Source organism: Campylobacter sp. W0066.1, assembly GCF_024723635.1.
GTDB lineage: Bacteria > Campylobacterota > Campylobacteria > Campylobacterales > Campylobacteraceae > Campylobacter_D > Campylobacter_D lari_C.
On record NZ_JANQCW010000016.1, the window covers coordinates 1 to 41,357 of the forward strand.

At 28.6% G+C, this 41,357-nt stretch carries 47 protein-coding genes and 1 pseudogene; 18 read left to right on the top strand and 30 right to left on the bottom strand.

Annotated elements, in window-relative coordinates; all coding sequences use genetic code 11:
• Positions 1–37 precede the first annotated feature (37 nt).
• The 3 genes and pseudogenes from CAMP18497_RS06545 to CAMP18497_RS08345 form a co-directional block, all read right to left on the bottom strand.
• Positions 38–172 carry a hypothetical protein gene (locus tag CAMP18497_RS06545; RefSeq protein ID WP_337213292.1) on the bottom strand — a complete coding sequence of 45 codons (135 nt, stop codon included), beginning with the start codon at positions 170–172 and terminating at the stop codon, positions 38–40.
• A 42-nt stretch (positions 173–214) separates the two neighbouring features.
• Positions 215–607, bottom strand: a complete 393-nt coding sequence (locus CAMP18497_RS06550; protein WP_337213294.1) for a hypothetical protein — start codon at positions 605–607, stop codon at positions 215–217.
• Positions 608–846: 239 nt separating this feature from the next.
• Positions 847–990: pseudogene (locus CAMP18497_RS08345) on the bottom strand (DUF5675 family protein); the annotation flags it as partial.
• Between the two features lie 156 nt (positions 991–1,146).
• Between CAMP18497_RS08345 and CAMP18497_RS06555 the strand changes: the two are divergent.
• Positions 1,147–2,067 (top strand): helix-turn-helix transcriptional regulator, encoded by a 921-nt coding sequence (locus tag CAMP18497_RS06555; RefSeq protein WP_039618391.1) that lies wholly within the window; start codon positions 1,147–1,149, stop codon positions 2,065–2,067.
• A gap of 11 nt (positions 2,068–2,078) precedes the next feature.
• On the opposite strand, the gene CAMP18497_RS06560 is transcribed toward CAMP18497_RS06555, so the two are convergent.
• On the bottom strand, positions 2,079–3,548 hold the full coding sequence (locus CAMP18497_RS06560; RefSeq protein ID WP_337213297.1) for a PDDEXK-like family protein: 1,470 nt from the start codon (positions 3,546–3,548) through the stop codon (positions 2,079–2,081).
• Between the two features lie 107 nt (positions 3,549–3,655).
• Here CAMP18497_RS06560 and CAMP18497_RS06565 point away from each other — a divergent pair, with 107 nt between their 5' ends.
• From CAMP18497_RS06565 to CAMP18497_RS06600, 8 genes are all read left to right on the top strand, one after another.
• Positions 3,656–4,204 carry a hypothetical protein gene (locus CAMP18497_RS06565; RefSeq protein ID WP_337213299.1) on the top strand — a complete coding sequence of 183 codons (549 nt, stop codon included), beginning with the start codon at positions 3,656–3,658 and terminating at the stop codon, positions 4,202–4,204.
• Positions 4,201–4,968, top strand: coding sequence for an agmatine deiminase family protein (locus tag CAMP18497_RS06570; protein ID WP_337213301.1), 768 nt, complete (start codon positions 4,201–4,203; stop codon positions 4,966–4,968). Before CAMP18497_RS06565 ends, CAMP18497_RS06570 begins: the two co-directional genes overlap by 4 nt.
• 24 nt (positions 4,969–4,992) lie before the next feature.
• On the top strand, positions 4,993–5,664 hold the full coding sequence (locus CAMP18497_RS06575) for a hypothetical protein (protein ID WP_337213303.1): 672 nt from the start codon (positions 4,993–4,995) through the stop codon (positions 5,662–5,664).
• Between the two features lie 62 nt (positions 5,665–5,726).
• The gene (locus CAMP18497_RS06580) at positions 5,727–7,649 is read left to right on the top strand and encodes an AAA family ATPase (RefSeq protein ID WP_337213305.1); all 1,923 of its coding nucleotides are present in this window, start codon (positions 5,727–5,729) and stop codon (positions 7,647–7,649) included.
• Between the two features lie 138 nt (positions 7,650–7,787).
• Positions 7,788–9,485 carry a DUF262 domain-containing protein gene (locus tag CAMP18497_RS06585; RefSeq protein WP_337213307.1) on the top strand — a complete coding sequence of 566 codons (1,698 nt, stop codon included), beginning with the start codon at positions 7,788–7,790 and terminating at the stop codon, positions 9,483–9,485.
• A gap of 101 nt (positions 9,486–9,586) precedes the next feature.
• On the top strand, positions 9,587–11,062 hold the full coding sequence (locus CAMP18497_RS06590; RefSeq protein ID WP_337213309.1) for a DUF2779 domain-containing protein: 1,476 nt from the start codon (positions 9,587–9,589) through the stop codon (positions 11,060–11,062).
• 303 nt (positions 11,063–11,365) lie between these two features.
• Complete coding sequence (locus tag CAMP18497_RS06595; protein WP_337213311.1) at positions 11,366–11,710, top strand: WG repeat-containing protein; 345 nt, start codon at positions 11,366–11,368, stop codon at positions 11,708–11,710.
• Between the two features lie 14 nt (positions 11,711–11,724).
• Positions 11,725–11,907, top strand: coding sequence for a DUF2779 domain-containing protein (locus CAMP18497_RS06600; protein WP_337213313.1), 183 nt, complete (start codon positions 11,725–11,727; stop codon positions 11,905–11,907).
• A gap of 195 nt (positions 11,908–12,102) precedes the next feature.
• On the opposite strand, the gene CAMP18497_RS06605 is transcribed toward CAMP18497_RS06600, so the two are convergent.
• Genes CAMP18497_RS06605 through CAMP18497_RS06625 form a run of 5 tightly spaced genes read right to left on the bottom strand, consistent with a single transcriptional unit; the run spans position 12,103 to position 15,502 of the window.
• Positions 12,103–12,435 carry a hypothetical protein gene (locus tag CAMP18497_RS06605; RefSeq protein ID WP_337213315.1) on the bottom strand — a complete coding sequence of 111 codons (333 nt, stop codon included), beginning with the start codon at positions 12,433–12,435 and terminating at the stop codon, positions 12,103–12,105.
• On the bottom strand, positions 12,422–13,591 hold the full coding sequence (locus CAMP18497_RS06610; RefSeq protein WP_337213317.1) for a PDDEXK-like family protein: 1,170 nt from the start codon (positions 13,589–13,591) through the stop codon (positions 12,422–12,424). The genes CAMP18497_RS06605 and CAMP18497_RS06610 overlap by 14 nt, the downstream gene beginning before the upstream one ends.
• Positions 13,592–13,593: 2 nt before the next feature.
• Complete coding sequence (locus tag CAMP18497_RS06615) at positions 13,594–13,770, bottom strand: hypothetical protein (protein WP_337213319.1); 177 nt, start codon at positions 13,768–13,770, stop codon at positions 13,594–13,596.
• A 28-nt stretch (positions 13,771–13,798) separates the two neighbouring features.
• On the bottom strand, positions 13,799–13,945 hold the full coding sequence (locus tag CAMP18497_RS06620) for a hypothetical protein (RefSeq protein ID WP_337213321.1): 147 nt from the start codon (positions 13,943–13,945) through the stop codon (positions 13,799–13,801).
• A 9-nt stretch (positions 13,946–13,954) separates the two neighbouring features.
• Positions 13,955–15,502 carry a WG repeat-containing protein gene (locus CAMP18497_RS06625; protein WP_337213323.1) on the bottom strand — a complete coding sequence of 516 codons (1,548 nt, stop codon included), beginning with the start codon at positions 15,500–15,502 and terminating at the stop codon, positions 13,955–13,957.
• A 97-nt stretch (positions 15,503–15,599) separates the two neighbouring features.
• Here CAMP18497_RS06625 and CAMP18497_RS06630 point away from each other — a divergent pair, with 97 nt between their 5' ends.
• The gene (locus tag CAMP18497_RS06630) at positions 15,600–15,761 is read left to right on the top strand and encodes a hypothetical protein (RefSeq protein WP_337213325.1); all 162 of its coding nucleotides are present in this window, start codon (positions 15,600–15,602) and stop codon (positions 15,759–15,761) included.
• A 152-nt stretch (positions 15,762–15,913) separates the two neighbouring features.
• Here the strand turns inward: CAMP18497_RS06630 and CAMP18497_RS06635 are convergent, their stop codons facing one another.
• From CAMP18497_RS06635 to dnaE, 10 genes are all read right to left on the bottom strand, one after another.
• Positions 15,914–16,819, bottom strand: a complete 906-nt coding sequence (locus CAMP18497_RS06635) for a GmrSD restriction endonuclease domain-containing protein (protein ID WP_337213327.1) — start codon at positions 16,817–16,819, stop codon at positions 15,914–15,916.
• A gap of 134 nt (positions 16,820–16,953) precedes the next feature.
• Positions 16,954–17,247, bottom strand: a complete 294-nt coding sequence (locus CAMP18497_RS06640) for a hypothetical protein (protein ID WP_337213329.1) — start codon at positions 17,245–17,247, stop codon at positions 16,954–16,956.
• Between the two features lie 49 nt (positions 17,248–17,296).
• The gene (locus CAMP18497_RS06645; protein ID WP_337213331.1) at positions 17,297–17,674 is read right to left on the bottom strand and encodes a GmrSD restriction endonuclease domain-containing protein; all 378 of its coding nucleotides are present in this window, start codon (positions 17,672–17,674) and stop codon (positions 17,297–17,299) included.
• A 74-nt stretch (positions 17,675–17,748) separates the two neighbouring features.
• Positions 17,749–18,024, bottom strand: coding sequence for a DUF262 domain-containing protein (locus CAMP18497_RS06650; RefSeq protein ID WP_337213333.1), 276 nt, complete (start codon positions 18,022–18,024; stop codon positions 17,749–17,751).
• Positions 18,017–19,231, bottom strand: a complete 1,215-nt coding sequence (locus tag CAMP18497_RS06655) for a DUF262 domain-containing protein (RefSeq protein ID WP_442867797.1) — start codon at positions 19,229–19,231, stop codon at positions 18,017–18,019. Before CAMP18497_RS06655 ends, CAMP18497_RS06650 begins: the two co-directional genes overlap by 8 nt.
• Positions 19,232–19,279: 48 nt before the next feature.
• Positions 19,280–19,420, bottom strand: coding sequence for a hypothetical protein (locus CAMP18497_RS06660; protein WP_337213335.1), 141 nt, complete (start codon positions 19,418–19,420; stop codon positions 19,280–19,282).
• A 27-nt stretch (positions 19,421–19,447) separates the two neighbouring features.
• Complete coding sequence (locus tag CAMP18497_RS06665; RefSeq protein WP_337213337.1) at positions 19,448–19,834, bottom strand: hypothetical protein; 387 nt, start codon at positions 19,832–19,834, stop codon at positions 19,448–19,450.
• 47 nt (positions 19,835–19,881) lie between these two features.
• Entirely contained in the window at positions 19,882–20,274 is a 393-nt protein-coding gene (locus CAMP18497_RS06670) for an SIR2 family NAD-dependent protein deacylase (protein ID WP_337213339.1), read from the bottom strand.
• A 9-nt stretch (positions 20,275–20,283) separates the two neighbouring features.
• Positions 20,284–20,712, bottom strand: coding sequence for a hypothetical protein (locus CAMP18497_RS06675; RefSeq protein WP_337213341.1), 429 nt, complete (start codon positions 20,710–20,712; stop codon positions 20,284–20,286).
• Positions 20,713–20,779: 67 nt separating this feature from the next.
• Entirely contained in the window at positions 20,780–24,373 is a 3,594-nt protein-coding gene (gene dnaE / locus CAMP18497_RS06680) for a DNA polymerase III subunit alpha (protein ID WP_337213343.1), read from the bottom strand.
• Between the two features lie 104 nt (positions 24,374–24,477).
• Here dnaE and CAMP18497_RS06685 point away from each other — a divergent pair, with 104 nt between their 5' ends.
• The gene (locus tag CAMP18497_RS06685; RefSeq protein WP_257396702.1) at positions 24,478–24,717 is read left to right on the top strand and encodes a SelT/SelW/SelH family (seleno)protein; all 240 of its coding nucleotides are present in this window, start codon (positions 24,478–24,480) and stop codon (positions 24,715–24,717) included.
• A 23-nt stretch (positions 24,718–24,740) separates the two neighbouring features.
• Here the strand turns inward: CAMP18497_RS06685 and CAMP18497_RS06690 are convergent, their stop codons facing one another.
• Genes CAMP18497_RS06690 through CAMP18497_RS06715 form a run of 6 tightly spaced genes read right to left on the bottom strand, consistent with a single transcriptional unit; the run spans position 24,741 to position 28,985 of the window.
• Entirely contained in the window at positions 24,741–25,307 is a 567-nt protein-coding gene (locus CAMP18497_RS06690; protein WP_039618417.1) for a 4-methyl-5(beta-hydroxyethyl)-thiazole monophosphate synthesis protein, read from the bottom strand.
• Positions 25,308–25,318: 11 nt separating this feature from the next.
• Positions 25,319–26,191: an N-carbamoylputrescine amidohydrolase gene (locus CAMP18497_RS06695; RefSeq protein ID WP_257910244.1), complete on the bottom strand. Its 873-nt coding sequence runs from the start codon at positions 26,189–26,191 to the stop codon at positions 25,319–25,321.
• On the bottom strand, positions 26,160–27,074 hold the full coding sequence (locus CAMP18497_RS06700) for a cation diffusion facilitator family transporter (protein ID WP_337213348.1): 915 nt from the start codon (positions 27,072–27,074) through the stop codon (positions 26,160–26,162). Before CAMP18497_RS06700 ends, CAMP18497_RS06695 begins: the two co-directional genes overlap by 32 nt.
• Positions 27,071–28,048, bottom strand: a complete 978-nt coding sequence (locus tag CAMP18497_RS06705) for an agmatine deiminase family protein (RefSeq protein ID WP_337213350.1) — start codon at positions 28,046–28,048, stop codon at positions 27,071–27,073. The genes CAMP18497_RS06700 and CAMP18497_RS06705 overlap by 4 nt, the downstream gene beginning before the upstream one ends.
• Before the next feature lie 56 nt (positions 28,049–28,104).
• Positions 28,105–28,386, bottom strand: coding sequence for a hypothetical protein (locus tag CAMP18497_RS06710; RefSeq protein ID WP_012661606.1), 282 nt, complete (start codon positions 28,384–28,386; stop codon positions 28,105–28,107).
• A complete protein-coding gene (locus tag CAMP18497_RS06715) occupies positions 28,386–28,985 on the bottom strand; it encodes an MBL fold metallo-hydrolase (RefSeq protein ID WP_337213353.1) in 600 nt (199 codons plus the stop codon). The genes CAMP18497_RS06710 and CAMP18497_RS06715 overlap by 1 nt, the downstream gene beginning before the upstream one ends.
• Before the next feature lie 61 nt (positions 28,986–29,046).
• Here CAMP18497_RS06715 and CAMP18497_RS06720 point away from each other — a divergent pair, with 61 nt between their 5' ends.
• From CAMP18497_RS06720 to CAMP18497_RS06740, 5 genes are read left to right on the top strand one after another with little or no spacing between them, the layout of a single operon-like run.
• Positions 29,047–29,787: an NAD+ synthase gene (locus tag CAMP18497_RS06720; protein ID WP_337213355.1), complete on the top strand. Its 741-nt coding sequence runs from the start codon at positions 29,047–29,049 to the stop codon at positions 29,785–29,787.
• On the top strand, positions 29,774–30,712 hold the full coding sequence (locus tag CAMP18497_RS06725; RefSeq protein ID WP_337213357.1) for a tetraacyldisaccharide 4'-kinase: 939 nt from the start codon (positions 29,774–29,776) through the stop codon (positions 30,710–30,712). Before CAMP18497_RS06720 ends, CAMP18497_RS06725 begins: the two co-directional genes overlap by 14 nt.
• Positions 30,687–32,096: a threonine synthase gene (gene thrC, locus CAMP18497_RS06730; protein ID WP_337213359.1), complete on the top strand. Its 1,410-nt coding sequence runs from the start codon at positions 30,687–30,689 to the stop codon at positions 32,094–32,096. The genes CAMP18497_RS06725 and thrC overlap by 26 nt, the downstream gene beginning before the upstream one ends.
• The gene (gene kdsB / locus CAMP18497_RS06735) at positions 32,093–32,818 is read left to right on the top strand and encodes a 3-deoxy-manno-octulosonate cytidylyltransferase (RefSeq protein WP_337213361.1); all 726 of its coding nucleotides are present in this window, start codon (positions 32,093–32,095) and stop codon (positions 32,816–32,818) included. The genes thrC and kdsB overlap by 4 nt, the downstream gene beginning before the upstream one ends.
• A complete protein-coding gene (locus CAMP18497_RS06740; RefSeq protein WP_337213363.1) occupies positions 32,815–33,579 on the top strand; it encodes a transporter substrate-binding domain-containing protein in 765 nt (254 codons plus the stop codon). The genes kdsB and CAMP18497_RS06740 overlap by 4 nt, the downstream gene beginning before the upstream one ends.
• Here CAMP18497_RS06740 and CAMP18497_RS06745 read toward each other — a convergent pair.
• Positions 33,576–34,358: an amino acid ABC transporter permease gene (locus CAMP18497_RS06745; RefSeq protein WP_442867796.1), complete on the bottom strand. Its 783-nt coding sequence runs from the start codon at positions 34,356–34,358 to the stop codon at positions 33,576–33,578. The genes CAMP18497_RS06740 and CAMP18497_RS06745 overlap by 4 nt on opposite strands.
• A gap of 9 nt (positions 34,359–34,367) precedes the next feature.
• Positions 34,368–35,195, bottom strand: coding sequence for a polyphosphate kinase 2 (gene ppk2, locus CAMP18497_RS06750; RefSeq protein WP_263674532.1), 828 nt, complete (start codon positions 35,193–35,195; stop codon positions 34,368–34,370).
• Between the two features lie 92 nt (positions 35,196–35,287).
• On the opposite strand from ppk2, the gene dsbD reads away from it, so the two are divergent.
• Positions 35,288–36,979, top strand: coding sequence for a protein-disulfide reductase DsbD (gene dsbD, locus CAMP18497_RS06755; protein WP_337213365.1), 1,692 nt, complete (start codon positions 35,288–35,290; stop codon positions 36,977–36,979).
• A gap of 21 nt (positions 36,980–37,000) precedes the next feature.
• Here dsbD and CAMP18497_RS06760 read toward each other — a convergent pair whose 3' ends face one another.
• Entirely contained in the window at positions 37,001–38,176 is a 1,176-nt protein-coding gene (locus CAMP18497_RS06760; RefSeq protein WP_337213367.1) for an NAD(P)/FAD-dependent oxidoreductase, read from the bottom strand.
• Positions 38,177–38,278: 102 nt separating this feature from the next.
• Between CAMP18497_RS06760 and CAMP18497_RS06765 the strand changes: the two genes are divergently transcribed.
• A complete protein-coding gene (locus tag CAMP18497_RS06765; RefSeq protein WP_214114752.1) occupies positions 38,279–39,643 on the top strand; it encodes a sodium-dependent transporter in 1,365 nt (454 codons plus the stop codon).
• On the opposite strand, the gene CAMP18497_RS06770 is transcribed toward CAMP18497_RS06765, so the two are convergent.
• Both CAMP18497_RS06770 and CAMP18497_RS06775 read right to left on the bottom strand, forming a co-directional pair.
• Entirely contained in the window at positions 39,614–40,498 is an 885-nt protein-coding gene (locus CAMP18497_RS06770; protein ID WP_337213370.1) for a 1-aminocyclopropane-1-carboxylate deaminase/D-cysteine desulfhydrase, read from the bottom strand. The two genes, CAMP18497_RS06765 and CAMP18497_RS06770, sit on opposite strands and share 30 nt — an antisense overlap.
• Positions 40,485–41,357 (bottom strand): OmpA family protein (locus tag CAMP18497_RS06775; protein WP_337213372.1); only part of this gene is annotated, 873 nt, incomplete at its 5' end. The genes CAMP18497_RS06770 and CAMP18497_RS06775, both read right to left, overlap by 14 nt.

Here is a 41,357-nt window from a genome sequence, read left to right on the forward strand (position 1 = left end):
ACCTTCTATGCAAGGAAACGGGGAACATTGATACTTATTATCCGTTAAAACCATCATTGTTAGAATCCATCGCTAAATTATCTCTAAGTTTTTGGAATGGTAATTTCAATAAACGATATATTGTCACAACATATACTAAAAATCCAAAAGAAAGTAATATATTATAATGCAACATAACACTATTTAAAAAATTTTTAACTACATTTTTTATACTTCATTTGGTATTTGCACTTTTTGAATTTGTATTTTGGTTAATACTTGTGTTTTGCTCCCACAGCCTATCAAGCATAGCATTAAAAAGCTTAGTAGTGTTAGTTTCATTGCTTTTGGATATATAGTTTTTAACATCATCAACCCTTGTTTTGATTTGATTTTTTTGAGCATTTGCATAAAAGAGTGCTTTTAGCTCTTGTTCGTGTCTTGTTTTCAACTCCTGAGTAATTTTTGTGAGTTCATTATTTACACCCAAAGCTAAATTTAAATCACTTTGACTTTTTTCTAATTTTGCGTTTGTGCTATCTAACTTAAGATATAAAAATACATTAAGTATAAGCATTAATGCTAAAGCAATATAAAGCTTTGTGTTTTTAAATAAAAGATTTATCATTTCTTATTTTAGAAGTTTAAGTAAGATTTGAGTATAATTTCAAAGGGTGGAACACCAAAGGTGGCCGCCTTTGGTGTTAATCAACACTCAGTTAGGTGGTGATTAAATTGAACCATAAAATTCTAGTAATAATTATACTACTTTGTATAATTATAGTCAAGGCTTATTAGCTTTGATTTCCCCTTTAAAAAGGGGAGCTAGAATACCGCCTTTGGCCTACTTAAACTTTTATCTCCTTTCTAAAATTCGTTTGTGATTTCTAATTTTATATTTGATAAATCTTGCTGATATAACAAGTCATATAATTTTTTACAAGCTTGTCTGCTTTGTCATATACTTTCATCGCTCTTAGTTAAACCTAGTAAAATACAACCTTTTGTATTTTAATAATTATATATTTATCATCTTTTACTCTCAAACATTGTTTTCTAAATAAACTTTCATTTCCAAACTATAAGTTTTGTAGCGTTTATAAACTAGACTTTATTTGTTTATAAAGCAATTGTTGTTAATATTTTGAAAAAATTTAGAGAAAAATCATGAAAGATCTTAAAAAATACATTGCAAATTCCAAACTAACACGCCTTGAAGTTTTATATGAAAAATTAGTAAAGTCTGAAAATGGCATAACCATAAAAGAACTAGCCCAAGAACTCAATGTAAGCGCTAAAACTATAAAAAGAGATATGCAAGGGGTTTTTGAGCCTATGGGGCTTATTAAAAATGGAAGAAAATGGCGTATTGATACAAGCAAAGACATTCAAGAGCAAGATGATGAAAAAATAATCCTTGAAGTGCTTGATACCATGGCAAAAAGTGCTGGAAACAGCTTTTATGCTAAGGCTCACCCTCTACTTTCTAAACTTTCTCAAAACATTTCTAATCCCATCCACACTAGTCTAGATGCAGAAAAACTAGAAGAAAAAGATTTAAGCAATTTTCAAATTCTCGAACAAGCCATCAATACCAAAACACAAATTGTCTTTAAATATGAAAATAAACTTTTCCAAGTAAAACCTTTAAAACTAGCTTTTTTTAGTGGCTTTTGGTATTTGCTTGCTTTTGATATGAAAAAACGTGATATTTTCAAAAAATTTTATTTAAAAAATATCCAAAACATCACCCTAACCCAAGAGCATTTTCAAACCGATGAGAGTTTAGAAGTAAAACTTCAAAGAGTAAATTCTATATGGTTTAGCCTTGATAAGCCTTTTACAGTAAGGCTTTTAGTAGAAGAACCTATACGAAAATACTTTGAAAGAAAGCCTCTAAATTCACAAATCATCACTGGTAAAGACAAAGATGGCTCCATAGAAATAGAGCTTGAGATAACTCATGAAATGGAAATTTTACCTTTGGTGTATTATTACATACCTTATGTAAAGGTTTTAGAACCTGATTTTATAGCAAATAAAGTCAAAGAAGTAGTTGGAGAATACCTTGATCAAATAAGCAAATGATTGCTTATTTGTCAGGATTTTAATACTTTCTTAGCTTTATTTAAAGCTTTTTCAATCGTGTCATTTTCTATAAAATTTTTTATCTCATTATAAATACAATCTTCTATAGTTTTAAATTTATCATCCTTAGTGGTTTTATCATAGTCAATCATATCATAAATAAATTCATAATCTATATCTTGATTTTTTTCATCTAAAATTATTTTTTTAAATATACTAGCTTTCAAGATATTTAAATTTTGATTTTTTATCTCTTGTATTATCTTTTGTATTGCTGATTTAAAATTTTTGATTTTTTCATCATATTCTTTGCGTTCTTCATCATTTTCATAATAATAAGTAATACAAAAATCAATACGCAAATTTTTATAATTTTTGCCACAAAAGTATAAATTAAATGTTGGTATTATAGTGCCGTCTATATCTTTTTCATGATAAATAGTAAAGAAATTTTTGGTTGAGTTGATTTTATCATGGTATTTTTCCACAAGAAAAATATTTTTTCCTATTTTTTTGTTTTTAAATTTCTTTTCGAGCTTATCCATGAATTCACTCATTAATTCTTCACAAATTTCATCCCATTTCTCTCTTACTATTTCTTTTGCTTTTTTATATTTATCGTAATCTATATCTTTAAAATCACTTTTATTTTTAGTATATCTATATAAATTTGTAGCATTTTTTAAATTTTCTTTACTCGATTTCAAAAATTCCATGACATAATCTTTAGCCACATAATCATCTATAGCTACATACCAAGTTAAAAGAGTTTTATACTGATTTAAAGTAAAAATCACATTTTGCATATCATTTTTAAATTTTTTATCAATTTCATTGTTTTTAACTTTATTCTCACACACACCTATACAAGCATTAATCCACTCTTTTATCCATTTATAATCTAATTTTAAATAACAACTCATTTTTTTATTAGAGCTATTATATATAAGATCATCATTTATTTTAAATCCATTTCTTGCGCCTAAGCTATATTTGCTAGGCTCGGTATCTTCATTTTTATGCAAATAAATAGTAAGTATATTTTCATGAAAATCATCTATATTTTTAACTTTTTCTTTTATGTGTTTTATGTAATCTTTGAGTTGGTCTGGTTGATCTTTTGCATAAAGTTTATTTTCTATGATGATATATCTTTTATCTTTTAAACTTATGAGTATATCGATTCTTCTATTATCTTTAGCACAAGCTTCTGTTTCTACGCTTTCTATGTCATGGGCTGTAAGATTTTTAAATTTCTTAGCTTTTGTGTATCTTCCAAGCTTTTTTAAAAACTCATTTGCAAAAAGCTCTTGATAATGATCACTATGCGGATCGATCAAATAAGCTATAAATTTAGAATGATAGTTTTCTTTATACTCAACTCCCAAAGCTTCGAAAATATTTATATCACTCATGCCTTTTTTGGTATTTTCTTCAAATTTATCGTTAACCCTTAATAATTCTTCAATAAAATTTTTCATTCACAATGCCTTTAAAATAATTTTCACAATTATACTACAAAAATATAGACTACCATTGTCTGCTTTTTTTAGCTATGATTTTTCAAATCATTCAAAAAGGATTAAAAATGCTTCAAACCATGAAACACATCCTAACTCACACCGATGAGACTTTACTTGCAAAGAAATTTGGCTATAACAATGTAGAAAAATTTACCAAAACAAAAACCTTGTTTTTAGAATGCGAAAGCATACAAGAATGGCTTTTAAAAGGACATTATGATATGGTAAATTCCTCTTTAGAATTTATACAAAAATTTGATTTTATCTTAGATAAAGAAATTTTAAATTCAATTTTAGAACAAAATGTTTTATTAAAAGATAAACACATAAAATTACAAGAAGCAAAAGCCATCATAAAAACAAATTTTAAACGTAAAAGCGAGCCTTTGCATACTTTGATGTTTTTATCTCACTTACGCGTGCTTAAATTTCCTATTAGCAATGATATGCTCTATCTTGATAAAACGCAAATCATGCAAAAACTCAAAGAACTAGCTATAAAGCATTATGAAAATTCACAAGGCAAATTAAAGCTTTGGGGAGATATCTTACAATATGACATTATTTATGATGATGAGTTGTTAGTTTTAAGCATGCTAAAGAGCGATGAATGATAGCTATTTCTACACTTTTATCATCAAAACATAAAAGAATTTATCAAAATCTTGTGCAAAATTTTGCTAAATTTAACATCGCTTTTAAAGAAATACCAAGTAATGATATATGGTTAAGAGATTTCATGCCTTTAGTGTATGAAAATACGGTAACAAGTTATATTTATGATCCTGATTATCTTAGAAATTATCCACATTTAAGAACCACTATAAAACCTCTAAAAAATCACTTAAATTTAATCCTTGATGGAGGTAATTTCATAAGAAAACATGATGTTGCCTTTATGTGTGAGAAAATTTTTAGCCAAAATCCAACACTTAGCAAGGAAAATATTATCCATACTTTAAAACAAAGTCTAAATTTAAAACACATAGTCTTTTTACCAAGACTAGCTTATGATAGATACGCACATAGCGATAGTATGGTAAGATTTATAAGCAAAGATCATGTGCTAATCAATGATTTTTCTTTAGAAAATGTGCAATTTTTTGAGAAATTACACACCGCTTTAAAAGATTTTAAGGTTACAAAAATGAGCTATTCTAAAGAATTTATGCAAAAATACAAATGGGGTGCGTATTTAAATTTTTTAGAGCTTGATAAGGTGATTTTTGTGCCAACTTATGATATAGATGAGGATGAGAGAGTTTTAAGCTTTTTACAAAATATCTATAAAGACAAGCAAATCATAGGTATATATCTAAAGCCTATTGTCAAAAAAGGTGGTGCTTTGCATTGCATTAGTGCTAATATTTTACAATGATTAAATTTATTTAAAGGATTAAAAATGGAAAGTCAAGAAAGAGTTGAATTTATCAATCAATTAAATGATGATATTAAAAAGAAATTTCTAAAGCTTTATTTAAAAGGTGTTTTTGGAAATAAAGAAATTACAAAAAAACTAATCAAGGCAAAATCATACAATCTTAACATTGAAGAAATAGTAAGAGAAGAGTTAGAGCCAAAATCAAATGATAAAAACTATGTGGAAAATTTAAAAAATCACTATGAAGTGGTAAGAAAGAAGTATAGAATCAACAAAAAATGGAAAGATGAAAATGAAAAATTTAGTGCAATCGATAAAATGGTTGAAGAAAAATTTGAAGATATGAAAAAATTTGCTATGTGGTATGAAGAAGCGTATTTAAAAATCGATGAAGAAAATCGAACATGCCACTACTGTGGTATCAAAAAAAATATTTTAAAAAATAATTTATTTGGAGATAACAAACCTATAAATTCCAAAAAGCGTGCCTTCAATGGTAAATTGCAAATTGAAAGGCTAGATCCAGATCAAGGCTACAGTGAAGAAAATTGTGTTCTAGCCTGCTGTATTTGCAATAATGCAAAAAGCGATATGATAAGTGCTAGTAATTTTGAAAATTATTTTAGTAATAGTGTTAAAAATTTCTATAAAGACTTATTAGAAAACAAAACAACAAATAATTCTCATAACTAGACAACTAAAGTCTAGTTATTTTGTTTATAATTGCATTATATATCTTAGTTTAAAGGTTTATAATGCAAACAAATACTTCTACTCTTACTCACATTGCGGATTTTGATTATTACTCACATAATGTAAAAGTCATCTCACTACACGCACAAATGCTCTCAAACAGCAAACAAATCAAAAAAGATTTTTACAGCGAATTTGAAGATACACTAGAAAAAGATGATAAAATCCCTAGTTTTATCTACAAGCAATACTCCAAATTTATCTATCCTAACTTTTTAAAGAAAAATCTAAGTTATCTTAAAAAATACTTAAATTTTACTCAAACAGAATGTGATGTATTTGCCTTTTTTTACTATGCAAACAAAGGTAGATTTGCTTTACACCAAGGTTATAGCACTGCTTTGGGCAAAAAGATCATAGAAAAAATTTTCAACTACACTTCAAAAGATATCAATAAAGCTTTAAGTGATGATTCTATGCTTTTTAAACTAGATGCCTTGTGCTATTATGATAGCGATGCCTTTGGTATAGATATAAATAATTTTGATAGCATTTTCACTCAAGATATTAGCAAAACTACACTTATGGGTGAGTTTTCGTATTTTTTACCTAAAACTAGACTAAATTTGAGTGATTTTGACTATATACAAGAAGAATTAAATACTATCATTACTTTTTTAAAAAAACGCCAAAAAGGAAATATTTTTATATATGGAAAAGCAGGCGTAGGCAAAAATGAACTTAGCGCACTCATAGCTAAAGAGCTTGATAAAGAAGCATTGTGTGTTAAAGATTGCGAAAATGATAAAAAATCAAATAGAATTTCAAATTTTTACGCACTTAAAAAGATACTCAATCCAAAAAAACAAATGGTAGTCTTTGATGAGTGTGAAGATAGCCTTTGCTATGATTCTTTAAAAGAAAAATTAAAAATCAATAAAATCTTAGATGAAGAAAATGGCATTTGTGTATTTTTATCAAATTCTAAAGACATGGATGAAGCGTATTTGAGGCGTTTTGATGTGATTTTAGAGCTTGAAAGTATGCCTAAAGAAAAGAAAATTCAAAATATAAAAAAGCTATTTAATAAAAAAAATATAAAAATAGATGAAGCCATTATAGAAAATATAGCTTCTCATCCTGAACTTTCTCAAGGGGTTATTTTAAAATGTGCAAATAATGCTAAGATCTTTAAAAGCAAAAGCCAAGAAGTATTTGTAAGATTGATCAACGAAAATCTAAAAGCAAGATCACTTCAGAGCATTTCAATGCCAAAAAAAGACAAAAAATACGATTTAAGCTTGATAGAATGTGATTTAAATTTACAAGAACTAATAAACAATATCGATAAAAATTCAAGTTTGAGAATTTTAAGCTATGGCATAGCAGGCAGTGGAAAAAGCGAGTTTGGCAAAGAACTAGCCAATGTTTTAAATAAAACTTTACATTCTTATAAACTTAGTGATATTTTAGATCCTTTTGTGGGCAATAATGAAAAAAATATCGCAAACATTTTCAAAAAAGCTTCTAATGATAATGCTATCTTACAGCTTGATGAAATCGATGCGTTAATTTATAGTAGAGATGAAGCAAATAAAAGCTGGGAAAAAAGCTTAGTCAATGAAATGCTTATGCAAATGGAAAATTTTGAAGGCATTTTCATAGCTTCAACAAATTACCTACAAAGCCTTGATAAAGCTAGTATAAGAAGATTTGATCTAAAGATAGAATTTCAAGCATTAAAGCAAGAAAAGCTTTTAAAGGCTTTTGAATTTTTTGCCAAAGAATTAAATTTAAGCTTTGATAAAAAGCAAATTACAAAAAGACTCTTAAGACTTCAAAACATTTGTTTGGGTGATTTTGCGCTAATTCTTAGACAAAATAAAATTTTTAAAATCAAAAACGCCGATGAGTTTTTAGAAAAATTAGAAAAAGAATCAAAACTCAAATCAGATGATGAAAAAATCAACATGGGATTTTTATGAAAAGAATTTACGCTTATATAAAAAATAATTTATTTGATATAATCCTTATATTAGTAGTAATAATAACAGGAATTTTATTTTAAGCAAATAAAAATTAAATTTTTAATATAATGAATAAATTTTTTAAAAGGAGTAAAAATGGCAAAAATTGAAGATATTTTTAATAACAAGGTTTTTTCTATACCAAATTATCAAAGAGATTACGCTTGGAAAGATAAAAATTTGGAAGATTTATGGGATGATCTATTAGAATCAGAACAAGCTATAAACGATCAAATGTCTCATTTTTTAGGAACAATAGTTGTTGCTCCAAACAAAAATGATAAAAATATTTATGATATTATAGATGGACAACAAAGAAGCACAACATTATTTATGTTAAGATATGCATTAAATTATAAAACCGCTAGACCAGAAAGAGATTTAAATAAATTTTTAGATAATAATGATAATTATAGATTGCAAGTTATTGATGATAATAAAGAATTTTTTGACAAAATTTTAGAGCAAGCTAGAAATGGAAAACTAAATAACAATCTTGAAAACGAAATAAAAACTAAAGGGCATAGGAATTTATTTGAAGTATATAAGGCTATTTATAGCAAAATAAATAATATAGAACCTGATAGAGCTAGAAAATTATTAGATATTCTAGATAAAATGTCTTTAATGTGGCTTGAAGAAGGAAATTCTGGTAAAGCTATAAGAATGTTTCAAACTGTTAATGATAGAGGAGTTTCATTGACAATTCTTGACAAATTAAAGGCTTTATTAATTTTATATTCTAATAAATATTGCTTAGGAGAACTAGATGACATAATAAATGAAAGATTTGGAAAAATTTTTAAAATTGCTTTAGAAATTGAAAAACATAAAGCTGTATATTCTTTTGGTGATGTACAATTTGTAAAAGAAATAGAATCTAGAATTTTTAATTATCATGCTCTAGGAATAAGTAAAATTGGACATTATAGAAATGGTGTTGAAGCACATTATGCTGAATTAAAATCATTCTTAAAAAATAAAGAGAAGAATGATGAATTTAAAATATGGTTAGATGAATATTCTTTAGATTTAGTTAATTTTTTTGAAAGTTTTTTAAATATTTTGAAACTTACAGAAATAAATACAGAAGCTTTTAAAACATTGTGTGTTTTAAGAATAAATCCTTTGTTCTACAATGCACTGATTAGATTAAAAATGAATAATATTCTTGATGATGAATGCCTTAAATTATTCTCTCAAGCACATATATGTTTATATTCTTTAGGAAATACAAATGACTCCACAGCGTTTAAATTAGCAGAAGTTGCAAATTCTAAACAAGATTTTAAAGAAAGAATTATTAAAGATTGCAAAACTTGTATTAAAAGAACAGGTTATAACAATATAGAAGATTTTATAGAAGATATATCATCAGATAATTATGAATGGGGAGCATATCATTATATGTTTTTGGAGCAGCAAAATATAGATATAGATTCGCTATGGCAACTAATTGAAGAAAAAATTTACTCTTTTACAAAAGAACATATAATACCAAAAAATACAATTGAGAATGGTAGTTTAGCAAATTATGGATTTAAGGATGAAGAAGATTTTGAAAAATACAAAAACTCTTTTGGTAATCTAGTTCCTTTAGAAAGAAAGTTAAATTCGGCAAATTTAGATAAAAGTTTAGCCGAAAAAAGAGAAAATTTCTTAAAATCTAAACTGTTATATAATGTTATTTTTGCAAATCAAGAAAATTATTTATTATTCAACAGAGATAGCATAATAAAAAGAAACAAAGAATTTAAAGAATGGAGTAAGATTTTTTTCAAAGATTTTTTATAATGTTTTAAGTGTTTTAATTTCATTAAAACACTTAAAACTAGACATTTTTCTTCCATAAATTTCTTATATAATTTTCATGAAAATTCAAAAAAAGGTAAGTAATGTTTTTTTCAAAATCAAGATACACAAGAGGTACACAATGCGCTAAGTCTTTATGGCTGAAAACTTACAAAAATGAAGTATTGAGTGTGCCAGATGAAAACGCTTTGGCTAAATTTAACACCGGTAACAAGGTAGGCGAGTTAGCTTGTGAGCTTTTTCCAAATGGAGTAAAGATAGAGTTTGAAGGTAGTTCTTTTGATGAAAAATGCGAACAAACTAGAAAACTATTAGAAAATAACCAAGAAGTGATTTACGAAGCTACTTTTTGCTACGATGGTATTTTGATCATGATAGATATTTTACAAAATACCAAAGACGGTTTGATCGTAAATGAAGTAAAAAGCTCTACATCTTTAAAAGATGTTTATATAGATGATTGTGCTTTGCAGTATTATGTTTTATCAAATTTAGGCTATAAAATCAAACAAGTTAACCTGATACATTTAAACAATGAATACTATAGAGGTGATTTTCTTGATATAAATCAACTTTTTAAGATCAATGATATCACAAAAGAAGTTTTATTAAATCAAAACCAAGTTAAAGAAAATTTAAAATACTTTGAAGAAATTTTAAGTAAAAAAGAAGAGCCAAATATAGACATAGGAACACATTGTTTTAATCCTTATGAGTGCGATGGATATGAGTATTGTTGGGTTAAGCAAAGAAATTTATGTGAAAAAGAAAATGTTTTTAATATACCAAAATTTAAAAAAAGTTTTGAATTTTATTATCAAAATACTTATAATTTTGAAGATTTAGATGATCTATCTATCTTTACCAAAAACCAACAAATTCAAATCAAAGCTTCACTTAATAAAGAAATCTATATAAACAAAGAAAACATCAAAAAATTTTTAGATACTCTAACCTATCCCATATATCATCTAGATTTTGAAACATTTATGCAAGCTATACCTGAATATAAAGGTATAAGACCTTATATGCAAATTCCTTTTCAATACTCTTTACATATAGACTATAAAGACAAGTTAGAGCATAAAGAATTTTTGAGCGAATGTGGGATCGATCCAAGATATGAGTTTGCAAAAAATTTGATCAATGATATACCAAAAGATGTTTGTGTGCTTTCTTATAATGCAAGTTTTGAAAAAGGTGTAATAAGGAATTTAGCACTTGCTTTTCCTGAATTTAGCGAACATTTGTTAAATATAGAAAAAAATATCAAAGATCTTATGATACCTTTTCAAAATAAAGATTTTTATCATTATAAAATGCAAGGGAGTTATTCTATAAAAAAAGTCTTACCAGCTCTGATCCCTGATATGGAGCAAGCTTATAAAAATTTAAATTTAATCCACAATGGAAGCGAAGCTATGCAAAGTTTTGAAGCTATGCAAAATATGAGCGAAAACGAAAGAAAAGCTTACCGCCAAGCCTTACTAGAATACTGCAAACTTGATACTTTAGCCATGGTAAAAATTTTAAAGCATTTAGAAGAACTTATGAAATAATAACTATATTAAAAGTTACTGCTTAGAGTTTTTATATCAATCTCTAAGCAAAACTTATCAAACTAGACAGCAGTAGTCTATAAAAATATATTATAATAAAACCATTATATCAATTAAAAAGGAAAATACCTGAAAACAACACTTTTAAAACTAGATAAGAATTTTACTGGTAAAAAAATAGCAGATTGTGGTGTTATAAAAAAAGATAAAATGTATTATGCAACAACTTTTAAAGAAGATTCAATTTTATTTGATATCGATGGAAATATACTAAAAAAATCGCTGGTAAGATTTATCACTTAAATGATGATTTATATGGATTTTGTAGCAAAAAAAACAAAATATGGCTTTATAGATAAAAAAGGAAATTTAGTTACAGAAACAGAGTATGATGATATTTGGAATTTTAGCGAAGGTTTAGCTATAGTTGTGCTTAATGAAGAATATGGCTTTATAGATAAACAAGGAAATTTGGTTATAGAAACAGAGTATGATGTTGTCTTGGATCTTATTAAGGGTGTTGGATATGATTACATAGGTTTTGAAGATGTAGATGAAAATTGTTGTTATAGTGAGATATTAAAATTTGATACGAATTTATTTTTACTTAAAAAAGGCGAAGAATTAAAACTAAAAAACCTAAATTAATTTAAAATGTTTGCGTGCTTGCTTATAATGCAAGCTTTGAAAAAGGTGTTATAAGAAATTTAGCACTTGCTTTTCCTAAATTTTGCGAGCATTTGTTAAATATAGAAAAAAATATCAAAGTTCTTATGATACCTTTTCAAAATAAAGATTTTTATCATTATAAAATGCAAGGGAGTTTTATAAAAAAGTTTTACTAGCTTTAATCCTGATATAAAGCAAGCTTATAAAAATTTAAATTTAATCCATAACAAAAGCGAAGCTATGCAAAGTTTTGAAGCTATGCAAAATATAAGTGAAAATGAAAAAAGCTCTCCGCCAAGCCTTACTAGAATGCTGTAAATTTAACCATGATAAAAATTTTAAAAGCTTAATCCATAGCTTAAAGCTATGGATTAAAATTCGATTTTTAAAACCTCATACACATTTGCCTCATTTGTATAAAAGACATCATAATAACATCCTGTGTATTTATTGTTTTTTAAAAACTGATTGATTATTTTTAGTTTTCTATCATCACTGAGCTTAAAACTTAAAATATGAATTTTAGCTTGCGGATTTAGCACTATCTCTTCATCTATGGTTTTTACTTCACAATGATAATTTTCACTTTCTTTTAAAGCTTCTATTATATTGTAATTGTTAAAAACTTCATGATGGATAAATTCTCTACATAAGTTTTTATGAAAATCATTCCATTTTTCTAGTAAAATATCACGTGTTTTCATTGTTTTTTACTCCGTTTAATTTTTCATTTAATTCTTTGATTTTTTCTTTATTTTTTTTAATAAAATCTCGTATTGTTTCTGCTGTAGATTTTTCATCAAAAACTATATAATTAGATAAAGTGTATCCGTTAAATTTAGGTATTTTCTCTTGAATTTTTTCTCTATCTCCTTGTGATATATCACCTATAAGTCTGATTCCAAAATTTTTCCAATTTTTAGAATTTGTGGTATCAAACCAAGCAAAAGCAAAATACACATCATTATTACTTACACTCTTTGGTTTGAGTATAAATTGAATATAGCTTGAGCCATTATCAATGCTAAAATCATTATCAAAAACTTTGCAAGTTTCTTCTAAAAACTTATTGATAATATAATCTCTTTCATACATTGATATTTTTGGCAATAATTTTGATTCTCTACTAATTAAATCTCGAAATAATAATTCAAATAATTTAGAGTCAAAATCTTTTAAAAAGCTTATTATATCACTACCATTGCCTATGACATTATTTATAGCATCTTTGTAAAATTCTATAGCTTGACTTAAACTGCATAAATTTTTAACCTTTTCTTGGGAACTTTTTAGCCAAGGTAAAATTTCATTCTTATAGGAAATTTGTCTATATGGCACTTCATAATTGCCTTTTTTTAAGAATAATTCATCATTATCTATTTTCCATTCATCTAAACTATTCTCACTAGGTTTTCTATCATCTAAAGTAAGATAAATCACGGCAATATTTTCATAAGAAACATTTTCTTCTTTATTTAATATCTCTATATACCTAGCAATTTGTTGATGTTGATCTTTCGCCCAAATTTTATTTTCTAGTATAATGTGTTTGGTGCAATTATGTATATAAATATCTATATTTTTATATTCTTTTAAGACTTCTACATAACCACTTTCTCTAAACCATTCTTTTAATCCTATCTCATTTAAAAATAAATCTAAAAATAATCTTCCTTGTTTATGATTTTCACTAGGATCAAGTAAAGATTTTAAAATTCCACTATGCAAATTCACCTCATCATGAGCGGGCAAAACCTTTAATAAAGGATTGTAGTCATTTTTACCCAATCTTTCTCTTTCTTGCATACGCTCTTTTTTAAAAGAAGCAAATTTATCAAGAAAATCTTTTAAATCTTCCATATTTATTTTCTTTCCATATATAAACTAATAATTTTTATTTTAGCGTAATTTTCATCACCGCAAAACCAAAATTTCATGCGTTCTCCAACTCTATTTTTCTCCAAAGTTTTTAAAATTTTAATAGCGTGTTTTGCTAAATCATTTTTAGGTAAAAATATCACAGCAAAATAACACATCAAATCATACTCTCTATCAACTATTTTCTCATCATAGCAAAAAAAATCCTCCTTTATTTAAAATTTCACTTGCATACAATAAATCATCATCATCTAGTCTAAACACACCACTATCTCCATAAATAGACATGTATTTATCATAAATTCTTATCATTTCATTAAGATTATTTCCTCGCATATTTTTCCTTTACTCTTTCAACTCTAGCAACCTTAAAATTCTCCAGCCTATATCCTTGCTTATACATGCAATTTGTCCTTGAGAAAAAGGATTAAGGGTTATTTTTCCGTTGTATTCTAAGTAAAATTTATGTCCATTTTTACTAAGCTCATAAATTCCATTACCCAAATCATTTACATTTTCAAACTGCAAATCAAGCACAAATTCTCCATTTGTATTAATAAAACCCCATTGATTATCTATACAAACTTGTGCTAAACCTTCTTTAAAATCAAACGCCTCATCAAAATGCTCTTTTATAACAATATTTGCATTTTTATCCACATAAATAAAACCATCACTTGTTAAAACTAATGCCAAACCACAGCTAAAACAAGACATATACTCATACTCATGCTCACAAAGTATCTCATCATTTTGATTGATCAAAAAATATCTATTGTCTTTTTTTACACTTGCTATACCTTCGCTAAAGCTATTTGCCTCATCGTATTTTGCTTCTATGATGGTTTTTCCTTTTGTATTGATAAAACCCCATTTTCCTCTCGCACAAAAGGCTGCTAAATTCTCACTAAAAAACCTAAGCTCATCATACATCACATCGATGATGATTTTGGCATTTTTATCTATAAAGCCGTATTTATTAGCTATCTTTACGCAAGCTAATCCACCAACAAATTCTCCAACTTCATCAAATTTAGCTTCACAAATTAACATCCCATTTTGATCCATGAAACCAAATTTAGAATTTTCTAAAAACAAAACAAGCTCATCATCAATAATCTTCATAAAATCAAAACTATTCTTACTAAGCTCATTTTTGTTTTTATCTACCAAAGTATATTTAGTCCCTACTCTCACTTTGATCATATCTTTGGCTATAAATTTCACATCCTTATACATAGGTTTAAAAATGCAATTTAAATTTACATCAAACAAACCATACAAAAACCCATCAAGCACTAACAAATACTCATCATTTATCAAGCTAATATCATCAAATTTAGCCTCTAAAACAAGCTTTGCAAATTCATTCAAAACTCCGCATTTAACCTTGCCATTGATCTTTTGCTTGCATAAAAATAATTTTTCATTTAGTCTTTTTATACTTAAAAACTCAAAATCACTTAAAAAATTTCCATTCTGATCGATCAATGCAAACACATCGCCTTTTTTGATCTTAAAAAGCTTATTACTAAGTCTTATAATGCCATCATATTCAGTCTTTAAAATGATATTTGCTTGAGTATCTATGATGATATTTTCATTTCCTTGTCGCAAAAGCGCATAATCATTTACAAAACTACAAACATCATCATATACAAGATCCACCACCACTTTAGCTTTAGTATCTATAAAACCCCATTTGTCATTTATCATAACACCTGCTAAATTTTGACTAAAATTTAAAACCTCATCATATAAAAAATCACAAATTAATTCTCCACTGCTATTTATAAAGCTATACTTACCAGCTTTTTTTACCGCTGCAAAGCCATTTTGAAAATCTCTTACATGATCAAATTCATCATCGATAATAATCCTAACTTCTTTCATCACTTTCCTTTGTAAAATGAAATTGTATTAGAATTTTATAGACTAAGATTGTCTATATTTTATGCTAGAATATCATTTTAAAAATATGGAGGAAAACATGAAAAAGAAAAAAATACCAAGTCAAGTTCCATTTAGTTTTGAATATTCTCCCTTTGAAAGCAAAGAAGAGTATCTAGAATTTATCAAAAACATGCCTAAAATAGCTACTTTAGATAAGGCTTTGATAAAAAAAATCAAGAGAGAAAAATTTAGCAAATAAAGCCATTTCTTACATACAAAGAAAAACTAATCTAAGCTACAACAATGCTAAAATTTTAAAAGATATCTTATCAAAAGAGTATTTTCGTAAGATAAGAAGCAAAAACAAAGTCCTTGCTAAATTTATGAAAAGATAAAGCCTAAGGCTTTATCTTAACTGCTTTTAAAAGATTTTTTTAATACTTCTAGCATTTGATTTTTATGCTCTTGTGCTTTACCAAAAGTCCAAGTAATTTTATTTTCATTATTTTTTTCAGTTTCATTTTCATTATTTTCAGCTAGTGTATATATAAGCCATAGTTTTAAAGATATAACTGCTTTTTTATTATCCATATATCTTTTTTGAAAATCTCTATACTTACTTGGCACATCTTGGTTATTCAAAGATGAGTTAAAGCTAGAGCTAATAAGAGCTAAATTTCCAAAATTATCTATTTTTTCATTAGTCCAATCATTCTCATTTGCTTTGCTTTGTGCTTGCACATGTTCTATGGAATTTAAATTTCTAAAATAGAAATTATCAAATTTTTTCTTATCCATTTCTTTACCACATATTTTAACTTTATCGCCATTAACTTCAGCATTTTTCCACAAATAATACTCCAAACGATAAAACCAATAATGCAAAGTTGCTGTTCCTCGATCTAAGTTTGGAATATCTTCTTCAGTGAAAAATGTATCTTTTACACTCATTTGTTCATTTTTAATTTCTAGTTCTCTAAGAACATTATTGGAAATTACAAGCAAATCATTTTTATCTTCTTTTATGCTTTTAGCTAAAGCTGTATCTAAATTTTCAAGAAATTTAATCAATTTTTTTTCTTCATATACTTCTAATTTATTTAAAAAGCATTGAAAATTTGTAGCAATATTACAATCACCTATTTTTATTTGAAATTCTTCTTGTTTATTACTATCTTTTACTTCATTACATGAAATTTCTAATTCAATTTTATTATCCAAAAATTTCAAAAACGGAGTAAGCCAGTGATGATGATTATTAGACATACCACTTCTTGCTACGCGTAGATAGTTTTGCACCATAGCAAGTTCAGGCATAACATTAGAATCTTCGCTGATTGTGTATGTACTATATTTTTTAGTTAATCTTCTAATCTTATAAGAATTTTCCTCATCATCTTGACTTTTAATAACAAAATAATCAAATAAAATTCTATATTTTAAAAGATTTTCTATGAATTTTTTAGTGTTTTCTTTTTTTCTATTGTTATAATCTCTAAAAGCTTATTTTTATCTATAGTAACATCACTAGCTTTTTTCAAATAAGTAAGCTTATAAACATGCAATAAAAAAGTAGGAAAATCTACTATGGATTTAAATTTAAATTCATCTTCATCATCATCTTTTTTTGTAATTTTTTGTTGGTTATTTCCTATAATACACTCAATAGTATTTTCATCTCCACTACTTTCATTTAGCTTAGAAATCACTCTATCGCTAGCTTTTTGAAAGATATAATTATCCATTTGTGAGCAAATATCCCATATATGAGCATAAAGAGTTTTTTCATCTTTATTAGTAAATTTTAGAAAGCAATCTTGCTTTTAAAATTTCATGTTTTTCTAGTTGTTTGCCGCGCTTATTCATACGGATAAAAAAGCGGTTTAAGTCAGTATTTTCGGCTAATTCTACAAAAACAAATTTTACTTTTTCATAAATAAAATTGGAAAAATTGGAAAATTCTTTGATATTTTCTTTGATATTTTCTTTGATATTTTCTTCAAACCAATTTACTATAATTTCTAAAGCTTGTGGTATGTTTTGGCATATATCCTGTGGAAATTTTTTAATTTCTTGTAAAAAAATATCATTTTTTCTCACATTATTTTGATTATCTTTACAAAATTTAGCAAATTCTTTTAGAACTTCTTCTTCTTTTTCTCTTATAGGCATAGAAATTCTAAGTTTATTATCGTTTATAATAAAATTTTGCCAATTATCGCAATTTTTATAAGAAAGATAAAATCCTATAAAAACAAAGTTGTTAAGCGTTGTTGGCCATCTTCTATGAGTAAGTGTTTAATATCATCATCTTTCTGATCTTTTTTAACAGATTTTTTACTTACCACCACATTACCGATAAAGTATTCTTTATCCTCATTTTCATCAAATTTAGTTTTTATATCATTAAGTAAGGTTTGTATTTGCTCTTTATTCCACTCATATAGTCTTTGATAAGGTGGAATTTCAAAAAAAATATCTTTTACTTCGCTAATATTTTTAATATTTGCTTTATTACTCATTGTTTATACCTTTATTTTTATTTTTTACATAATGTGATGGGATGTTTTTATATGGAGCATCTTTACCTTGATAGTATTTTTCAACAATTTTTACATAATCACTTCTTCCACCATCTAATTCTTGTGATGATTTTCTTTCTTCTTCATTTTTTATAGCTATAAAATCAAGTAAATTTTGTTCTAATTCCTCTTCAAAAGATACAAAATACACTTTTTCTAAAAATTCCAAAGCATAATTATTTTGAGTAGCTCTAGAAATACTTAAGCCATAAACTCTTAAGCTAAAAGCAGCTCTTGCAAGTAAGGCTAAGAAATAATCACTATTTCCATTTGGAAATTTAGAAAAATAAATCATCACAGCAATGGCATAAATGTATTTGTTATAAATAAATCCTGTGTAATATATTTTATCTAGCTCTTGGTATAAAGCATAATTTGATAATTTATCAAAACACTCATTGTATTTAAACAAATACTCAAAAAAATCTACCCCATTAGCAAAACTACTTAAAATTCCTAAATCTTCCTTACTATAAAGGAATTTATCACTAGAAAATTCTTTACAAAACTCTTCATATATTTGTTCTGTTTTAATTTTATCTACTCTAATGTTTTTATGTTTTAACCATGCTCTAGCAGGTGCTAAAAGCTCATCAAATAAAATAGTGATTTTCCTTTCATCTTTTGCAATATTTTCAAATTTCCTTGCATAATAATCTAGCATACTACCTTGATTTTTCTCTAAAGAATGCAAATGAAAAGCCTTTATAAGATCGTATGATTTTAAGCCTTTTCCTTTTGAATTTGCACTATCAAAAAACAAAAATGCATCATCTTCACTTGGAGCTAAAACGCAGATAAATTCTATATTCTCTAAAAGAAAATTTAAAAACTCGCATTTTTTATCACTATAACTTTCAAAATAAGCTTTTATATACTCGTAATTTTCTTTGATATGGTATTTTGACTCATTATGAGAGTATTTAACATTATTTAAAAAATCACCTATTTTATTACATTCTTGTTCATTTGACTTTTTTTCGCATAAAACTCTTAAAATCAAAGCCAAAGTAGTAAGGCGTTGTTGGCCATCTACTATATTAAACTTTTTTTCTGTATTTTCTGTATGCAATATCAAACTTCCTAAAAGATATTTTTGGTTTTTGATATCTTGTTTATTTTGATTTTTATCTATTTGTTCGCTTATATCTTTTAAAAGAGTTTTAACATGCTTTTTCTCCCAAGCATAAGGGCGTTAATAATAAGGTATGTTTAAAGAAAAACCTTCTTTTAAAAATATATCTGTTTTTTGGGTATTTTTATTATCCACTTCACCCTGCACCAACTCTTTCAAACTCACAACGCAAGATTTTACTTCGTTTTCTTTTTCACTCATTTATAGCCTTTCTAAATTTTAAGCTTATTATATCAAGCTATCTATCATTTCCAAAGCTTCCAAAGCTTTCATCTTAAGCCCTATGCCATTTCTAAAAAACTTTGGAAAATCACACTCATTTGGATTGATCCTTAAAAGTGTTCTAGCTTTGCTTTTTTTACAAAAATCCTCGCCAAACATACGCATACTAGGTACAGCTTTACCAGCTCCAAGCTCTATAAGCAAGATGTTTTTATCCTCTAAGGGTTTAAGCCAGTTTTTATAACTTTGCTTTTGTAAAAAATAACGGCTATCATTAAAACTACCATCATTAAACATCAAGATATTTGGCCTTGCCAAGCCTTGACATCTAGGATATTTTGGCAAAGATAAAGCTTTGAAATTTTCCATATCTATATCTAATTCCTCTTGCATTTGCCAGATCAAATCACCACATGCATAATTAAAACATTGTAAATAATTTATATTTCATGAAATTCATAAATTTTATTCTCATCAAAGCCAGCCTTTTTAAAATGCCCATCTACATTAGTCGTAACGACATAATAATCTTGTTTGCTTTTTGCAAGTTTTAAAAGTATCTCATAACCTTTATGTGGCATAGTATCTTTGTATAATTTAAATCTATGTCCATAAAAAGCCCAAGCAAGCTGTGCATTTGTATAAAAATTTGTAGGATTAGCCATGCGTTCAAAGTCTATGCCTAGTTTTTGCAAATGCGGATAAGCTCTCCAAAAACCTTCTTTTCCTCTAAAATCAGGCAAACCACTATCTACTCCCATGCCAGCTCCAGCTGTGATGATGATTACCTCTGCTTTGTCTAAAGCTTCTTTTATATAAGTTTGTATTTGCATTTTTTACCTTTAAAAATTTTCATAATCAAATTTCCTAGCTTCATGTAGCTCTTTAGCTACCTCAAGGCTCATTTCCCAAAAAACTGCATTCATAGATTTTGGCATGCAATTTTCATCTTCGTATTTTTTGCTTATAGCCTTATAAACCTCATCATTTTCCTCACAATCAACAGCAAGACTACCCAGATAAGGATACAACAAATACCCCACCGGAGCCGTATCAAATACCATAGTTAGTTTTGTTTTTGGAAAATTTTCTTTCATAAAAGCTAAAAATTCATCTCTAGCTTTATAATCTGTCTTGTCTTTGTCAAACAAATCACTATGTTTTGTTTTATTGACATGAAAATCATTATTTGGAGTGTTAAAGCACATCCAAAAAGATTTTTTACCTTTTTGGATGGTATAATCTTGAATAGTTTCAACCGCTAAAGCCATTTTTCATCCTTTTTATATTGTATTGATATAATTATACTATATAAAATGGACTTTTACTGTCTATATTTTAACCTTTACATTTTTGAGCTATCACGTCCATAGCTTCTTGCGAGAGAACAAAATTTGTATGATAAAGCAAGCAACTACCCATATCAAGTACTTTTAACACAAGCTTTTTGTTATTAGTATCTTTTGGATTATGCCTTGTATTAGCTAGATCATAAATTTCATACACCATATCTTTGCTAAGCTTATTAATGTCAAGTTCTATGATATTTTCTTCAAATTTCATAGGCTCTTGGGTAAATTCTTCTTTGTTTTCTTTTTTTGCAAAGCTTTTTTTCTTACTAAAAGATTTTAGCTCATTTTCCTTTGCTTCTTCTAGGGTGTAAATTTCATTTAGACTAAAGCTTAAGTCATTGTCATTGTTTTTATATCTTAGTAAAAAGGCAAAGGCTTCATCCTTGCTTTCTTTAAAAAGTGCCTCAACTTTTTCTACTTGGGCTTCAAAGATAATCATATCAAAAGTAGAATAAAAGTCTAAAACCACAGCCTTAGCATATCTTTTACCACTTTTACTCATCATCGATTTAAAATCTTCGATCTTTCCTACAACCAAAAGCTCGCCTTCGCCTTTGAGTGTTTCAAAATCCATACTTTTAAAATACTCTATACCTTCTATTTGACTTGCAAATTTATCTAAAGGATGGCCTGATACATAAATTCCTAAGATTTCTTTTTCATAGCCTAGTTTTTCCATTAGTTCAAATTCGATTTTACTATCATGAAGCCCTACTTTGATATCTGCGGCTATTTCCTCTTCTCCAAAAAGTGAAGCAGTAGAGTTTCTTTTAACTTCAGCAATTTTCCTACTTGTTTCTGAAATAAGCTCAAGATTATCCACCAAGCATTTTCTAGTATAGCCAAACTCATCAAAAGCACCTGATTTAGCTAAATTTTCTATGGTTTTTTTATTAATCTTAGTAGGATCAATCGAGCTTATAAAATCATCAAAATCACTAAAGCCCTCTTCCTTACGAATTGTCATGATATTTTCTATCGCAGGAATTCCCACACTCTTAATCGCTCCAAGCCCATAAATAATAGCTTCAGAACCATCTTCAAGCTTAGTTGCACTAAATTCTCTTTGGGCTTTGTTAATGCTTGGTGGCAAAAGCTTGATGTTCATTCTTTTCATCTCTTCAATGTATTTTGCGACCTTGTCTACATTACTTTCTTCACTTGTTAAAAGTGCAGCCATAAACTCACTTGGATAATAAGTCTTTAAATACGCTGTTTGAAAGGTTATAAGTGCGTAAGCAGCTGAGTGAGATTTGTTAAAACCATATTCAGCAAATTTCAAAATAAGCTCAAATAAATCATCAGCCTTTTTCTCATCATAGCCTTGTTTTTTAGCTCCTTCTAAATACTCTGCTTTAAGATTATCCAAAATTTCTCTTTTTTTCTTACCCATAGCACGGCGTACATTATCAGCCCCGCCCAAAGAAAAACCACCGATTTTTTGCACTATTTGCATAACCTGCTCTTGATAAACTATAACTCCATAAGTATTTTCAAGTATAGGTTTTAAATCTTCAAATGCATAAGTTGCAGCCTTTCTACCATGCTTGATGTCGATAAAATCATCCACCATCCCACTATCAAGCGGGCCTGGTCTATATAAAGCTAAAACCGCGATTAAATCTTCAAATCTTTCAGGCTTTAACCTAGCATTCAAACTTTGCATACCACCTGATTCTATTTGGAAAATGCCCAAGGTATTTCCACTTTGTATGGTTTTATAAACCTTAGGATCATTCATATCAATCTTTTCCCAAATTACATCTTTACCATAACGCTTTTTCACTAGCTTAATCGCATTATCAATTACCGTAAGAGTTTTTAAACCCAAGAAGTCAAATTTGATTAAATCTACATCTTCAAGATATTCTTTAGAATACTGCGTAACTAAATGACGCTCATCATTTTTGCTTTGTCTAAAAAGCGGAGCTTTATTCCACAAAGCTTCATTAGATATCACAACTCCGGCTGCATGCATACCTGCGTTTCTATTTAAACCCTCTAGTGCTTTAGCAAAGTCCCAAACCTGACGTCCTTTTGGATGAGAATTTACAAATTCAGCTATTTTTGGTTCTTGCTCATAGGCTTTTTCTAAAGTGATTTTTAGCTCTTCAGGAACTAATTTTGCCAAAGCATCTGCATCAGGTATGCTCATATCACAAACCCTAGCTACATCACGGATTACTCCCTTTGCTAAAAGCTTACCAAAGGTAATGACTTGTGCAACCTTTTCAGCTCCGTATTTATCAATAACATAATCAATCACTTCCCCTCTTCTATCTTGACAAAAATCCACGTCAATATCGGGCATTGATACACGCTCAGGGTTTAAAAATCTCTCAAAAAGAAGATTATAAGGTATAGGATCTAAATCTGTAATTTTCAAACAATACGAAACTAAACTCCCCGCAGCACTCCCACGCCCTGGGCCAACTGGTATATCTTTTTCCTTAGCTGCGGCGATAAAATCATGAACGATTAACATATAACCTGAAAATTTCATATTTTTAATAATACTAATTTCTAAATCAAGTCTATCTTTATACTCTTGGTGTTTACTTTCATCGATAAATTGAAGTCTTTCTTCTAAGCCCTTTTTACAAAGATACTCAAAAACTATATCATCATTATCAAAGCTAAATTCTTGATCTTCTTGACTTAAACTTAAGCCGTATTTTTTTGCATATTCACGGGTAAATTTAAAATTTGGTGGCGTTGGATCGCCTAGTTTTAATTCTAGATTGCATTTATTAGCTATTTCTTGAGTATTTTCAATAGCCTCAGGAATATCAGCAAAAAGCTCACTCATTTGCTCTGGTGTTTTCACATAAAACTCATGCACTTCATGTCTTAAACGCCCTGGATCATCAAGCTTAACCCCCATAGCTATGCACATAAATACTTCATGTGCAGTTGCTCTTTCTTTAAAAGTATAATGTGTATCATTCGTTGCGATGATTTTTATATCAAGCTCTTTAGCAAGTTTAATGATAGAATCATCGATAAATTTTTGATCATCAATACCATGACGCATAATCTCAAGATAAAAATCATCTCCAAAAACCTTTTTATACCAAAGCGCAGCTTCTTTTGCACCTTCATAACCTTTTGCGCCAAATTTTAAATTTCTTTCATTTTTGGTATTTAAATGCCAATTAACCTCACCTTGCAAACATGCAGAAGAACAAATCAAACCCTCACTATGATCTTCTAAAAGTTTTTTATTAATCCTTGGGTAATAATACAAACCATGTATATAGCTTTGCGAGCTTAAATACATCAAATTTTTATAGCCAATTTCATTTTTAGCAAATAAACAAATATGAAAGCGTTGTCTTGAGCTTTTATCGCTTAAATCATCATGATTATGCAAATACGCTTCAAGCCCTATGATAGGTTTAATCCCTTCAGCCCTCATCGTTTTATAAAAATCAATAGCCCCAAACATATTTCCATGATCAGTCATAGCAACACTTGTTGCACCTTGCGCTTTTAAAGTTTTAGCAAGCTCTTTGAGTTTATTTGCTCCATCAAGTAAAGAGTATTCTGTATGTAAATGTAAATGTGTAAATTGGCTCATATTTTCCCTTGTATTTTTTTATTATTATAAAAAAAAACCTTAAATTTAAAACTTACAAGCATAAAAAATGTATAATAGCTTACTTTCAAAAAAAGGAGTAAAAAATGGAAGTAAAAATTTATTATTGTAATCTTTGAAATTACAAACCACAAGCTGCAAGGGTTGCAGAAGAAATACAAAACGAATTCAAAGATGCGCAAATTTCTACCATAGAAAAAGGTGGTGGGCATTTTATAGTAGAAGTAGATGGTAAAATCATTTACTCAAAAAAAGACTTGTTTAACTGCGAAGTAGATAGATTTCCTCATGAGGGTGAAATCACCAAGCTTATGAAACAAATGTAAGCTAAACCCTCATTAGCGAGGGTTTATTTTGTCAAAGGAATAAGCATACCTTCATAAAGTTTTTGATAAATTTCTTCTGAGCATAAATGCTTAGCAAGCTCTAAACCAAATAAAATAGCCGTAGCAGGACCAGCTGCTGTGATGACATTTTCATTTACCACAACTGCTTTATTTATTCTAGTTCCTTCAATACCCACTTCACAACCAGGATAGCAAGAAAACTCTCCATTAATCACCCCTGCTTTTGCCAATACCATAGGTGAAGCACAAATAGCCGCTACGATTTTTTTCTTAGCATGTAAATCTTGTATGATTTTTATGATAGCTTGATTGTTTTTTAAATTCATCATACCTTCAAATCCACCTGCCAAAGCAATTGCGTCTAAATTTTCTTGATCAACACTAGCTAAACTCACATCAGCCCTTATACAAATTCCATTAGCTCCTTGTACTAAAAGCTCATCATCTAGCGAAGCAATAATTACTTCTAAATTTCCACTAGCTTCTCCTGCTCTTTTTAAAACATCAGCTATACCTATAAATTCAGCTTCTTCAAAACCTTTTGCCAAAGGCACTAAAACTTTTTTCATTTTTTCTCCTTTTAGTCAATAAATCTTTTATTTAATTCATGAAAATACTCTATGCGTCTATCGCGTAAAAATGGCCACCATCTACGCACATTTTCACATCTTTGCATGTCAATTTCAACGATTTTACAAAGCTCTTGTTTATCATCGGCCCTAAAAAGCTCTTCGCCTTGAGCCCCAAAGACAAAAGAATTCCCCCAAAATCTTATGCCATCTTCCACACCGCTTTCATCTTTTTCAAAACCCACTCTATTAATAGCTACCACAGGCAAGCCATTAGCTATAGCATGGCCTCTTTGTACACCTATCCAAGCTTCAAGTTGTCTTTGTTTTTCTTCTTTTTCATCCTTATCAAACCAACCTATAGCAGTAGGATAAATCAAAATTTGAGCCCCTTTTAAAGCCATTAACCTAGCAGCTTCAGGATACCATTGATCCCAACATATTAAAACTCCAAGTTTTCCAACGCTTGTTTGTATAGGTTCAAATCCCAAATCACCTGGAGTAAAATAAAATTTTTCATAAAAACAAGGATCATCAGGAATATGCATTTTGCGGTATTTACCTGCTATGGAACCATCTTTTTCAAATACCACGCTAGTATTATGATAAAGCCCTGCGCTTCTTTTTTCAAATAAAGAAGTTACCAAAACAACATTATTTTCCCTAGCTACATTAGACCAAAATTTAACATCTTCTTCATAGTCATTTGCCAAATCAAAAAAGTCTGTATTTTCACTTTGACAAAAATACTGCGTTTGATGAAGCTCTTGCAAGCATACAAGTTCAGCCTTTTCCTTTGCTGCTTGTTTGATAAGTTTGCATGTTTTTTCTATAGTTTTTTCTTTATTTTGTTTAAATTCTTGCTGTATGAGCGCTAATTTCATTTTTACTCCTTTCTTCTTCTGAATCATCATAAGGGTCTAAGTGTATATGGATATTCCAAAAATCATCTTTAAAATACTCCCTTATATTATCTTCAATCTCATCACCGATTTTATGAGCTTTTAAAAGTGATATTGTAGGTTCAAAAACTAAATGCACACTAACATAAAGTATATCAGGGCTTTTTCTGGTTTTTAAATGATGAAAGCTTTTGACCTCTTTATTTGTACTTATAATTTGCTTAATCACTTCAACTTGCTCTTTATCAATTGCCACATCTAATAAAATTTTAGAACTTTCTTTTATAATTTTAAAAGCTGAAAAAATCGTATATAAACTTATAGCTATGCCAAATAAACCATCAATAAAATGATAATTTGTAAAAGCTATAATCACAAGTGCTAAAAGCGTTAGGGCATTAGTTAAAAAGTCTATTTTATAGTGTAAGCTATCAGCTTTTATAATCAAGCTTTTTGTTTTTTTGGCAACATAATTTAAAAAAACTACCAAACACAAAGTCACAGCCATAGCAAAAGCCATGACATAAATTCCAAGATCAAGTTTTTCTACACTTTCTTGATTATGAATTTTTAAAACACTCTCATAAAAAATATAAACCCCAATCCCGCTAATCACAAGACCTTCAAAAAGCCCCATTAAGGCTTCAATTTTACTAAGGCCAAAATTATATTCTTTACTAGAGCCTTGAGAGCTTTTTTTCAAAGCTAAAAAATTTAAACCCGAAATCACACAATCAAGTAAAGAATCAATCGCACTAGAAAGCACCGCAACAGAACCTGAAGCTAAACCTACTATAAATTTAACAATAGCTAAAAAAACAGCACATACACTTGCGATGATGGTTGCGCTTTTTTGCAAATTCATCTTTGACCTTCATAGCGGTTTTGACAAGAACAATGCAAAGAACCATTTTGTCTTAAAAACACTCTTGCATCAACCCCTACTACTTTTCTATCTTTACATGCTTTTTGTAAATTTTCTAATACCAAAGCATCGTTTTCATCATTATAAGTTGGCACTATCAAGCCACCATTAACAAAAACAAAATTTGCATAAGTAGCACCAAGTCTTTTACCTTCAAAATACAAAGGCTTAGGTAAAGGAAGCTCTAATAAATCAAATCCTGTTTTTTTAAGTTCTTCCTCCATAGCTTTTAAGGGCTTATAATGCTCATCATTTTCATCTTTACACACACAATAAGCAATGGTTTTTTCATTGATAAATCTTGCTAGAGTATCTATATGATGATCAGTATCATCGCCTTTTATATAACCATGATTTAACCATATAATTTGTTTTAAGCCAAAAATTTCTTTTAATTTAGCTTCAATTTGCTCTTTATTTAAATGTGAATTTCTATTTTCATTTAACAAACAAGCACTCGTTGTAAGCATTACTCCTTGCCCATTAAAATCAATACTCCCACCTTCTAAGATAAGATCAATTTTTTCTAATTTTCCAGATAATTTTTGTGCAAAAAGTTTTGAATTTACCGCATTATCTAAAGTGCTTTGAAATTTATCACCCCAAGCATTAAAAATAAAATCAAGCCCTATGAGTTTATCATCTTCACACACATCAATTGCACCAAAATCTCTAATCCAAGTATCATTAGTATCGCACTTAAAAAAATCAACGTTTTTTATATGCTTAAATCTTTGAAAGTCTTTTTCACTTGGTGCTATAAGTAAAACTTTTTGAAAATTTGCCACAGCTTTAACAAATTCTTCATAGCTTTGCAAAATCTCTTCTAAATAAGGCTTCCAATCGCTATTTTCATGAGGCAAGGAAAGTAAAAGTAGCTCTTGTTTTTGCCATTCTGCTATGCTTTTTCTCATTTTGATACCCTTTTTGATAATTAAAAAAGTATTTTAACATTTTTAATGATAGTTTTTTACTCTTTTTTTAAAACCCAAGCAAAATACCATATCGCAAAAGATAAAAGCAAAATCATAAAAAGCTTTTTATCATACACTCCAAATCCTATATAAAGCACAGAATACATAAAACCAAAACTTCCTGCATAAATGCAAATTCTACTCATTAAACCATTTTCCACCGCTCTAAAACATGGGCATTTGTGAAAAAATTTCTTTTTTGCTTCTTTGGGTTTAAAAAAACTCAAAACCGCACTTAAAATCAGCAAAAAACTTAAAAAATATAAAACCTTATCCATTAGTGAAAATACCTTAACCAAGCAGGAATTGCACTTTGCTCTTCTTTTAAAGTGCTTTCTTCTCCATGCCCTGGAAGCAATCTAAAATCTTTTTCATAAGCTAAAACTTTAAGCAAACTCTCTTTCATCTTAGTTGCATCTGAGTAAGGAAAGTCCCATCTACCAATACTACGGTAAAATAAAAAATCTCCACTAAAAAGCACATCTTCACCCACAAGTTCTATCATACAACACCCTGGAGTATGCCCTGGGAAATGATGAAATTTAAACTTAAACTCATCTATACTAAATTCATTTTCATTTTCTATCAATACATCAGCGCTTGAATGCTCAAAACCATAATTAAAAGGATCTTTTAGCATAAAAGCATCATCTTTATGGATAAAAAGTGGAATTTCATAAACCTTTTTAACTTTAGCATTATCATAAACATGATCATAATGACCATGAGTATTTAAAATAGCTAAAGGTTTGCTTGCGTTTTCTTTAATAAACTCATAAGCATCTTCACCTGGATCGATGATGATTTGCTTGTTATTATGATTTATAATATAACAATTTGTTTCATACATTCCGCATGGTTGTTTTAAAATACGCATATAAACTTCCTTTTAACTAAATCAAATATAATTTTAAAAAATTAATATTTAAAGATTTTTTATGAATTATACAAAATTACAAGAATTATTGATCAATTTTATAAAAGAACAAGCAAGAGATAAAAATCTCATCTTAGGTTTAAGTGGTGGGATAGATTCAGCTTTAGTAGCTCATCTTTGCAAAAAAGCAGTAGGTAAAAAACTTTTTGTGCTTTTAATGCCTACAAAACATTCTAAAAAAGAAAATTTAGATGATGCATTAATGCTTTGTAAAGATTTACAAATTCATCATAAGATCATTTATATTGATGAAGTACTTTGTGCTTATGAAAAAATTTGTCAAGACTTAAACCCTTTACGCTTTGGGAATTTAGCTGCAAGAGTGCGTATGAGCTTGCTTTATGATTATTCAGCCTTACATAATGCTTTAGTGGTAGGCACTTCTAATAAAAGCGAGCTTATGCTTGGCTATGGGACTATTTATGGGGATTTAGCTTGTGCTTTTAATCCTTTGGCTACGCTTTATAAAAGTGAAGTTTTTGAGCTTGCTAAATTTATGGGTGTGCATGAAAATTTCATACAAAAAGCTCCAAGTGCTGATCTTTGGCCAAATCAAAGCGATGAAAAAGATCTTGGCTATAAATATGAAGTTTTAGATGAAGTTTTAAAAGCTTTAGAAAATAATCAAAGCTTGGAAAATTTTGATGAGAATTTAAAAAATTTAGTCTTAGAGCGTGTGCAAAATAATGCCTTTAAAAGAAAACTTCCAACAACATTAAAGAATACATATGACTTGGCTTGATCGGTATTTTTTTAAACCTAATTTTTTACAAAAAATTCTAGCCTTTTTGCTTTTGCCTTTTAGCTTTTTATATATGATTATAGCTATTTTAAATACTAAATTTAAAAAAGAACTTGATTTTAATTTACCCATTATAAGCATAGGTAATCTAACCCTAGGAGGTAATGGAAAAACTCCCGTTTGTAAAGCCATAGCAGCTGAGTTTGAAAATTGTTTTATTATCTTAAGAGGCTATAAAAGACAAAGTAAAGGCTTAATCATCGTTAAGTATAAAGATAAAATTTTGTGCGATATTAAAGAAAGTGGCGATGAAGCTATGGAATATGCACTTACAAAGCACATTAATGGAGTGATAGCAAGCGAAGATAGGGTTAAAGGCATACAAAAAGCTATCGAACTTGGAGCAAAAATCATACTTTTAGATGATGCTTTTTCTAAATTTCACATTAAAAAACTTAATATTTTATTGCAAAGTAAAGATGAGCCTTTTTTTGATTTTACCCTACCTAGCGGGGCTTATCGTTTGCCAAAATCTTTTGCTAAAAGGGCTGATTTTATAGCTAAAGAAAATGAAGACTTTGTGCGTTATTCTCATGTAAAAGAAAATCAAAAAGCCATTTTAATAAGCTCTATTGCAAAGCCTTTTAGGCTATATGAGCATTTTATTAAAGCTAGAGCTTGTTATTTTTTTGCTGATCATTATACTTTCAAAAAAGAAGAATTAGAAAAACTTTTAAAAAAACACAATTGTGACACCTTAATGCTAACCTTTAAAGACTATGTGAAAGTAAAAGATTTTGGCTTTAAAATTGAACTTATTCATCTTGATATTGTTTTAAAAGATAACTTTAAGCAAGTTTTGCAAGATTATATTGATAAATTTAACAAAAAGGAAGAAAATGTTACTACACTCAACCCAAGATAAAAATCACCAAATAAGCTTTTCAAAGGCCTTACTTAGCCCTAGTGCACCCAATAATGCTTTATATGCACCACTTAATCTACCAAAGCTTGACAATGAAGCTTTAAAAAATTTAAACTACAAAGAATTAGCCTTAAAAATCATCACGTCTTTTGATTTTGATTTAGAGCTTGAAGTTTTTGAAAAAGCTTTGAAAACTTATGAGGATTTTGATGATAAAACCTGCCCTATTAATTTGAAAAAAATCAATGATAAGCTTTATATTAATGAATTATTCCATGGGCCAACAAGAGCTTTTAAAGATATGGCTTTACAACCTTTTGGCGTGCTTTTAGAACACTTAAAAAAAGATGATGATTTTTTAATCATGTGCGCTACAAGTGGTGATACAGGGCCTGCTACGCTAAAAAGCTTTGAAAATAAAAAAGGCATAAAAGTAGTTTGCATTTACCCAAATGAAGGCACAAGTAAAACTCAAGCTTTACAAATGACACATTCAAATGCAAGCAATTTAAAATCCATAGCCATTGAAGGTAATTTTGATGATGCGCAGAATGCTCTAAAAGCGCTTTTAAATGATGAGGATTTTAAAAATACTTTAAAAGAAGAAAAGTTAAGTCTAAGTGCTGCAAATTCAGTTAATTTTGGAAGAATACTTTTTCAAATCATCTATCATTACTATGCTAGTTTGAAAATTGACAAAACAATAGATATCATCATTCCAAGTGGAAATTTTGGCGATGCTTTGGGAGCTTATTATGCTAAAAAAATGGGAGCAAATATAGGTAAAATTAAAATTGCTTCCAATTCAAACAATATCTTAAGTGAGTTTTTTAATACAGGCAAATATGATTTAAGAAATAAAAGCTTGCAAAAGACTATTTCTCCTGCTATGGATATACTTATATCATCAAATATAGAACGCTTGCTTTTTGATAAATTTAAAGATGAACGCACCAAAGAACTTATGCAAGCTTTAAAGAATGAAAAATATTATGAGCTTAGCCAAAAAGAACTAGAGCTTTTGCAAGAAGACTTTGAAGCTGATTTTTGCAATGATGAAGAGTGTATGCAATATATCAAACAATACAGCCACTTAGGACTTTTAGATCCTCACACTTGCACTTGCTTTAAAATGCTTGATTCTAACATTACTACGCTTATCACTTCCACAGCACAATGGAGTAAATTTACCCCAAGCATGTATCAAGCAATTTATAATAAAGAATGCCAAGATGAACAAGCTTGTATGCAAGAACTTGCAAAAGAATTTAAACAAGAAATTCATCCAAATATTGCAAGCTTATTTACAAGCACACAAAAGCAAAATCAAGTTTGCAAACTCAAAAATCTAAAACAAACTATTATAGAATGGATAAAACAATGATAATCATACCAGCAAGATTAAAATCAAGTCGTTTTGAAAATAAAATTTTATGTGAAATTGATAATTTACCTATGTTTATTTATACAGCTAAAAAAATGCAAGAAGTTGATGAAGTGTGTGTGGCGCTTGATGATGAAGAGGTTTTAAAAATAGCGCAAAAACATAACATAAAAGCAGTTTTAACAAGTAAAAATCACGAAAGTGGCACTGATAGAATCAACGAAGCTTGTCAAATTTTAAAACTAAATGAAAATGAGCTAATCATTAATGTCCAAGCTGATGAGCCTTTTATAGAAACACAAAATATTAAAGATTTTAAAGAATTTAGCCAAAAAGCTTTTGAAGATGAGCTTTGTTTTATGAGTAGTTGCTATAAAGAAGTAGATGCAAAAGCTTGCGATGATCCTAATTTGGTTAAAGTAGTTACTGATAATAATGATTATGCTTTATATTTTTCAAGATCTAAAATTCCTTATGAAAGGGCAAATTATAAACAAAATTTTAAAGCCCATCTTGGAATTTATGCATATAGGGTTAAAAATTTACAAGAATTTTGTACTTTGAAAAATTCAGCTTTGGAAGAATGTGAAAAATTAGAACAATTAAGAGCCTTAGAAAATGGCAAAAAAATCAAAATGTTAAAAATACAAAGTCAAAGCATAGGTATAGATACAAAAGAAGATTATGAGAAAGCTTTGGCTAAATTTGGAGTTAAAAAATGAAAAAAATACTTTTTTTACTAAGCTTGTTTTTTACACTTCATGCAAAAGAATTAATCGTAGGTATGGAGTTAGCCTACCCTCCTTTTGAAATGAGTGATACTAAAGGTAATCCAAGTGGTATTAGTGTAGAGTTTTTACAAGCCTTTGCCAAAGAAAAAAACTATGATTTAAAAATTCAAAACATAGCTTGGGATGGACTCATACCTGCTTTAAGAACTCAAAAAATAGATCTCATCATGTCTTCTATGAGTATAAGTGAGCAAAGAAAAAAAGTAATAGATTTTACCTTGCCTTATGCTAAGGCAAATTTAGCGATATTAAGCGCTAAAAAATCAATTATTAATTCCATAGAAGATTTAAATCAAAAAGGGAAAATCCTTGCTTTAAAAAGAGGTTCAAGTGCACATTTATATGCTCAAAAAAATCTTAAAAATGCAAAAATCTTAGTATTTGATAAAGAAAATGCAGCCATTTTAGAAGTCATTCAAGCTAAAGCTGATGCTTTTATTTATGATCAAATGAGCATTTATAAAGCATGGAAAAAACATCCTGAGCAAACAAAAGTTATTTTTACTCCTTTTGAAAAAACACCTGAGCAATGGGCCATAGCTTTAAATAAAAATAATACCAAATTAAAAGAAGAACTCAATGAATTTATTTTAAAATCTAAAGAAAATGGTCTTTTTGATAAGCTAAGTCAAAAATACCTCAAAGATATGCAAGAAGTTTTCAAAGAACAAAAGCTTGAGTTTTTCTTTTAAGAAAAACTCTTTTCAAGCTTTCTTGAAAACATAGAAATAGGCAAAGTTAAAACCAAATAGCAAAACGCTAAGGGAATATAAATTTCTAAAGTTGAAAAGGTAAAAGCATTGATTTCTTGAGCATTTTGAGTTAGTTCTGAAATAGCTATAACGCTTAAAAGAGAACTATCTTTAATTAAATTACTAAGCTGTCCGCTTAGTGGTGCTAAGATATTTTTTAAAGCTTGGGGAAAAATAACGCTTTTATAAATTTCAAACTCACTCAAACCCAAAGCCTTAGCACTTTCATATTGCATTTTATCAACACTTAAAATCCCTGCTCTAAATATCTCACAAATATAAGCACTAGCAAATAAAGCTAAAATCAAAACTCCACAAACATAGCGATTATCAAGCCCCAAATTATCCGCAAAAATGTAATAAATCAATAAAATTTGCACTAGCAAAGGCGTGCCTCTAATAAGCTCTATAAAAACTCTTGCAAACATATTAAAAAGCACGATTTTACAAAGACTCATATAGCATAAAATCAAAGCAAAAATCACACCTACAATCAAAGACAAAACACTAATAAAAAAACTCGTAAAAAAACCTTGTATCATTTTGTCTTTATACTCATAAATTGCCCCAAAATCAAAATTATAACTAGCACTTAAAAAAGACAAATAAAAAAATAAAAACAATAAAAAAACCAACAAAAAAGCATTAACCACAAACACTTTTGGAGTGATTTTTTTATGTTCATTAAATTTACTACGTACTATAAAAAGATGATTCAATTCTATCCCTTATTTTTTATCAAATTTTTTAAGTTTTTCATCATTTAAACTAAGCTCCATTTTGCGAATTTCTTCTTCACCACTACGGACTAATTTTTTATCGTATTTAAAATACTTATTTTTAATTTTATTTGGATATTCTAAAACACTAAGTAAATACTTAAACAAATTAATTCTTGCTTTCTTTTTACTATCTGAATTAATAATCACCCAAGGACATTTTGGTGTATTAGAAGCTAAAAGCATAGAATATTTTGCTAGGGTGTATTTGTCCCATAATTCTTGGGATTTTTCATCAACCGGAGATAATTTGTATTGTTTTAGTGGATCTGTTCTTCTTTGCTCAAAACGTCTTTTTTGCTCTTGTTTGGAAACTGAAAAATAAAATTTAAAAAATAAAATTCCACTATCAAGCAACATCTCTTCAAAAGAAGCCACCTCGCGCAAGAATTTTTTATGCTCATTTGGAGTACAAAAACCCATCACAGGCTCTACTCCTGCTCTATTATACCATGATCTATCAAAAATCACTATTTCTCCTGCTGCAGGTAAATGCGTTACATAACGTTGAAAATACCACTGAGTTCTTTCCACATCACTTGGCTTTTCAAGTGCCACCACACGACAACCTCTAGGGTTTAAATGCTCAATTAATCTTTTAATGGCACCACCCTTTCCTGCTGCATCGCGTCCTTCGATTAAAATCAAAACTTTTAATCCTTTATCTTTAACATGATTTTGAAATTTCAAAAGCTCAATTTGTAATCTTTTAAGCTCACTTTCATACTCAAGTGTTGATTTTTTTACCTTAATGAGAGTAAATTTGTCTTTGTCCATAACAGGCTCCTTAATTTAGGATAATTATTAACTTAAATTTACCACAAATAAGTAAAATAAAACAAATTTAATTTTCAATTTCAAGGAGAAAAATGCGTTTTTTAGTGGTATTTTTTATTTTTTTCAATTTAGCTTTTGCTAATAATGGAGTATTATCACTCAATGAAGCTTTTAAACTCAATACCCATAGCAACAATCAAGGAATTTTTTTAAAAATCAATCTTGCAGATAGAATTTATCTTTACAAAGATCAAATCAAAGTAGAATTAGACTCTAATGACATTACTTCTTTATTAAATTTCCCACAAACTCAAACGAGAGAAAATAAAGAAGTAATCTTTAACCAACTTGAACTTTTTATACCTCAATTATTATTAGATGATTTTATTAAAAATAACAAAGCAAAACTTTCCCTAGCTTATCAGGGTTGCTCAGAAGAAGGTTTATGCTATCGTCCTGTATATGTAAATTATGAACTTGATAGACAAAATGGAATTTATACTATAAAATCAACCAAAGATCAATTTAAAAAGCAAAATGAAGATGAGCAAATTGCTAATGATTTAAGCACACAAAATATATTTATCACACTTTTAACTTTTTTTGGTTATGGCTTATTATTAGCACTTACTCCTTGTATTTTACCAATGATACCTATTCTTTCTTCATTAATTGCAATGAAACTCAAAGATAAACCATCTAAAAAACATAGCTTTTATTTATCTTTTATCTATGTCTTTTTTATGTCTTTAGCTTATGCTATAGCAGGTGCTTTAGTAGGCCTTGCAGGTGCTAATGTACAAGGTTTATTACAACAACCTTGGATTATCATTATTTTTGCGGGTATTTTTGTATTGCTCTCACTTTCTATGTTTGGCCTTTATGAATTACAACTGCCACTTAAATTTCAAAATTTTATCAATAAAAAAATAGAAGGCAAAAATGGGGTTTTTGGTATAGCTATCATGGGCTTTTTATCAGCTCTTATTGTAGGACCTTGCGTGGCTGCACCTTTAGCAGGAGCTTTGCTTTATATTACTAATAGTGGCGATGTATTTTTAGGAGGACTTTCTTTATTTGTGATGAGTTTTGGTATGGGCATGCCTTTACTTTTAATAGGACTTGGAGGAAGTTTTTTAAAAAGTGGAGCTTGGATGCTTAAAATAAAGATTTTCTTTGGTTTTATCATGCTCATCATGGCAGTTTGGATGCTAGAAAGAATACTTAGTGCAAATATCATTTTAATGCTTTATGGGGCTATAGGAGTATTTTTTGCTAGCTTTATGGGGCTATTTGATGAAGCAAAAACTAATTTTGATAAATTTAAAAAAGCAAGTATGATTTTAATTTTAGCTTATAGTTTAAGTCTAATTTTAGGTGGCTCAATAGGCTCAAAAAGCTTGCTAAAACCTCTTGAGTTTAATCTTGCTTCAAAAGAAAATAGCTCTAGTTTAAGTTTTAAAACCATCAAAAATTTAAAAGAGCTTGAGCAAGAATTACAAAATTCTACCAAACCAGTCATGCTTGAATTTACAGCCGCTTGGTGTGAAAACTGCAAACTCTTAGAAGAATATACTTTTACAGATACAAAAGTACAAAATTTGCTTGCTAATTACACACTTTTAAAAGCAGATGTAACACACAATAGCCAAGAAGATTTAGCTCTTATGAAAGAATTTGGAGTTTTTGGGCCTCCTGTGATGATATTTTTTAACAAAGGCGAGGAAAAAGGACGTATTATAGGCTATGTAGATGCAAATGATTTTTTAAATAGAGTTCCTTAAAAACTCTATTTAAAATTAATTTTATTTCAAAAAACCTTTCAATCCTTCAAGCTGATACTGCCATAGTTTTTCTATAAAAATTTTAAGTTTTATTGCTAAAAAACCACTAATTGGTTTATGTAAAACCGTGCCAACTGCATAATCCTTTCCGATAGAACAAACAGTATTTCCACTTATAAAAGAAAATTCTTGTTTAAATTCTTTCTCATCAACCATAGCCATTAAAGCTTTAGCTACATAAGCTCCTTCTCTTAATGCAAGCTGGGCTGTTGGAGGATAAGGGGTGTTAGTTTTAGGATTTTTAAATAAACTATTGTCACCTATAAAAAAGTATCTTGACGCATTTTCAACATTTAATGGATGCATAAAAGCATCTACTTCTATACGCGATCTTGTGCTTGGAAAATCTGAGCTATTTTCTATAACGCTATTACCTCTAACTCCTGCAGTCCAAATGATAGTATTAGCTTTAACAAATTCTCCTCCATCAAGTCTTATACCATTTTTTTCACATTCTATGATTTTAGATTTTTCATATACTTTCACACCAAGTGTCTCTAACCTTTGCCTTGCTTTTAAAGCCAAACTTTTATCAAACATAGGTAAAATTTGATCCATAGCTTCAATAATAGAAAGCTCTAATTTCTCATAAGCAATTTGCTCTTTTTGGCAAAAGAATTTAAGCTCTTTAGCTAAAGAAGCCACAAACTCAACCCCACTTAAGCCCCCGCCACAAACTGTGATTTTTAAATCATCTTCATTTTGAGTGGTTTTATAATTTTTTATTTTCTCATATATAATTTCATTAATTTTTAAAGCATTTTCATAATTATCTATACTCAAAGCATATTCTTGCATACCTTTAATGCCAAAAGTTTCTTTAGCAAAACCAAGCCCACATACTAAAATATCAAAGTCAAATTCATTATTTTTAGTAAAAACTTTATCTTTAGAAATTTTTAAAACTTCGTCTTGAATAAAGTTAATTTTTGGATTTAATAAAGGTAAAAGATCATATTTTGAGCTATAAATATCTTCATTTGAAGCTACTTTGTGTAGTAAAATAGTATGATAATGATAAGAATTGTTATTAATCAAACTCACTTGTGCTTTTTCAAAAAACTCACCAGGTAAGGCTTTTATAGCCGATAAAGTAGCATATCCTGCACCTAAAAATAAAATTTTCTTTTTTTGCATGGATTTTCCTTTAATTTGATAAAAAAATAAATAAAAATTTGGCATAATGGTATTATTTTTTATCTTAAAATATTTTTTATTTAAATTTAGCAAGGAAAAAACATGCAAAGACAAACTTGGAGCAATACGCTAACTTATATCCTTACAGTAGCAGGAGCGACTATTGGTTTTGGAGCCACTTGGCGTTTTCCATACTTAGTAGGTGAAAATGGGGGCGGTGCTTATGTTTTAGCCTTTTGTATAGCTATGATTTTTATAGGAATTCCTGTGATTTTGGTTGAAAATGTTATAGGAAGACGCAGAATGCTAAATTCAGTCGATGCTTTTGGTGGAAAAACAAGTGATGGAATTAAAATATCTAATTCTTGGCAAGGTGTTGGCTACATGGGACTTTTAGGTAGTTTTGGAATCATGGCTTATTATATGGTAATAGGCGGATGGGTTTTAGCTTATATTTTTAAAATCATCATAGGTGATTTTAATCTTTCAAGTCCCATTAATGCTCAATATACAAGCGAATTTTATAGCTCTACTATAGAAAACAATCCTTTATTAATAGGAATTTTTACTACTATATTTGTGATAATTAACTGGATTATCTTAAAAAAAGGTGTGATTGATGGCATAGAAAAGTCAGTAAAATACCTTATGCCATTTTTATTTATCTGCCTTTTGGTTGTTGTTGCACGCAATTTAACACTTGAAGGAGCAAGTGAGGGCGTGAAATTTTACCTTACCCCTGATCTTTCCAAAATCACTCCTAAATTGTTTATAGATGTTTTAGGACAAGTATTTTTTGCCCTATCTTTAGGCTTTGGGGTAATGATAACCTTATCATCTCACCTTAAGAAAAATGAGAATTTAATCAAAACTTCTGTTTATACAGGAATTTTAAATACCCTCATAGCAGTGCTTGCTGGTTTTATGATTTTTCCAGCTTTATTTAGCGTAGGTTTAACCCCTGATAGTGGGCCATCTTTGGTTTTTAAGACCTTACCTGTTGCATTTTCACATATACCTTTTGGAAGTATAATTTGCGTGTTTTTCTTTTTGCTTTTAATCATCGCTGCACTTACCACAAGCTTGCCAATTTATCAAGTAATTATCAGTGTTTTGGAAGAAAAATTTAAACTAGCTAAAAATACTGCTATCAATCTAACGCTTGGAAGTATCTTTGTCTTGGGAAATTTACCATGCATACTTACTTATGGCCCTTTAAAAGATATTACTATCATCAAAGGAAAAAATATTTTTGATAGCTTTGATTTTATTAGTGGAAATATATTCTTTGTTTTAACCGCATTTTTTTGTTGTATATATGTAGGTTGGGTGCTTAAAAAAGATGCAATTTATGAGCTTTCTAATCAAAATACCCTAAAAGGAAGTATTTTTAAACTATGGTATTACTATGTTAAGTTTATCATACCTTTGATTATCTTAGTGATTTTTTATTTTGGTATTTTTTAATTTATATTCATAACGCTTTAACATGCTTATATTTCCTTCAAGGCCTCCTTGATGGATATATAAGATTTTTCCACCAAGTTGCTCTTTATGAGCTAATAAAGTTTTAAAACCCACCATATCGTAAAGCAAATCAAACTCTACTCCACATTCTTTTTTTAGATCTTGATAAAGCTCATAAAATTCTAAATAAGGCTTAGCAAAATGATATTTTTTTGGTGGATTTAATATGGTTAAATTATCAAAATCATAATTTGGCTCTAAGCTTAAAATTTGCTCTTTTAAATACGCACTATCTCCCACACAAGCACATGTAAAAACTTTAAATTTGCTATGTTTAGCCAAAAAAGCCGCAGAAGTTCCTGTGCCTGAAGGTAAGAAAATACTTACATTTACATTCAATCGCTCACTAAGCTCTAAGGCTAGTTGTTGGTATCCAAATTCAGCTTCTTTTATAGCCACACCTTCTTCTATAAAAACATCATCATCTTTTTTTAAAGCTAAAGCTTGTAATCTTCTTGTGGGATAATTTATATTTTCTATCAACTCAACATTGTGTTTTAATGCAAATTCTAAATTTCCATGGGGATTTTCTTTTAAAAAAGAACTCATTTTTTCACAAACAAAAATGAGCAAAAAATCATTTTCATAACAAAACTTTGCTAAAGCAACTAAAGCATTACTTTGAGAAGAACCAAAAGAAATAAATCTTTGTCCTTTTTTAAATAAATGTTTGTTTTTTTCAAAAAAGGCTAGTTTTCTAGCCTTATTACCATTGATATAACCTAGTAAATCATCTCTTTTGAGTAAAAATTCAAAATCTTTGTATTTTAAAACATCAATTCTACTTGCTATCAAGGTATTTTTCAACCTTTTCTAAAGCATTATTTGTATTGATATTAAACTTAATCTCTATTCTACGACTTGCTTCTTTATCTTCTTTGCCATCTTTCATAATTACATCAGAATAAGACCTACCACTTGCCATTAAAAGTTTTTGCAATCTTGGATCTTTATAAAATGAGTGTATAAAACTCATCACAGCATAAGCTCTTTTTTGTGATAAATCAAGATTATATATATAAGAGCCTGCACTATCTGTATGGCCTTCTATGACTATATTTTCTATGCTGTTTAAGATATTTTCATCTTTTAAAATATTGTCAAAATACTGCGTTAAAATCGTTTTCAAATTCTCTTTTGCTTGAGCTTTTAGCGTAAATGAATTTGTATCAAAAAGCACTTCAGAAGGCAATACTATCGCTCCTGTATTAGAATCTAGAGTAATATTAGTATCAAATTTTGCTTGAAGATTTTTGATGGTATTTTCTTTGATTAAACCTAGTTCTTTGATCTTACTTTTTGCCTCATCAAAATTACGCTCTAATTCTTTGATTTCTTCATCTTTTTTGTTTAATCTCTCAAGCAAAGCAAAAATTTGTTGATCTTTTTCATCTAAGCTTGAATTTAAATCTTGATTGAGTTTAGTAATATTAGCCTCTAAAGCCTGTTTTTGCTTATTAACATCATCAAGCGTGCTTGAAGTATTATTTAATTTTTGACTAAGATTTTTTAAAATATCTTCTTTTTGGTTTAATTCTTCTTTATTCTCTCTTAAGCGCTCTTCTTGTTTTTGTAGATTTTCTTTTATGATTTGCAAATCACTTTGAGTTAAAACATACTTAACAACTATAGCTCCAATAAGCAAAATAAATAT

What these genes read in the sequence shown, in the direction of transcription:
- CAMP18497_RS06765 (WP_214114752.1), top strand. Translation starts at nt 38,279, where the DNA reads ATGCAAAGACAAACTTGGAGCAATACGCTAACTTATATCCTTACAGTA.
- CAMP18497_RS06590 (WP_337213309.1), top strand. Translation starts at nt 9,587, where the DNA reads ATGTTTTTTTCAAAATCAAGATACACAAGAGGTACACAATGCGCTAAG.
- CAMP18497_RS06555 (WP_039618391.1), top strand. Translation starts at nt 1,147, where the DNA reads ATGAAAGATCTTAAAAAATACATTGCAAATTCCAAACTAACACGCCTT.
- CAMP18497_RS06550 (WP_337213294.1), bottom strand. Translation starts at nt 607, where the DNA reads ATGATAAATCTTTTATTTAAAAACACAAAGCTTTATATTGCTTTAGCA.
- CAMP18497_RS06630 (WP_337213325.1), top strand. Translation starts at nt 15,600, where the DNA reads ATGAAAAAGAAAAAAATACCAAGTCAAGTTCCATTTAGTTTTGAATAT.
- CAMP18497_RS06695 (WP_257910244.1), bottom strand. Translation starts at nt 26,191, where the DNA reads ATGAAATTAGCGCTCATACAGCAAGAATTTAAACAAAATAAAGAAAAA.
- CAMP18497_RS06645 (WP_337213331.1), bottom strand. Translation starts at nt 17,674, where the DNA reads ATGCCTATAAGAGAAAAAGAAGAAGAAGTTCTAAAAGAATTTGCTAAA.
- kdsB (WP_337213361.1), top strand. Translation starts at nt 32,093, where the DNA reads ATGATAATCATACCAGCAAGATTAAAATCAAGTCGTTTTGAAAATAAA.
- CAMP18497_RS06705 (WP_337213350.1), bottom strand. Translation starts at nt 28,048, where the DNA reads ATGAGAAAAAGCATAGCAGAATGGCAAAAACAAGAGCTACTTTTACTT.
- CAMP18497_RS06585 (WP_337213307.1), top strand. Translation starts at nt 7,788, where the DNA reads ATGGCAAAAATTGAAGATATTTTTAATAACAAGGTTTTTTCTATACCA.
- CAMP18497_RS06675 (WP_337213341.1), bottom strand. Translation starts at nt 20,712, where the DNA reads ATGGCTTTAGCGGTTGAAACTATTCAAGATTATACCATCCAAAAAGGT.
- dnaE (WP_337213343.1), bottom strand. Translation starts at nt 24,373, where the DNA reads ATGAGCCAATTTACACATTTACATTTACATACAGAATACTCTTTACTT.
- CAMP18497_RS06570 (WP_337213301.1), top strand. Translation starts at nt 4,201, where the DNA reads ATGATAGCTATTTCTACACTTTTATCATCAAAACATAAAAGAATTTAT.
- CAMP18497_RS06560 (WP_337213297.1), bottom strand. Translation starts at nt 3,548, where the DNA reads ATGAAAAATTTTATTGAAGAATTATTAAGGGTTAACGATAAATTTGAA.
- CAMP18497_RS06575 (WP_337213303.1), top strand. Translation starts at nt 4,993, where the DNA reads ATGGAAAGTCAAGAAAGAGTTGAATTTATCAATCAATTAAATGATGAT.
- CAMP18497_RS06640 (WP_337213329.1), bottom strand. Translation starts at nt 17,247, where the DNA reads ATGGATAATTATATCTTTCAAAAAGCTAGCGATAGAGTGATTTCTAAG.
- CAMP18497_RS06610 (WP_337213317.1), bottom strand. Translation starts at nt 13,591, where the DNA reads ATGGAAGATTTAAAAGATTTTCTTGATAAATTTGCTTCTTTTAAAAAA.
- dsbD (WP_337213365.1), top strand. Translation starts at nt 35,288, where the DNA reads ATGCGTTTTTTAGTGGTATTTTTTATTTTTTTCAATTTAGCTTTTGCT.
- CAMP18497_RS06690 (WP_039618417.1), bottom strand. Translation starts at nt 25,307, where the DNA reads ATGAAAAAAGTTTTAGTGCCTTTGGCAAAAGGTTTTGAAGAAGCTGAA.
- CAMP18497_RS06740 (WP_337213363.1), top strand. Translation starts at nt 32,815, where the DNA reads ATGAAAAAAATACTTTTTTTACTAAGCTTGTTTTTTACACTTCATGCA.
- CAMP18497_RS06605 (WP_337213315.1), bottom strand. Translation starts at nt 12,435, where the DNA reads ATGAAAACACGTGATATTTTACTAGAAAAATGGAATGATTTTCATAAA.
- CAMP18497_RS06660 (WP_337213335.1), bottom strand. Translation starts at nt 19,420, where the DNA reads ATGAGTGAAAAAGAAAACGAAGTAAAATCTTGCGTTGTGAGTTTGAAA.
- CAMP18497_RS06720 (WP_337213355.1), top strand. Translation starts at nt 29,047, where the DNA reads ATGAATTATACAAAATTACAAGAATTATTGATCAATTTTATAAAAGAA.
- CAMP18497_RS06760 (WP_337213367.1), bottom strand. Translation starts at nt 38,176, where the DNA reads ATGCAAAAAAAGAAAATTTTATTTTTAGGTGCAGGATATGCTACTTTA.
- CAMP18497_RS06665 (WP_337213337.1), bottom strand. Translation starts at nt 19,834, where the DNA reads ATGCAAGAGGAATTAGATATAGATATGGAAAATTTCAAAGCTTTATCT.
- CAMP18497_RS06670 (WP_337213339.1), bottom strand. Translation starts at nt 20,274, where the DNA reads ATGCAAATACAAACTTATATAAAAGAAGCTTTAGACAAAGCAGAGGTA.
- CAMP18497_RS06715 (WP_337213353.1), bottom strand. Translation starts at nt 28,985, where the DNA reads ATGCGTATTTTAAAACAACCATGCGGAATGTATGAAACAAATTGTTAT.
- CAMP18497_RS06710 (WP_012661606.1), bottom strand. Translation starts at nt 28,386, where the DNA reads ATGGATAAGGTTTTATATTTTTTAAGTTTTTTGCTGATTTTAAGTGCG.
- CAMP18497_RS06700 (WP_337213348.1), bottom strand. Translation starts at nt 27,074, where the DNA reads ATGAATTTGCAAAAAAGCGCAACCATCATCGCAAGTGTATGTGCTGTT.
- CAMP18497_RS06725 (WP_337213357.1), top strand. Translation starts at nt 29,774, where the DNA reads ATGACTTGGCTTGATCGGTATTTTTTTAAACCTAATTTTTTACAAAAA.
- CAMP18497_RS06580 (WP_337213305.1), top strand. Translation starts at nt 5,727, where the DNA reads ATGCAAACAAATACTTCTACTCTTACTCACATTGCGGATTTTGATTAT.
- CAMP18497_RS06565 (WP_337213299.1), top strand. Translation starts at nt 3,656, where the DNA reads ATGCTTCAAACCATGAAACACATCCTAACTCACACCGATGAGACTTTA.
- thrC (WP_337213359.1), top strand. Translation starts at nt 30,687, where the DNA reads ATGTTACTACACTCAACCCAAGATAAAAATCACCAAATAAGCTTTTCA.
- CAMP18497_RS06635 (WP_337213327.1), bottom strand. Translation starts at nt 16,819, where the DNA reads ATGCCTGAACTTGCTATGGTGCAAAACTATCTACGCGTAGCAAGAAGT.
- CAMP18497_RS06620 (WP_337213321.1), bottom strand. Translation starts at nt 13,945, where the DNA reads ATGCGAGGAAATAATCTTAATGAAATGATAAGAATTTATGATAAATAC.
- CAMP18497_RS06625 (WP_337213323.1), bottom strand. Translation starts at nt 15,502, where the DNA reads ATGAAAGAAGTTAGGATTATTATCGATGATGAATTTGATCATGTAAGA.
- CAMP18497_RS06595 (WP_337213311.1), top strand. Translation starts at nt 11,366, where the DNA reads ATGATGATTTATATGGATTTTGTAGCAAAAAAAACAAAATATGGCTTT.
- CAMP18497_RS06650 (WP_337213333.1), bottom strand. Translation starts at nt 18,024, where the DNA reads ATGAGTAATAAAGCAAATATTAAAAATATTAGCGAAGTAAAAGATATT.
- ppk2 (WP_263674532.1), bottom strand. Translation starts at nt 35,195, where the DNA reads ATGGACAAAGACAAATTTACTCTCATTAAGGTAAAAAAATCAACACTT.